This is a genomic window from Nocardioides marinisabuli (assembly GCF_013466785.1).
Taxonomy (GTDB): domain Bacteria; phylum Actinomycetota; class Actinomycetes; order Propionibacteriales; family Nocardioidaceae; genus Nocardioides; species Nocardioides marinisabuli.
On record NZ_CP059163.1, the window covers coordinates 2,992,509 to 3,049,570 of the forward strand.

The 57,062-nt window shown below is 73.5% G+C and carries 50 protein-coding genes and 2 pseudogenes (2 of these 52 cut by a window edge); 34 read left to right on the top strand and 18 right to left on the bottom strand.

Going from position 1 to position 57,062, the window contains the following annotated elements:
* From glpK to H0S66_RS14360, 4 genes and pseudogenes are all read left to right on the top strand, one after another.
* Positions 1-858: the 3' portion of a glycerol kinase GlpK gene (glpK, locus tag H0S66_RS14345; protein ID WP_246305649.1), read on the top strand. It extends 609 nt beyond the left edge of the window; only the last 858 of its 1,467 coding nucleotides appear in the window; its start codon lies beyond the left edge, outside the window; it ends in the stop codon at positions 856-858.
* Positions 859-900: 42 nt separating this feature from the next.
* A complete protein-coding gene (locus H0S66_RS14350; protein ID WP_179615986.1) occupies positions 901-2,619 on the top strand; it encodes a glycerol-3-phosphate dehydrogenase/oxidase in 1,719 nt (572 codons plus the stop codon).
* Between the two features lie 75 nt (positions 2,620-2,694).
* Positions 2,695-3,885 (top strand): dual-specificity RNA methyltransferase RlmN, encoded by a 1,191-nt coding sequence (gene rlmN, locus H0S66_RS14355; RefSeq protein ID WP_246305155.1) that lies wholly within the window; start codon positions 2,695-2,697, stop codon positions 3,883-3,885.
* A gap of 192 nt (positions 3,886-4,077) precedes the next feature.
* A pseudogene (locus H0S66_RS14360) lies at positions 4,078-4,986 on the top strand (glycosyltransferase); the annotation flags it as partial.
* A gap of 101 nt (positions 4,987-5,087) precedes the next feature.
* Here the strand turns inward: H0S66_RS14360 and H0S66_RS20600 are convergent.
* The 6 genes and pseudogenes from H0S66_RS20600 to H0S66_RS14385 form a co-directional block, all read right to left on the bottom strand.
* Positions 5,088-6,215, bottom strand: a complete 1,128-nt coding sequence (locus H0S66_RS20600; RefSeq protein ID WP_258016926.1) for an LOG family protein — start codon at positions 6,213-6,215, stop codon at positions 5,088-5,090.
* Positions 6,216-6,262: 47 nt separating this feature from the next.
* Positions 6,263-7,204 carry a serine protein kinase RIO gene (locus tag H0S66_RS14365; protein WP_179615988.1) on the bottom strand — a complete coding sequence of 314 codons (942 nt, stop codon included), beginning with the start codon at positions 7,202-7,204 and terminating at the stop codon, positions 6,263-6,265.
* Positions 7,205-7,390: 186 nt separating this feature from the next.
* Positions 7,391-8,167: a dimethylargininase gene (gene ddaH, locus H0S66_RS14370; protein ID WP_179615989.1), complete on the bottom strand. Its 777-nt coding sequence runs from the start codon at positions 8,165-8,167 to the stop codon at positions 7,391-7,393.
* A 26-nt stretch (positions 8,168-8,193) separates the two neighbouring features.
* The gene (locus H0S66_RS20605; RefSeq protein ID WP_276529354.1) at positions 8,194-9,066 is read right to left on the bottom strand and encodes an NAD(P)/FAD-dependent oxidoreductase; all 873 of its coding nucleotides are present in this window, start codon (positions 9,064-9,066) and stop codon (positions 8,194-8,196) included.
* A 107-nt stretch (positions 9,067-9,173) separates the two neighbouring features.
* A pseudogene (locus tag H0S66_RS20785) lies at positions 9,174-9,629 on the bottom strand (FAD-dependent oxidoreductase); the annotation flags it as partial.
* Positions 9,614-10,087, bottom strand: coding sequence for an Lrp/AsnC family transcriptional regulator (locus H0S66_RS14385; protein WP_179615991.1), 474 nt, complete (start codon positions 10,085-10,087; stop codon positions 9,614-9,616). The pseudogene H0S66_RS20785 and the gene H0S66_RS14385, both read right to left, overlap by 16 nt.
* Positions 10,088-10,246: 159 nt before the next feature.
* Here H0S66_RS14385 and H0S66_RS14390 point away from each other — a divergent pair, with 159 nt between their 5' ends.
* The 6 genes from H0S66_RS14390 to H0S66_RS14415 all read left to right on the top strand — a co-directional run bounded on the left by H0S66_RS14390 (position 10,247) and on the right by H0S66_RS14415 (position 16,916).
* Positions 10,247-11,467, top strand: coding sequence for a polyamine ABC transporter substrate-binding protein (locus tag H0S66_RS14390; protein ID WP_179615992.1), 1,221 nt, complete (start codon positions 10,247-10,249; stop codon positions 11,465-11,467).
* 35 nt (positions 11,468-11,502) lie between these two features.
* Positions 11,503-12,654, top strand: a complete 1,152-nt coding sequence (locus tag H0S66_RS14395) for an ABC transporter ATP-binding protein (RefSeq protein WP_258016927.1) — start codon at positions 11,503-11,505, stop codon at positions 12,652-12,654.
* 2 nt (positions 12,655-12,656) lie between these two features.
* The gene (locus H0S66_RS14400; RefSeq protein WP_258016928.1) at positions 12,657-13,556 is read left to right on the top strand and encodes an ABC transporter permease; all 900 of its coding nucleotides are present in this window, start codon (positions 12,657-12,659) and stop codon (positions 13,554-13,556) included.
* The gene (locus H0S66_RS14405) at positions 13,553-14,389 is read left to right on the top strand and encodes an ABC transporter permease (RefSeq protein WP_258016929.1); all 837 of its coding nucleotides are present in this window, start codon (positions 13,553-13,555) and stop codon (positions 14,387-14,389) included. The genes H0S66_RS14400 and H0S66_RS14405 overlap by 4 nt, the downstream gene beginning before the upstream one ends.
* Entirely contained in the window at positions 14,386-15,798 is a 1,413-nt protein-coding gene (locus tag H0S66_RS14410; protein ID WP_179615995.1) for an NAD(P)/FAD-dependent oxidoreductase, read from the top strand. Before H0S66_RS14405 ends, H0S66_RS14410 begins: the two co-directional genes overlap by 4 nt.
* A 179-nt stretch (positions 15,799-15,977) precedes the next feature.
* Positions 15,978-16,916, top strand: coding sequence for a type IV toxin-antitoxin system AbiEi family antitoxin domain-containing protein (locus H0S66_RS14415; protein ID WP_179615996.1), 939 nt, complete (start codon positions 15,978-15,980; stop codon positions 16,914-16,916).
* A 61-nt stretch (positions 16,917-16,977) separates the two neighbouring features.
* Here H0S66_RS14415 and H0S66_RS14420 read toward each other — a convergent pair whose 3' ends face one another.
* Together H0S66_RS14420 and H0S66_RS14425 are read right to left on the bottom strand one after the other, a co-directional pair.
* Positions 16,978-18,486 carry a CoA-acylating methylmalonate-semialdehyde dehydrogenase gene (locus H0S66_RS14420; RefSeq protein ID WP_179615997.1) on the bottom strand — a complete coding sequence of 503 codons (1,509 nt, stop codon included), beginning with the start codon at positions 18,484-18,486 and terminating at the stop codon, positions 16,978-16,980.
* A 95-nt stretch (positions 18,487-18,581) separates the two neighbouring features.
* Positions 18,582-19,970, bottom strand: a complete 1,389-nt coding sequence (locus H0S66_RS14425; protein WP_179615998.1) for an aspartate aminotransferase family protein — start codon at positions 19,968-19,970, stop codon at positions 18,582-18,584.
* Positions 19,971-20,085: 115 nt separating this feature from the next.
* Between H0S66_RS14425 and H0S66_RS14430 the strand changes: the two genes are divergently transcribed.
* The 3 genes from H0S66_RS14430 (at position 20,086) to H0S66_RS14440 (ending at position 24,492) form a co-directional block, all read left to right on the top strand.
* On the top strand, positions 20,086-21,717 hold the full coding sequence (locus H0S66_RS14430) for an amidohydrolase (protein WP_179615999.1): 1,632 nt from the start codon (positions 20,086-20,088) through the stop codon (positions 21,715-21,717).
* A gap of 92 nt (positions 21,718-21,809) precedes the next feature.
* Positions 21,810-23,258 (top strand): gamma-aminobutyraldehyde dehydrogenase, encoded by a 1,449-nt coding sequence (locus tag H0S66_RS14435; RefSeq protein WP_179616000.1) that lies wholly within the window; start codon positions 21,810-21,812, stop codon positions 23,256-23,258.
* 10 nt (positions 23,259-23,268) lie between these two features.
* Positions 23,269-24,492 (top strand): saccharopine dehydrogenase family protein, encoded by a 1,224-nt coding sequence (locus H0S66_RS14440; protein WP_179616001.1) that lies wholly within the window; start codon positions 23,269-23,271, stop codon positions 24,490-24,492.
* On the opposite strand, the gene H0S66_RS14445 is transcribed toward H0S66_RS14440, so the two are convergent.
* Positions 24,479-26,335, bottom strand: a complete 1,857-nt coding sequence (locus H0S66_RS14445; protein ID WP_179616002.1) for an N-acyl-D-amino-acid deacylase family protein — start codon at positions 26,333-26,335, stop codon at positions 24,479-24,481. The two genes, H0S66_RS14440 and H0S66_RS14445, sit on opposite strands and share 14 nt — an antisense overlap.
* 64 nt (positions 26,336-26,399) lie before the next feature.
* Here H0S66_RS14445 and gabT point away from each other — a divergent pair, with 64 nt between their 5' ends.
* From gabT to H0S66_RS14480, 7 genes are all read left to right on the top strand, one after another.
* Positions 26,400-27,746, top strand: a complete 1,347-nt coding sequence (gene gabT, locus H0S66_RS14450; protein WP_179616003.1) for a 4-aminobutyrate--2-oxoglutarate transaminase — start codon at positions 26,400-26,402, stop codon at positions 27,744-27,746.
* A gap of 41 nt (positions 27,747-27,787) precedes the next feature.
* Positions 27,788-28,906, top strand: a complete 1,119-nt coding sequence (dxr, locus tag H0S66_RS14455) for a 1-deoxy-D-xylulose-5-phosphate reductoisomerase (protein WP_179616004.1) — start codon at positions 27,788-27,790, stop codon at positions 28,904-28,906.
* On the top strand, positions 28,903-30,264 hold the full coding sequence (locus tag H0S66_RS14460) for a M50 family metallopeptidase (protein WP_276509500.1): 1,362 nt from the start codon (positions 28,903-28,905) through the stop codon (positions 30,262-30,264). Before dxr ends, H0S66_RS14460 begins: the two co-directional genes overlap by 4 nt.
* 260 nt (positions 30,265-30,524) lie before the next feature.
* A complete protein-coding gene (locus H0S66_RS14465) occupies positions 30,525-31,160 on the top strand; it encodes a hypothetical protein (protein ID WP_180923638.1) in 636 nt (211 codons plus the stop codon).
* A gap of 2 nt (positions 31,161-31,162) precedes the next feature.
* Positions 31,163-31,498: a hypothetical protein gene (locus H0S66_RS14470; protein WP_180923641.1), complete on the top strand. Its 336-nt coding sequence runs from the start codon at positions 31,163-31,165 to the stop codon at positions 31,496-31,498.
* Positions 31,499-31,694: 196 nt separating this feature from the next.
* Positions 31,695-32,846, top strand: a complete 1,152-nt coding sequence (gene ispG, locus H0S66_RS14475; protein WP_179616006.1) for a flavodoxin-dependent (E)-4-hydroxy-3-methylbut-2-enyl-diphosphate synthase — start codon at positions 31,695-31,697, stop codon at positions 32,844-32,846.
* A gap of 28 nt (positions 32,847-32,874) precedes the next feature.
* The gene (locus H0S66_RS14480) at positions 32,875-33,720 is read left to right on the top strand and encodes a GNAT family N-acetyltransferase (RefSeq protein WP_179616007.1); all 846 of its coding nucleotides are present in this window, start codon (positions 32,875-32,877) and stop codon (positions 33,718-33,720) included.
* A gap of 6 nt (positions 33,721-33,726) precedes the next feature.
* On the opposite strand, the gene H0S66_RS14485 is transcribed toward H0S66_RS14480, so the two are convergent.
* The 3 genes from H0S66_RS14485 to H0S66_RS14495 form a co-directional block, all read right to left on the bottom strand.
* The gene (locus tag H0S66_RS14485; protein WP_179616008.1) at positions 33,727-34,710 is read right to left on the bottom strand and encodes a hypothetical protein; all 984 of its coding nucleotides are present in this window, start codon (positions 34,708-34,710) and stop codon (positions 33,727-33,729) included.
* Between the two features lie 92 nt (positions 34,711-34,802).
* Positions 34,803-35,837, bottom strand: a complete 1,035-nt coding sequence (locus H0S66_RS14490; protein WP_179616009.1) for a hypothetical protein — start codon at positions 35,835-35,837, stop codon at positions 34,803-34,805.
* Positions 35,834-36,820: a hypothetical protein gene (locus H0S66_RS14495; protein ID WP_179616010.1), complete on the bottom strand. Its 987-nt coding sequence runs from the start codon at positions 36,818-36,820 to the stop codon at positions 35,834-35,836. The genes H0S66_RS14490 and H0S66_RS14495 overlap by 4 nt, the downstream gene beginning before the upstream one ends.
* A 147-nt stretch (positions 36,821-36,967) precedes the next feature.
* Here H0S66_RS14495 and H0S66_RS14500 point away from each other — a divergent pair, with 147 nt between their 5' ends.
* The 5 genes from H0S66_RS14500 to H0S66_RS14515 all read left to right on the top strand — a co-directional run bounded on the left by H0S66_RS14500 (position 36,968) and on the right by H0S66_RS14515 (position 41,408).
* Complete coding sequence (locus tag H0S66_RS14500; RefSeq protein WP_246305156.1) at positions 36,968-38,767, top strand: proline--tRNA ligase; 1,800 nt, start codon at positions 36,968-36,970, stop codon at positions 38,765-38,767.
* Positions 38,764-39,378, top strand: a complete 615-nt coding sequence (locus tag H0S66_RS14505; protein ID WP_258016930.1) for an HAD family hydrolase — start codon at positions 38,764-38,766, stop codon at positions 39,376-39,378. The genes H0S66_RS14500 and H0S66_RS14505 overlap by 4 nt, the downstream gene beginning before the upstream one ends.
* Positions 39,379-39,396: 18 nt before the next feature.
* On the top strand, positions 39,397-39,522 hold the full coding sequence (locus H0S66_RS20610; protein ID WP_258016931.1) for a hypothetical protein: 126 nt from the start codon (positions 39,397-39,399) through the stop codon (positions 39,520-39,522).
* 54 nt (positions 39,523-39,576) lie between these two features.
* Positions 39,577-40,341 (top strand): class I SAM-dependent methyltransferase, encoded by a 765-nt coding sequence (locus H0S66_RS14510; protein ID WP_179616011.1) that lies wholly within the window; start codon positions 39,577-39,579, stop codon positions 40,339-40,341.
* A gap of 137 nt (positions 40,342-40,478) precedes the next feature.
* Complete coding sequence (locus H0S66_RS14515) at positions 40,479-41,408, top strand: zinc metalloprotease (RefSeq protein WP_179616012.1); 930 nt, start codon at positions 40,479-40,481, stop codon at positions 41,406-41,408.
* A gap of 209 nt (positions 41,409-41,617) precedes the next feature.
* Here H0S66_RS14515 and H0S66_RS14520 read toward each other — a convergent pair whose 3' ends face one another.
* Both H0S66_RS14520 and H0S66_RS14525 read right to left on the bottom strand, forming a co-directional pair.
* Positions 41,618-42,043 (bottom strand): DUF4439 domain-containing protein, encoded by a 426-nt coding sequence (locus tag H0S66_RS14520; protein WP_179616013.1) that lies wholly within the window; start codon positions 42,041-42,043, stop codon positions 41,618-41,620.
* Positions 42,040-42,576: a hypothetical protein gene (locus H0S66_RS14525; protein ID WP_179616014.1), complete on the bottom strand. Its 537-nt coding sequence runs from the start codon at positions 42,574-42,576 to the stop codon at positions 42,040-42,042. Before H0S66_RS14525 ends, H0S66_RS14520 begins: the two co-directional genes overlap by 4 nt.
* A gap of 139 nt (positions 42,577-42,715) precedes the next feature.
* Between H0S66_RS14525 and rimP the strand changes: the two genes are divergently transcribed.
* The 8 genes from rimP to H0S66_RS14565 all read left to right on the top strand — a co-directional run bounded on the left by rimP (position 42,716) and on the right by H0S66_RS14565 (position 51,217).
* A complete protein-coding gene (gene rimP / locus H0S66_RS14530; RefSeq protein ID WP_179616015.1) occupies positions 42,716-43,231 on the top strand; it encodes a ribosome maturation factor RimP in 516 nt (171 codons plus the stop codon).
* Positions 43,231-44,229: a transcription termination factor NusA gene (nusA, locus tag H0S66_RS14535; RefSeq protein WP_179616016.1), complete on the top strand. Its 999-nt coding sequence runs from the start codon at positions 43,231-43,233 to the stop codon at positions 44,227-44,229. Before rimP ends, nusA begins: the two co-directional genes overlap by 1 nt.
* Positions 44,230-44,405: 176 nt before the next feature.
* A complete protein-coding gene (locus H0S66_RS14540) occupies positions 44,406-44,690 on the top strand; it encodes a DUF448 domain-containing protein (RefSeq protein ID WP_246305157.1) in 285 nt (94 codons plus the stop codon).
* Between the two features lie 129 nt (positions 44,691-44,819).
* Complete coding sequence (gene infB, locus H0S66_RS14545) at positions 44,820-47,693, top strand: translation initiation factor IF-2 (RefSeq protein WP_179616017.1); 2,874 nt, start codon at positions 44,820-44,822, stop codon at positions 47,691-47,693.
* 110 nt (positions 47,694-47,803) lie between these two features.
* Positions 47,804-48,286 (top strand): 30S ribosome-binding factor RbfA, encoded by a 483-nt coding sequence (rbfA, locus tag H0S66_RS14550; RefSeq protein WP_179616018.1) that lies wholly within the window; start codon positions 47,804-47,806, stop codon positions 48,284-48,286.
* Positions 48,283-49,194 carry a tRNA pseudouridine(55) synthase TruB gene (gene truB / locus H0S66_RS14555; protein WP_179616019.1) on the top strand — a complete coding sequence of 304 codons (912 nt, stop codon included), beginning with the start codon at positions 48,283-48,285 and terminating at the stop codon, positions 49,192-49,194. The genes rbfA and truB overlap by 4 nt, the downstream gene beginning before the upstream one ends.
* 21 nt (positions 49,195-49,215) lie before the next feature.
* On the top strand, positions 49,216-50,163 hold the full coding sequence (locus H0S66_RS14560) for a bifunctional riboflavin kinase/FAD synthetase (protein ID WP_179616020.1): 948 nt from the start codon (positions 49,216-49,218) through the stop codon (positions 50,161-50,163).
* Between the two features lie 4 nt (positions 50,164-50,167).
* Positions 50,168-51,217: a hypothetical protein gene (locus H0S66_RS14565; RefSeq protein WP_258016933.1), complete on the top strand. Its 1,050-nt coding sequence runs from the start codon at positions 50,168-50,170 to the stop codon at positions 51,215-51,217.
* 30 nt (positions 51,218-51,247) lie between these two features.
* Here H0S66_RS14565 and H0S66_RS14570 read toward each other — a convergent pair whose 3' ends face one another.
* Genes H0S66_RS14570 through H0S66_RS14585 form a run of 4 tightly spaced genes read right to left on the bottom strand, consistent with a single transcriptional unit; the run spans position 51,248 to position 55,336 of the window.
* A complete protein-coding gene (locus tag H0S66_RS14570; protein ID WP_179616021.1) occupies positions 51,248-51,505 on the bottom strand; it encodes an HPr family phosphocarrier protein in 258 nt (85 codons plus the stop codon).
* A 42-nt stretch (positions 51,506-51,547) separates the two neighbouring features.
* Positions 51,548-53,611 (bottom strand): PTS fructose transporter subunit IIABC, encoded by a 2,064-nt coding sequence (locus H0S66_RS14575; protein WP_179616022.1) that lies wholly within the window; start codon positions 53,609-53,611, stop codon positions 51,548-51,550.
* A 1-nt stretch (position 53,612) separates the two neighbouring features.
* Positions 53,613-54,572, bottom strand: coding sequence for a 1-phosphofructokinase family hexose kinase (locus H0S66_RS14580; RefSeq protein WP_179616023.1), 960 nt, complete (start codon positions 54,570-54,572; stop codon positions 53,613-53,615).
* Positions 54,569-55,336: a DeoR/GlpR family DNA-binding transcription regulator gene (locus H0S66_RS14585; protein WP_179616024.1), complete on the bottom strand. Its 768-nt coding sequence runs from the start codon at positions 55,334-55,336 to the stop codon at positions 54,569-54,571. Before H0S66_RS14585 ends, H0S66_RS14580 begins: the two co-directional genes overlap by 4 nt.
* Positions 55,337-55,445: 109 nt before the next feature.
* Here H0S66_RS14585 and ptsP point away from each other — a divergent pair, with 109 nt between their 5' ends.
* Positions 55,446-57,062: the 5' portion of a phosphoenolpyruvate--protein phosphotransferase gene (ptsP, locus tag H0S66_RS14590; protein WP_179616025.1), read on the top strand. 75 nt of this gene lie beyond the right edge of the window; only the first 1,617 of its 1,692 coding nucleotides appear in the window; it begins with the start codon at positions 55,446-55,448; the stop codon falls past the right edge of the window.

Here is a 57,062-nt window from a genome sequence, read left to right on the forward strand (position 1 = left end):
TCCTCCAGCGAGCCCGACGGCTACGGCACGACCCGCAAGGACGGCCCCTTCGGCGGCGAGGTGCCGCTGACCGGCATCCTCGGCGACCAGCAGGCCGCCACCGTGGGCCAGGTCTGCTTCGAGCCGGGGGAGGCCAAGAACACCTACGGCACCGGCAACTTCATGCTCCTCAACACCGGCACCGAGCTGATCCGCTCCCAGCACGGGCTGCTGACCACCGTGTGCTACCGCTTCGGCAAGGAGGAGCCGGTCTACGCCCTCGAGGGCTCGATCGCGGTGACCGGCTCGGCGGTGCAGTGGCTGCGCGACCAGCTCGGCATCATCTCGGGCGCCTCGCAGAGCGAGTCGCTGGCCCGCCAGGTCGACGACAACGGCGGCGTCTACTTCGTGCCCGCCTTCTCGGGGCTCTTCGCCCCGCACTGGCGCTCCGACGCCCGCGGCGCGATCGTCGGGCTCTCGCGCTACAACACCAACGCCCACGTCGCCCGGGCCACCCTCGAGGCGATCGCCTACCAGAGCTGCGACGTCGCCGCGGCCATGGAGCAGGACTCCGGGGTGAAGCTCGAGGTGCTCAAGGTCGACGGCGGCGTGACCGCCAACGAGCTGTGCATGCAGATCCAGGCCGACACCCTCGGCGTCGAGGTGAGCCGGCCGGTGCTGGCCGAGACCACCTGCCTGGGGGCGGCGTACGCCGCGGGGCTCGCGGTCGGCTTCTGGTCGGGCACCGAGGAGCTGCGCAAGAAGTGGAACGAGGGCAGGCGGTGGTCGCCGCAGTGGAGCGACGAGCAGCGCGCCGAGGGCCACGCGCAGTGGACCAAGGCGGTGCAGCGCACCCTCGACTGGGTCGACGTCGACTGATGCCGCTGCCGCCCCCCTTGCCCCGCCCGGGAGAGTAGGACCATGAGACCCGTCGCCCTGTCGCCGCAGTTCCGCGCCTCGTCCCTGCAGGAGATGGCCGACGAGCAGCTCGACGTGCTCGTCGTCGGGGGAGGGGTGGTCGGCACCGGCGCCGCGCTCGACGCGGCCACCCGGGGCCTCAAGGTCGGGCTCGTGGAGGCGCGCGACTTCGCCTCCGGCACCTCGAGCCGCTCCAGCAAGCTCATCCACGGCGGCCTGCGCTACCTCGAGATGCTCGACTTCGCCCTGGTCGCCGAGGCGCTCAAGGAGCGCGGTCTGCTGATGCAGACCCTTGCGCCCCACCTGATCCGCCCGGTCGGCTTCCTCTACCCGCTGCAGCACCGCGGGTGGGAGCGTCTCTACGCCGGCTCCGGCGTCGCGCTGTACGACGCCCTGTCGCGGATCTCGGGCCGCTCGGGGCTGCCGCTGCACAAGCACCTGACCCGCCGCGGCGCGCGCAAGCTGGTGCCGGCGCTGCGCAAGGACGCCCTGGTCGGCGCGCTGCACTACTACGACGCCCAGGTCGACGACGCCCGGCACACCATGTTCCTGGCCCGCACGGCGGCGGCCTACGGCGCCAAGGTGGCCTCCCGGGCGCGGGTGGTGGAGCTGCTGCGCGAGGGCGAGCGGGTCACCGGCGCCGTGGTCCACGACCTCGAGAGCGGTGAGCAGGTCACGGTGCGCGCCAAGCAGGTCGTCAACGCCACCGGCGTGTGGACCGACGAGACCCAGTCGCTGGGCGGTCAGCGCGGCGCGTTCCGGGTGCGGGCGAGCAAGGGCGTGCACCTCGTGGTGCCCAAGGACCGCATCCGCTCCGAGACCGGGCTGATCCTGCGCACCGAGAAGTCGGTGCTCTTCGTCATCCCGTGGGGTCGGCACTGGATCATCGGCACCACCGACACCGACTGGGAGCTCGACAAGGCGCACCCCGCGGCCAGCGAGGCCGACATCGACTACCTGCTCGACCACGTGAACGCGGTGCTGGAGACCCCGCTGACCCGCGACGACGTCGAGGGCGTCTACGCCGGTCTGCGCCCGCTGCTGGAGGGGGAGTCGGAGGCCACCTCCAAGCTCTCCCGCGAGCACGCGGTGGGCCACCCCGCGCCGGGCCTGGTGGTGATCGCCGGCGGCAAGTACACGACGTACCGGGTGATGGCCAAGGACGTCATCGACGAGGCGGTCTTCGGGATGCTGCGCCACGAGGAGCGTGCGGTCCCCGCATCGGTGACCGAGCAGGTCCCGCTGCTGGGCGCCGAGGGCTACCAGGCCCTGTGGAACACCCGCCACCAGCTCGCGGAGCGCTCGGGGCTGCACGTGGTGCGCATCGAGCACCTGCTCCAGCGCTACGGCTCGCTGGTGCACGAGCTGCTCGCGATGGTGGCCGACGACGCCTCGCTCGGCGAGCCGCTGGCCGGTGCCTCGGACTACCTGCGCGTCGAGGTCGTCTACGCCGCGACCCACGAGGGCGCGCGCCACCTCGACGACGTGCTGACGCGGCGCACCCGGATCTCGATCGAGACCTTCGACCGCGGGCTGGGGGTGGTCGAGGAGGTCGCCGCGCTGGTCAGCGACCCGCTGGGCTGGAGCAAGGAGCAGGTCGACCTCGAGATCGAGCACTACCGGGCCCGGGTCGCGGCCGAGCGCGAGAGCCAGCAGCAGCCCGACGACGAGACCGCCGACGCGGCTCGCCTCGGGGCGCCCGACGTGGTGCCGCTGAGCTGAGTGGGCCGGGTCCCGCACGGGAGCTCGCCCGGGAGTTCGCCCGGGCGGGGAGCCGGGTGGGAGACTGGGCGTGCTATGCCCGATGACACCGCTGCCCCCGTGCCCGCCTCCGCCGCCGTCCCGCCGCGCGCCCCCGAGCCCGCCGAGGGCACGACCGCGCTCCCGCTGGTCTTCGAGGAGCCGCGCGGGCGCAAGAAGCCGCCGCGCCACCTGGCCGACCTGACGCCGGCCGAGCGCAAGCAGCTGCTGGCCGACAACGGCCTGCCGGGCTTCCGGGCCAAGCAGCTCTCGACGCACTACTTCAGCCGCCTGGTCGACGACCCCGAGCAGATGACCGACCTGCCCGCCGGTCAGCGCGCCGAGCTGGTCAGCACCCTGCTGCCGCACCTGATGACGCCGCTGCGCACCCTCGAGGCCGACAAGGGCACCACCCGCAAGACGCTGTGGAAGCTCTTCGACGGCGCCCTGGTCGAGTCGGTGCTGATGCGCTACCCCGGCCGCACCACCATGTGCGTCTCGAGCCAGGCCGGCTGCGGCATGGCCTGCCCGTTCTGCGCCACGGGCCAGGGTGGCCTGCAGCGCAACATGAGCACCGCCGAGATCGTCGAGCAGGTCGTCGCCGGCGCCCGCTCCCTGGACCGCGACGAGGTGCCCGGCGGGCGCGGGCGCGTCAACAACGTCGTCTTCATGGGCATGGGCGAGCCGCTGGCCAACTACAAGGCCGTCATCGGCGCGGTGCGCCGCCTCACCGACCCGGCCCCCGACGGCCTCGGCATGTCGGCGCGCGGCATCACGGTCTCCACGGTCGGGCTCGTCCCGCGCATCCGCCAGCTCACCGAGGAGGGCATCCCGGTCACGCTCGCGCTGAGCCTGCACGCCCCCGACGACGAGCTGCGCAACGAGCTGGTGCCGATCAACACCCGCTCCTCGGTCGCCGAGACCGTCGAGGCGGCCTGGGACTACGCCCGCGTCACCAAGCGCCGGGTCTCCATCGAGTACGCCATGATGCGTGGCATCAACGACCAGGCCTGGCGCGCCGACCTGCTCGCCGACGTGCTGCGCGGCTACGGCGACTGGGGCTGGGTGCACGTCAACCTGATCCCCCTCAACCCGACCCCGGGCAGCAAGTGGACCGCCTCCGACCCCGCCGACGAGCGCGAGTTCGTGCGCCGGCTCGAGGCCAAGGGCATCCCCACCACCGTGCGCGACACCCGCGGCTCGGAGATCGACGGCGCCTGCGGCCAGCTGGCCGCCACCGACGTCTGAGCACCCCGCGCTGACCTGGCGCAGATCTCGCGCCGACCCGGCGCAGATCTCGCGCCGACCCGGCGCGAACCTCGCGTCGGGCGGCCGGGTCGTTGGTGCGGTGTTCACCGGATCGTCCACCGGCGCGCCCCGGGCGCTCGCCGGCCGCTGGCCCGTGGGGCGCACCGTGGGCCCATGAGCCAGCCCGAGCCGATGCGCGACCGGTTGCGCGTGCTGGTGGTCAGCGAGACCTTCGAGCCGGGCACGGGGGACGCGACGGTGCCCCGGCTGCTGGCGCACCTGGCGGCTGAGGGGCACGACGCACGCCTGGTCACCCACGACGGCCCCGCGACGTACGCCGGCTTCCCGGTGCGCCGCGTCGGCTCCTGGCCCGCGGGGTCGCGGCTGCGCAGCACGCTGCGGCGCTTCGGCCCGGACGTGCTGCACGTGGCCGGGCCCGGGCGGCTGGGCCGGCGGGCGGTCCTCGTGGCAGCCCGGCTGGGCGTGCCGGTCGTGCTCGACGTGGGCCCCACGGGGGAGGGCGGCCCGCCTCCTCCGCGCGTGCTCGAGGCGGCCGACCGGGTGCTGGCGGGATCGACCGCGGTGCTGCGCGACCTGCAGGCCCACGGGGTCGAGCGGTCGTCGCTGTGGCCCTGCGGGGTCGACCTGACCGCCTTCCACCCCAGCCGCCGCAGCGAGCCGTGGCGCGCCGCGCTGGCGGCCGACGGCCGACGCCTCCTCGGCCACGTCGGGCCGCTGGAGCGGGACGAGGAGGTCGACCTGCTGACCGGCCTCGACGCCGACGACCGCTACCGGCTGGTGCTGGTGGGCAGCGGCCCCGACGAGACGCGGCTGCGGCGGTTGCTGCCGCGCGCGCACTTCCTCGGCGACCTGCGCGGCGAGGCCCTGGCGACGGCGTACGCCTCGCTCGACCTGCTGGTGCACACCGCCCGCCGCGAGACCTGCGGGCGGCTGACCCGGGCGGGTCTCGAGGCGCTGGCCTCGGGCGTCCCGGTGGTGGCGCCCCGCAACGGCGTCGCCGAGGACCTCGTCGACGAGGGCACCGCAGGCCTGCTCTTCGAGCCCGGTGACGCCGCCGACCTCGAGGCCTGCGTGGCCCGACTGGTGCACGACGACCTCGCGCTGCGGCGTACGGCGCTGGAGGCCCGGCGCAGCGTGCGGCACCGCTCGTGGCGCGCGCTCGACGAGGCCCTGGTCGAGACCTACCGGGAGCTGGTCACGACCTCGAGCGCCTCCTCGACGGTGTCGACGAGGTGCACGTGCGGCTCCATGGCTCGCCCCGACGCCAGCGCCTGCAGCAGCGGCCAGGCCGGCAGCTCCTCGGTCCAGTGCCGACGCCCGACGAGCACCATCGGCGCCACCGACGCCTCGTCGGCGTAGTAGTTCTCGCAGGCGTCCTGGAACACCTCCTGCACCGTCCCGCCGGCGCCGGGCAGGAAGACGATGCCGGCGTCGCAGACCTCGAGCAGGATCGCCTCGCGGGTGGCGTTGCGGAAGTACTTCGCGATCGCGGTCGCGAAGACGTTGGGCGGCTCGTGGCCGTAGTGCCACGTCGGGATGCCGAGGTTGGCGACCGGTCCGCCGTCGGCCTCGGGAGGGTCGAGCGCGGTGAGGGTGTCGAACGCCGAGAGCACCCAGGCGTCGACCGAGGGCCGGTACGACGGCACCGCGGCCAGCATCCGCAGGGCCTCGCCGAGCACCGCGTCGTCGCGCGAGGAGAGCCGTGCCCCGAGGTTGGCCGCCTCCATCGCCCCGGGCCCGCCGCCGGTGGCCACCGTCAGCCCGGCCCCGCCGAGGCGGTGGCCCAGGCGGGCCGCGTCGGTGAAGAGCGAGGTGCCCCGGGAGGCGGCGTGCCCGCCCATCACGCCGACGACGCGCCGGCCCTCGCGCCAGCGGTCGAGCGCCAGGTCGATGGCGTGGTCGTGGAGGGTGCGGGCCAGCGGCACCTCGGTGGAGACCTCGGCGTCGTCGATCGCGCCGGGCTTGGACCACGCGTAGGCCCGACCGTCGACCGACTCGCTCCAGCGCAGCGTGTCGAAGAGCTCGCGGGCCTCGTAGAGCTCGTGGCGGTAGACGTCGACCGGCACGTCGGGGATCTGCGGGAGGACCAGCGCCCCGGAGGCCTCGACCCTCGCGGCGTCGCCCTCGGCGAAGCGGCAGCCCAGGAACGTGGCGCCCGCGAGCCGGCAGCGGCCGAGCTCGGCGCCCCGTTCGGTGAGGTCGACCGAGCGCACCCGCCAGCCCGAGAGGGTGCGCGCGCCGGCGCGCAGCCGGTGGTCGAGCTCGTCGAGGGTGGTGATGTCGACGGTCCGGCCCCGTGTGTGTCTCACGGGGCCGAACCTACCGACTGCGCGCGGGTGAGGTGGCCGGCGTCGGCTCAGAACGCGTGCGCGACCAGGTCGCCGAAGAGGTCGTGCTCGTCGACGTCGAGACCACGCGCGCGGAACCAGGTGGCCATGTTGCGGCAGTCGCGCAGCAGGAAGTCCATCCCGTTGACGTTGCCGACCAGGTCGACGACCTGGGGCAGGTCGATGACGACCAGCCGCTCGCCCGCGGCGAGCACGTTGTACGGCGACAGGTCGCCGTGCACCATGCCCTCCTGCACCATCAGCGCCATCGCCTCGCGCACCTGCTCCCAGTACGACGCCAGCAACCGCGGCCCGGGCCGGGTCTGGGCCAGGCGTGGCGCGGTCTCGGGGCCGTGCTCGCCCTCGACGGTGATCCACTCCATCAGCAGCTCGGTGCCGTCGACCTGCACGGGGTAGGGGACCGCCAGGCCCCCTCGCGCGCCGAGGGTCCAGAGCCGGCTCAGCGCCTGGAACTCGGCCCAGGCCCACTGGCCCGCGGCGACCGCGCGGCCGTGTGCGGTCTTCTTGGCCATGGCCCGGGCGTCGCGGGTGTTCCGGACCCGCCGGCCCTCGGTGTACGCGCCGGAGCGGTGGAACGAGCGGTGCTCCTCGCCGCGGTAGCGCTTGGCGACCATCACCACCGACAGCCCGGGGGTGCCCGGCACGAAGGACGGGTCGGTGTCGGGGACGGCGCGCTCGAGCAGGAACGCGTCGGCCTCCTTGCCGGTCTTGAGGACGCCGAGCTCGGTGTCGACGGCCGCCTGGCTGGTCACGACCCAGTCGGGCCGGGGCTCCGGCCCGCGCGAGAGCGGCTCGACCTCGAGCCAGGTCGACCAGCGCTGGTCGTCGTGGAGGTCGTCGAGGGGACGGAAGTCGAAGCCGAAGGCCTCGGCGACGGTCGGGGTGTCAGGGGTGGTGCGGTGCTGCGGCTGCTGCGGGTGCTGCGGGTGCTGCGAGACGTCGTACGTCACGGTGGGTGCTCCATCGGGAGAAGAGGGGGTGGTCTGCGGGCAGGCCAGGGACAGTCGTGGACATGTCACGCTCCTCTCGACGGGCACGGCTCGGACGTCGTGCTGCTCAGGCACCAGGGTGGGGCCCGGCCGGACGCGGTGCAACGGGTTTTCGGCCGGCGCGACCACCTGCCGGCGGCGGGCGGGTCAGGCCGTCGGCGCCCCGCGCAGCCGCACCGACAGGCAGGTCACGCAGCCCTCGAGCTTCTCGTACTCGCTCATGTCGACCGCCACGACCCGCAGCCCGCGCTCCTCGAGGAGCGCCCGGGTGCGCGGTGCGCTGGTCGACATCAGCACCGTCGACTCGTCGAGCAGCACGACGTGCGCGCCGGGCTCCTCCGGCACCGGCAGGTAGGACTCCCAGACCGAGGCGTCGTCGACGACCGGGTCCCAGCCCACCACGGTGCCGTCGGGCAGCGCGGTGACGGCCGACTTCAGGTGCAGCACCTTCGCCAGCGGTACGCCGACCACGCGAGCGCCCAGCGGCGCCAGCAGGGCCCGCAGCTGCTCGACGGCACCGGGGGTGGTGCGCCCGCCGAGACCGACCCACACGGTGCCGTCGTGCTTGAGCACGTCGCCGCCGTCGAGGGTGTCGGGCGCCTCGATGCGCGCGAGCCGGTAGCCGAGGCGGCGCAGCGCGTCCTCGGTCGCGGCTGTCTCGGGCTTGCGCTCGTCGGCACCGGGTCGGGCGACCACGGCCAGGTCGTCGTAGACGACGACGGTGTCCTCGACGAAGACCGCGTCGGGGCAGTCGTCGGCCGGGTCGACCTCGACGGTCTCCCAGCCCTCGTCGTGCAGCGCGGCGACGTACCCCTCCCACTGGCGCAGCGCCAGGTCGAGGTCGACGGGGGAGCGGTCGATGTGGGTCACGATGCCGTCGGCCAGTCGGGGACCGGGACGGCGGACCAGGGCGAGCTTCCTCATGGCTCCATCCTGCCCCGGGCAGCGGGTCAGCCCAGCAGCGGCGCGACGGCGCGCGCCAGCAGGGAGGGTCGGCCGGTCCACCGCTCCTCGACGTCGGCGGCGGTCGTGGCACGCAGCCCGGCGTTGATGCCCAGCCAGCGCAGCGGCTCGGGCTCCCAGCGCGGGGAGCGGTGGCCGACCCAGGGCAGCGCGGTCAGGTCGGTGTCGCGGCCGAGCACGAGGTCGCGCAGCGTGCGCCCGGCGAGGTTGGTGGTGGCGACCCCGTCGCCGACGTACCCGCCGGCCCAGGCCAGCCCGGTGTCGCGGTCGAGACCCACCGAGGCGCACCAGTCGCGCGGGATGCCCAGCGCCCCGCCCCAGGCGTGGGTGACCCGCACCCCTCGCCCCCGGGCCAGCACCGGGAACATCTCGCGCAGCGTGGCCAGCAGCCGGGCGTGGACGCGCGGGTCGCGGTCGTGGTCGGGCCGGATCGCCGACCCGAGGTGGTACGGGGCACCCCGCCCGCCGAAGACCAGCCGCCCGTCGGCGGTGCGCTGGCCGTAGACGATGAGGTGGCGGTGGTCGGTGAACGTCTCGCGCCGGGCCAGACCGATCTCCGCCCACACCTCCTCGGGCAGCGGCTCGGTGGCGATCACCAGCGAGTAGACCGGCACGACGTCGCGCTCGTGCCCCGGCAGGTGCGCGGTCCAGCCCTCGGTGGCCCGTACGACCACCCCGGCGCGCACCACGCCCCGCGGGGTCTCGCAGCGCCCGGGCGTGACCGCGGTGACGGGGGTCTGCTCGAGGACCCGCACCCCGCGCCGCTCGACCGCCCGCGCCAGCCCGCGCACCAGCCGCGCCGGGTGCAGCGCCGCGCAGTCGGGCGTGTACGTCGCCCCGAGGGTGCCTTCGGCCCGCACGTGCTCCTCGGCCCCGGCCCGGTCGAGCAGCCGCAGGTCGTCCTCGCCCCGCCCCAGGCCCGGGCGTGCGCGACCTCCGCGCGGGCGCGGACCAGCTGGGCGGGGCTGCGCGCCAGGTCGATGGTGCCGCCCCGGGCGAGCTGGGCGTCGATGCCCTCGGCGGCCGCGGCCCGGGCGACCTCGGCGACGCTGCCGCGCATCGCGGCGTGCTGGGCCAGGGCGCCGGCGCGCCCGTGCGGGTGGCCGTCGGCGCGGGGCAGGGCCGCGAGGGTCTCGGAGGAGGCGGGGAAGAGCGCCGAGCACCAGCCGCCGTTGCGTCCCGACGCGCCGTACCCGGCGACCTCGGCCTCGAGGACCGCGATCCGCAGGGCGGGGTCGGCCTCGGCGAGGTAGTGCGCGGTCCAGAGCCCGGTCAGGCCGGCGCCCACCACTGCGACGTCGACGTCGAGGTCACCGGCCAGCGGGGCGCGCGGGGTCCAGTCCTCGCCGGCGGTGGCGTGCCACAGCGAGAGCGCGCGGTAGTCCTCGGTGGGGGAGCCGGCCGGGTTCAGCGCACACCCCACGAGTAGGTCTGCTTGCGCAGCCGCAGGTACATGAAGGTCTCGGTGCCCACCACGCCCTCGATCGTGCGGATGCGCTGGGAGATCAGCTCGAGCAGGCCCTCGTCGCTCTCGGCGACCACCTCGGCCAGCAGGTCGTAGGAGCCGGCGGTGATGACGACGTAGTCGACCTCCGCGATCTCGGCCAGCGCGTCGGCCACCGGCTCGAGCGGCCCGCTGACCCGCACCCCCACCATCGCCTGCCGGGCGAAGCCCAGCTCGAGGGGGTCGGTGACCGCCACGACCTGCATCACCCCGCCCTCGACCAGGCGCTGCACCCGCTGGCGCACGGCGGCCTCGGAGAGCCCCACCACCTTGCCGATGGCGGCGTACGAGCGGCGGCCGTCCTGCTGGAGCTGCTCGATGATCGCCTTCGAGACGTCGTCGAGGGGAGTGGTGGCGCGCTCGCTGCGGGGGCTCATGGGAGCAACCTATCGCGGGGACGGGGTGACGGAACGGTGCAGGCTGTCGCCATTGACGATGGATTTCGTTGCAGACTTGTTTCAGATCAACCGTTTCCCTTGTCCTGAGGGTGTCGACGGTGACACGATCCGAGTTCAGCCCCACCTTGGAGGTACCAGATGACCGTCCATCCTGACCGCCTCGACGAGCTCCTCCGCGCCTCCCGTGCCGCGGGCGTGCGCGGTCTCGGACGCCGCTCCTTCCTGCGCGGCGCCTCGGTCTCCGCGCTCGCGGTGGGGGTGCCCGGGCTGCTGACCGCCTGTGGCACGGAGTCCCAGGTGCAGACCGCCGAGTCCTGCACCTCCGAGGACCTCTCGGACACCGAGAAGGCGCTGGTCTTCTCCAACTGGCCCGAGTACATCGACCGCAAGGGCAAGAAGATGCCCACGCTCGAGGAGTTCCAGACCACCAGCGGCATCTCGGTCACCTACAACACCGACGTCAACGACAACACCGAGTTCTTCGGCAAGGTCAAGGACCAGCTCGGCGGGTGCGAGCCGATCGGGCGCGACATCATCGTGCTCACCGACTGGATGGCCGCCAGGATGGTCTCGCTGGGCTGGGTGCAGGAGCTCGACATGGGCGCCATGCCCAACGTGCAGGCCAACCTGAAGTCCGACCTGCGCTCGCCCACCTGGGACCCCGACCGCAGCTACAGCGTGCCGTGGCAGAGCGGGCTGACCGGCATCGCCTACAACGCCAAGTACACCGGCGAGGTGGGCAGCTTCGAGGAGCTGATGACCCGCAGCGACCTCAAGGGCAAGGTCAGCCTGCTCTCCGAGATGGGCGACACGATGCTCTTCATGCTGCTCCTCGAGGGCGCCGACCCCGAGGACTTCACCGAGGAGCAGTGGTCGGGCGCGCTCGGTCGCCTCGAGGGGTACGTCGGGTCCGGGCAGATCCGGCGGTTCACCGGCAACGACTACATCCGCGACCTCAACGCCGGCAACGTGGTGGCCTGCGAGGCGTGGTCGGGCGACGTCATCGCCATGCAGTACGACAACCCCGACATCAAGTGGGTGGTCCCCGAGGAGGGGCTCTCCCTGTGGTCCGACAACATGCTGGTGCCCAACAAGGCCGAGCACAAGGCCAACGCCGAGGCGCTGATGGACTTCTACTACCAGCCCGAGATCGCCGCCCAGCTGGCCGCCTGGGTCAACTACATCTGCCCCGTCGAGGGGGCCCAGGAGGCGATGGAGCAGGTCGACGCCTCGCTCGTCGACAACCCCCTGATCTTCCCCGACGAGGACTTCCTGGCCAACGCCTACGGGTTCATGGAGCTCGACGAGTCCACGCGCCAGCAGTACGACAAGGACTTCGCCCGGGTGATCGGGGCCTGATGGCGACCCGGACGAGCGTCCCGAGCGGAGGCACGGTGAGCCAGGAGAGCGGTGCGCAGGGGGCGGGCGCCGACCTGGTGCTGAGCGGCCTGACCAAGCGCTTCGCGTCGTTCACCGCCGTCGACGACCTCGACCTGACGGTGCCCCAGGGCTCCTTCTTCGCCCTGCTGGGCCCGTCGGGCTGCGGCAAGACCACCACGCTGCGGATGGTGGCCGGTCTCGAGGAGCCGACCGGCGGCACGATCACGCTGGGCGACGACGACATCACCCACCTCAAGCCCTACAAGCGCCCGGTCAACACCGTCTTCCAGAGCTATGCGCTCTTCCCGCACCTCACCATCGCCGCCAACGTCGCCTTCGGGCTGCGGCGGCGCGGGCGCAAGCGGGTCGCCGAGGACGTCGAGCGGATGCTCGACCTGGTCGAGCTCACGGGTCTGGCCGACCGCCGCCCCGCCCAGCTGTCCGGCGGTCAGCAGCAGCGCGTGGCGCTGGCGCGGGCCCTGATCAACCAGCCCCGGGTGCTGCTGCTCGACGAGCCCCTCGGTGCGCTCGACCTCAAGCTGCGCCGGCAGATGCAGATCGAGCTCAAGCGGATCCAGACCGAGGTCGGGCTGACTTTCGTGCACGTGACCCACGACCAGGAGGAGGCCATGACGATGGCCGACACCGTCGCGGTGATGAACGCGGGGCGCATCGAGCAGATGGGTCCGCCGGAGGTTCTCTACGAGTGCCCGGCGACCACGTTCGTCGCCAACTTCCTGGGCCAGTCCAACCTGGTCGCGGGCCGGGTCCGCGACGGCGCGGGCGAGGGGGACCTCGTGCTCGACGTGCACGGCACCACGGTGCACGCCGACCGTGCCCGCGCCGTGGTGGCGCAGGGCGACGTCTGGGTCGGCGTACGGCCCGAGAAGGTGGTGCTGGCACCGGCCGGAGGCGCACCGTCCGAGCCCGCGGGCAACTGCCTGCGCGGCGGGGTGGTCAGCGACGTCAGCTTCGTCGGGGTCAGCACCCAGTACCTCGTGCGGATGCCGTGGGGCCAGGAGCTCACGGCCTTCTCCCAGAACTCCGGGCACCACGAGCGGCTGCGCACCGGCGCCGCGGTCGACCTGCACTGGTCGCCGGCGCACACCTTCTGCCTCGACGCCTCCCAGGACGCCGCCGCCGGCGTCGAGCCCGAGGACCGGTGAGCGTGGCCGGCCCGTTGCGCACCGCCGAGCCGACCGGGACGCCGCCCGCGCCCGGCGGGCGTCGCGGCGGTCTGAGCGGCTACCTGCTGCTGCTGCCCGGCGGCGTGTGGCTGGCGCTGTTCTTCGTGGTGCCCACCGCGACGCTGGTCGCGACCAGCCTCTATGACCCGAGCGGGTCGCTCCAGCTGGGCTACCGGATGACCGGTCACGTGCAGAACTACGCCGACTCCATCCAGGACTACTCGCCCCAGCTGGTGCGCAGCTTCCTGTACGCCGGCGCCGCGACGCTGGCCTGCGTCGTGCTCGGGTTCCCGCTCGCGTACGCCATCGCCTTCAAGGCGGGGCGGTGGAAGAACCTGATGCTGGTCGCCGTCATCGCGCCGTTCTTCACCAGCTTCCTGGTGCGCACCCTGTCGTGGCAGTACATCCTCGGCGACAACGAGGCCCTGGTCTCCTTCCTGCGGACGATCCGGGTGCTGGGGGAGGACGGGCACCTGCTCGCCACGCCGTTCGCGGTCGTGACCGGGCTGACCTACAACTTCCTGCCGTTCATGGTGCTGCCGCTCTACGCCTCGCTGGAGAAGATCGACCACCGGTTCCTCGAGGCCGCCGCCGACCTCTACTCCTCGCCGTTCACCGCCTTCCGCACCGTGACCCTGCCGCTGGCGATGCCCGGGCTGGTCGCCGGCACCCTGCTGACCTTCATCCCCTCGGCCGGCGACTACATCAACTCCGAGCTGCTGGGCAATCCGCAGACCCGCATGGTCGGCAACGAGATCCAGGACCTCTTCGCCGCCGGCGACTACCCGACGGCCTCCGCGCTGTCGGTCACCTTGATGGCCGCCATCGTGGTGCTGGTCTTCGTCTACGTGCGCCGCTCGGGCACCGAGGACCTGGTGTGAGCGCCGCGACCGCGACCGCGCGGCGGGCCGGACGTGGCCCCGGCCGGTGGCTGGCCGACCACCTGGTCCTGGTCCTGGGCCTGCTGGTGCTGGTCTACATGACGGTGCCGGTGCTCGTGGTGATGCTGATGTCCTTCAACGACCCGGCCAGCCGCAACAGCTACAGCTTCGACGGGTTCACCCTCGCCAACTGGACCGACGTCTGCGGGCCCTTCCAGCTGTGCGAGTCGCTGGTCACCAGCCTGCAGATCGGCCTGCTGGCGACCCTGGGCGCGACCCTGCTGGGCACCCTGATGGCCTTCGCGATGGTCCGGCACCGCTTCCGCGGCCGCAGCGCCGCCAACCTGCTGATCTTCCTGCCGATGGCCACGCCCGAGGTGGTGATGGGCTCCTCGCTGCTGGCGCTCTTCGTCAACGTCGGCGTGGCCGGCCTCCTCGGCTTCTGGACCATCCTGGTCGCGCACGTGCTCTTCTGCCTGTCCTTCGTCGTGGTGACCGTCAAGGCACGCCTGGCCGGGCTCGACCCGCGCCTGGAGCAGGCGGCGATGGACCTGTACGCCAACGAGTGGCAGACGTTCTGGCGGATCAGCTTCCCGCTGGTCTTCCCGGGCATCCTCGGGGCGGCGCTGCTGTCCTTCTCGCTGTCCTTCGACGACTTCATCATCACCAACCTCAACGCCGGGCAGGAGGTCACCTTCCCGATGTTCGTGTGGGGCGCGGCGCAGCGCGGCATCCCGCCGCAGATCAACGTCGTGGGCACCATCATGTTCCTGGTCGCGATGGCCGTCGTCCTCGCCGGTGAGCTCGCCAGCCGGAGACGGGCCGGGCGGTGAGCACCACCGCCGAGCGGGCCCTCGCGCAGGCCGAGCCGCGGACGTACTGGCTCGACGACCCCGACCGGCCGGTGCCGGAGCCCCCGTTGACCGGCGCCGCCCGCGCCGACCTGGTCGTGGTGGGCGGCGGCTACACCGGGCTCTGGACGGCGCTGCTGGCCCGCGCCCGCCACCCCTCGGCGTCGGTGCTGCTGCTCGAGGCGGGGGAGTGCGGCGGGCAGGCCAGCGGCCGCAACGGCGGCTTCGCCTCCGCCAGCCTGACCCACGGCTTCGGCAACGGCCTCGAGCGCTGGCCCGAGGAGCTGGCGCAGCTCGACCGGCTCGGCGCCGAGAACCTGCGCGAGATCGGCGAGACGGTCTCCGCGCTCGGCATCGACTGCGACTGGCGCGAGGTCGGCGAGCTGACGGTCGCCACGCGGCCCCACCACGTCGAGGAGCTGCAGGAGCTGCGCGGCGCGCTGGTCGAGCACGGCCATGAGGCGAGCTGGCTGGACGCCGCCGAGGCCCAGGCCCAGGTCGCGTCGCCGACGTACCTCGGGGCGCTGAGTGAGCCCACCGGCCTGGCGCTCGTCGAGCCCGCCCGGCTGGCCTGGGGCCTGCGGCGGGCCTGCCTCGACGCCGGTGTCGTGGTGCACGAGTCGACGCGGGTCACGGGGCTGGAGCGCTCCGGCGTCGGGGTCGAGCTGCGGACCCTGGGTCCGCAGGGGGCAGGTCGGGTGCGGGCGGGCCGGGTCGCGCTGGCCACCAACGCCTTCCCGCCGCTGCTGCGCCGGCTGCGGCTGATGAGCGTGCCGGTCTACGACCACGTGCTGATGACCGAGCCGCTCTCGGCCTCCCAGCTCGCCTCGATCGGGTGGTCGCGGCGCCAGGGGATCGGCGACGCCGCCCACCAGTTCCACTACTACCGGCTCACCCGCGACGACCGGATCCTGTGGGGCGGCTACGACGCTGTCTACCACTGGGGCAGCCGCATCGACGCCTCCCTCGAGCAGCGCGAGCAGACCCACCGGCTGCTCGCCGAGCACTTCCTCGAGACGTTCCCGCAGCTGGCCGGCCTCCGCTTCACGCACCGGTGGGGCGGGGTCATCGACACCTGCACCCGCTTCTCGGCGTTCTTCGGCACCGCGGTCTCGGGCCGGGTCGGCTACGCGCTGGGCTACACCGGGCTCGGGGTCGCCGCCTCGCGGTTCGGGGCGCAGGTGGTGCTCGACCTGCTCGACGGCGCCGACACCGAGCGCACCCGGCTGCGGATGGTCCGCGAACGCCCCCTGCCCTTCCCGCCCGAGCCGCTGCGCTCGGCCGGCATCAACCTCACCCGCTGGTCCCTGGACCGGGCCGACCGTCGTGGTGGGCAGCGCAACCTGTGGCTGCGTGGCCTCGACGCCGCTGGCCTCGGCTTCGACTCCTGACCCGGCGCAAATGTCATGCCGACCCGGCGCATATCTCCCGCCGACCCGGCGCAAATCGCGCGCTGACCCGGCGCAGATCTCGCGTCGACCCGACTCGGACCTCCCACCCCTCGACGGGTTCTCCACAGGCAGCGCAGGTGCCACTGGCGCGGCGGGGCCCCGCGGAGCAGCCTGAGGACATGGCGCAGATCATCGACCTCGGGCACTCGCTGCCGCTGGACCGTCCCTTCACCACCGCTGAGGCGCACGACCGTGGCCTGGGCGACCGGCAGCTGCGGCGGATGGTGCAGCACGGCTGGCTGCGCCGGCCCGCCCACGGCGTGTACGTCGTCGGCGCGCTGGAGGACACCCTCGAGCTGCGGTGCGCGGTGCTGCGGCTGGTGGTCCCCGACGACGCGTTCCTCTGCGACCACACCGCGGCCTGGCTCCACGCGGGCGACCGGGCGCTGGCACCCAACGACCACTTGGGCACCCCCGAGATCGCGTGCTTCAAGCGCGCGGGGCGGTTGAGGAGGTCGACCGTGCGCAGTGGTGAGCGCGCCGTGCGTGACAGCGACCTCGTCGAGATCGGGGGCCTGGTCACCACCACGCCGCTGCGCACCGCGCTCGATCTCGGCCGGCTGCCCCGCTCCAACGACGCGAGGCTGCACGGGATGGACACCATGCTCTCGCTGGGCGTCTTCGAGCACGGGGAGCTCCTGGCGGGCGTGAACAGGTTCGCCGGCCAGCGTGGCGTCGTGGCCCTCCGTGCCCTGGTCATGCTGGCCGACGGTGGCTCGGAGTCCTTCGGCGAGTCCGCGCTGCGCCTGCGGTGGCACCAGGCGGGGCTCCCGCGCCCGGTCACCCAGCTCGAGGTGCCGCGCGACGGGGGAGCGGCGTACCGCCTGGACATGGGGCTGCCCGAGGAGAAGGCGGGAGCCGAGTACGACGGCCAGGAGTTCCACTCCTCGCCCGAGCAGCGTGAGCACGACCAGGCGCGGCGGGCCTGGTTGCGCCGGGCGTGGACGGTCGAGGTCTTCCGTAGGGACAACGTCTTCGGCGGTGAGCAGGACGCGGAGCGGCGCCTGCGCGCTCTGCACGAGAGCATCACCAGCAACCGGCGCCGGCACTACCTCTGAGTCCGGTTCGAGCCGGCTCGGTGCGAGGTATGGGCCGGGTCGGCGCGAGATTCGCGCCGGGTCAGCGGTGCTGGGGGAAGCCGAGGTCGATGCCGGGCCGGGGGAGATCGGGCGTGGGCCAGCGCGAGGTCACGACCTTGCCGCGGGTGAAGAAGTGGATGCCCTCGGTGCCGTGGGCGTGGGAGTCGCCGAAGAGCGAGCTCTTCCAGCCGCCGAAGGAGTAGTAGGCCATCGGCACCGGGATCGGCACGTTGACCCCGACCATCCCGACCTCCACCTCGTGCTGGAAGCGCCGCGCCGCGCCGCCGTCGTGGGTGAAGATCGCGGTGCCGTTGCCGTAGGGGTTGGCGTTGACCAGATCGAGCGCGGCGTCGTACGACGGCACCCGCAGCACCGACAGCACCGGCCCGAAGATCTCGTCGGTGTAGACAGACATCGACGTCTCGACGTGGTCGAGCATGGTGGGCCCGAGCCAGAAGCCTCCCTCGGCGCCGTCGGGCTGCACCCCTCGGCCGTCGACCACGACGCTCGCGCCCGCCTCGGCGCCGGCGTCGACGTAGGAGGCCACCTTGTCGCGGTGCGTGGCGGTGACCAGCGGCCCCATGTCGCTGCCGCGTCGCCCGTCACCGGTGACCAGGCCCGCCATCCGCTCCGCGATCAGCGGCACCAGGCGGTCGGCGACCGGGTCGACGCACACGAGCGCCGAGATCGCCATGCAGCGCTCGCCGGCGGAGCCAAAGCCGGCGGAGACCGCGGCGTCGGCGGCCGCCTCGAGGTCGGCGTCGGGCAGGACCACCATGTGGTTCTTGGCGCCGCCCAGCGCCTGCACGCGCTTGCCGTGGGCGGTGCCGGTCTCGTAGACGTAGCGCGCGACCGGCGTCGAGCCCACGAAGGAGACCGCCTTGACGTCGCGGTGGGTCAGCAAGGAGTCGACGGCGACCTTGTCGCCCTGCACGACGTTGAAGACACCGTCGGGCAGGCCCGCCTCGGCCCAGATCTCGGCCAGCAGCAGCGATGTCGACGGGTCCTTCTCCGAGGGCTTGAGCACCACGGCGTTGCCGCAGGCGATCGCCACCGGCACGAACCACAGCGGCACCATCGCGGGGAAGTTGAACGGCGAGATCACCGCGACGACACCGAGGGCCTGGCGGATGGAGTAGACGTCGACACCGCTCGACACGCCCTCGCTGAAGCCGCCCTTGAGCAGGTGCGGCGCCCCGCAGGCGAACTCCGCGACCTCGAGACCGCGCTGCACCTCGCCGAGCGCGTCGTCGAGGACCTTGCCGTGCTCGGCGGTGATCGCGGCGGCGACCTCCTCGCGGCGGCGTACGAGCACCTCGCGGAACGCGAACAGCACCGACGTACGCCGCGACAGCGAGGTCTCGGCCCACTCGCGGCCCGCGGCCACGGCGTCGGCGACGACGGCGTCGACCTCGGCGCCGCTCGCGAGCGCCACCCGGCCGCTCACCTGACCCGTGGCCGGGTCGTGCACGTCGGCGTACCGCTCGGGCTCGGGGGTGGTGCCGGGCCAGCGGGCGCCGGCGCGCCAGTGCGGGATCAGGGTGCTCACAGGACTCCTGGGTGCGGGTTCGGGCCGGGTCGACGCGAGATGTGCGCCGGGTCGGGGCGAAGTATGCGCCGGGTCGACGCGAGATGTGCGCCGGGTCAGACGAGGGTGCCGGCCTTGTCGAGGACCACGCGCAGGATCTGCTCCATCTCGTCGAACTGGGCCTGGTCGCAGATGAGCGGGGGAGCGAGCTGGACGACCGGGTCGCCGCGGTCGTCGGCGCGGCAGTACAGGCCCTCGGCGAAGAGCTGCTTGGAGACGAAGCCGTAGAGCAGCCGCTCGCACTCCTCGTGGGTGAAGGACTCCTTGGTGGCCTTGTCCTTGACCAGCTCGATGCCGTAGAAGAACCCGTCGCCGCGCACGTCGCCGACGATCGGCAGGTCCTTGAGCCGCTCGAGGGTGGCGCGGAAGGCGCCCTCGTTGTCGCGCACGTGCTCGAGCACGCGCTCCTCCTCGAAGATCTGCAGGTTCCTCAGCCCGACCGCGGTGGAGACCGGGTGGCCGCCGAAGGTGTAGCCGTGCGCGAACGACTCGGCGCCGTGCAGGAACGGCTCCATCAGCCGGTCGGAGGCGATCATCGCGCCCAGCGGCGAGTAGCCGGAGGTCAGGCCCTTGGCGCAGGTGATCATGTCGGGCTGGTAGCCGTAGCGCTCGGCGCCGAACATGTGGCCCAGGCGGCCGAAGGCGCAGATCACCTCGTCGGAGACCAGCAGCACGTCGTGCTCGTCGCAGATCTCGCGCACCCGCTGGAAGTAGCCCGGGGGCGGCGGGAAGCAGCCGCCGGCGTTCTGCACCGGCTCGAGGAAGACCGCGGCCACGGTGTCGGCGCCCTCGTTCTCGATGGCGATGCCGATCTGGTCGGCGGCCCAGCGACCGAAGGCCTCGGGGTCGCTGCCGTCGAGGAAGCCGCCGGTCATCTCGTCGGCGCGGTAGGCGTTGGTGTTGGGCACCCGGAAGGTGGAGGGCACCAGCGGCTCGAACTGCGCCTTGAGCCCCGGCAGCCCGGTGATCGACAGGGCGCCCTGCGTGGTGCCGTGGTAGGCGATCGCGCGGCTGATGACCTTGTGCTTCATCGGCTTGCCGGTGAGCTTGAAGTAGTTCTTGGCCAGCTTCCAGGCGGTCTCGACGGCCTCGCCGCCGCCGCTGGTGAAGAAGACCCGGTTGAGGTCGCCGGGGGCGTGCCCCGCGATCTTCTCGGCCAGCTGAATGGCGGTCGGGTGCGCGTAGGACCACAGCGGGTGGAAGGCCAGCTCCGCGGCCTGCTTGGCCGCGGTCTCGGCGAGGTCGGTGCGACCGTGACCGAGCTGGCTGACGAAGAGGCCGGCCAGGCCGTCGAGGTAGCGGCGGCCCTTGGCGTCCCAGATGTAGGCGCCCTCGCCGCGCACGATGACGGGGACGTCGGACTCGTCGTACTGCCCGTGGCGGGTGAAGTGCATCCACAGGTGGTCCTTGGCGGCCTGCTGCAGGTGGTCGTAGTCCGGGTGCATGTGCCCATCGTGCGCTGCCGCACCGGGCTGGGGCAAGTGAATCGGTGGTGAATTGCGCCAAACGACACGAAATCAGTCGTCGTGACCGACTGGCTCGGCTCTGATAGAAAGTCGCATGACCTCCACCGTCTTCCGTCGCGGCACCCTCTTCGACGGCCACCGGTACGTCGGTCCGGCCGAGGTGCTCGTGAAGTCCGGGCGGGTCGCGGCGCTCGCGGTTGGCGACGAGGAGCGGCTCACGGTGCCCGCCGGCGCGCAGGAGGTCGACCTCGGCGGCGGCCTCCTGGCACCGGGCTTCGTCGACGCCCACGTGCACGCCGTCCAGGGCGGCCTCGAGCGCACCCGCTGCGACCTGAGCGGGATGAGCACCCGCGAGGAGTACCTCGTGCAGGTCGACCGCTACGCCCGGGCCCGTCCCGACCGGGAGTGGATCCTCGGCGGCGGCTGGGCGATGGCCGCCTTCCCGGGCGGCGCCCCCAGCGCCGCCGACCTCGACACCGTCGTCGCCGACCGGCCCGTGCTGCTGCCCAACCGCGACCACCACGGCGCCTGGGTCAACACCCGCGCCCTCGAGCTGGCCGGCATCGACCGGCACACGCCCGACCCGCCGCACGGGCGCATCGAGCGCGACGCCGACGGTCGCCCCACCGGCACCCTGCACGAGGGCGCGATGGAGCTGGTGACCCGGCTGCTGCCCCCGGTCACCGAGGCCGAGCTCGACGACGCCCTCGCGGCCGGTCAGTCCTACCTGCACTCGCTGGGGGTCACCGCGTGGCAGGACGCGATCGTCGGGGCCTACGCCGGGATGGACGACCCGGGACCCACCTACCGCCGTGCCGCCGAGCGCGGCCTGCTGAGCGCCCACGTGGTGGGCGCGCTGTGGTGGGACCGCGAGCGCGGCGTCGAGCAGGTCGCCGACCTGGTCGAGCGGCGCGCGGCGTACACGCACGGGCGCTTCCGGGCCACCAGCGCCAAGATCATGCAGGACGGGGTGGCCGAGAACGCCACGGCCGCACTCGGGGCGCCGTACCTCGACCGCTGCGGGCACGCCACCGACAACGCCGGTCACTCCTTCCTGGCGCCGTCGGCGCTCGCGGAGGCGGTCGGCGCCCTGGTCGCGGCGCGCTTCCAGGTGCACGTGCACGCCATCGGCGACCGCGGCGTGCGCGAGGCCCTCGACGCCTTCGAGGCGACCGGCCCCGACGTGCACGACCTGCGCCACCACCTGGCCCACCTCCAGCTCGTGCACCCCGACGACCTGGCCCGCTTCGCCGCCGTCGGCGTCGCGGCCAACATCCAGGCGCTGTGGGCCTGCCTCGACGACCAGATGGTCGAGCTGACGCTGCCGTTCCTGGGCGCCGAGCGCGCCACCTGGCAGTACCCCTTCGGCGGGCTGCACCGCGCGGGCGCCCGGCTGGTGGCCGGCAGCGACTGGCCGGTCAGCACCCCCGACCCGCTGGCCGCCCTGCACGTCGCGGTCAACCGGTGGGCGCTGGGGGAGCCGGGGCGGGGCGGCTCGGAGCCGTTCCTGCCCGAGCAGGCGCTCGACCTCGCGACCGCGATGGCCGCCGCCACCTCGGGCAGCGCCTGGGTCTGCCACCGCGACGACGCCGGCGTGGTGCGGCCCGGGGCCGTGGCCGACCTGGTGGTGCTCGACCGCGACCCCTTCGCCGCGCCGCCCGCGGAGGTCGGCGAGGCCCGGGTGGTCTCGACCTGGGTGGACGGCGTGCCGGTCCACGGAGGGTGAGAAGGGCCGGGTCGAGGGTCGGCGACGACTGATTCCGTGCTGCTCGTCGGCACCCACTACAGATTCCGCAGCGGAGTCACTACAGTCCGAGCATGGCGGACACCACCTTCCAGAACGTGATCAACGGCCGGCTCGTCGACAGCGCGTCGGGAGCGACGTACGACGTCATCGACCCGACCACCGGTGAGGTCTACGCCCAGGCGCCGGCCTCGGGCCAGGAGGACGTCGACCGCGCGTACGCCGCCGCCGACGCGGCCTTCGAGGGCTGGGGCTGGCGGAGCACCCCGCAGGACCGGGCCCGGGCGCTGCTGCGCATCGCCGACGCGATCGAGGAGCGGGTCGAGGAGATCAACGCGGTCGAGTGCCGCGACACCGGCAAGCCGCTGGGGCTGACCATGGACGAGGAGATGCCCTACGCCTCCGACCACTTCCGCTTCTTCGCCGGCGCGGCGCGGGTGCTGGAGGGGCGCTCGGCCGGGGAGTACATGGCCGAGCACACCTCGTGGGTGCGTCGCGAGCCGATCGGGGTCGTGGGCCAGGTGACGCCGTGGAACTACCCGCTGCTGATGATGATCTGGAAGATCGCCCCGGCGCTGGCCGCCGGCAACACCGTCGTGCTCAAGCCCAGCGACACGACCCCGGCCTCCTCGACCCTGCTCGCCGAGATCTGCCAGGAGCACCTGCCGCCGGGCGTGCTCAACGTGGTCTGCGGCGACCGCGACACCGGTCGGGCCCTGGTCGCGCACCCGACGCCGCAGATGGTCGCGATCACCGGCTCGGTGCGCGCGGGCATGGAGGTCGCGGGCACCGCGGCCGCCGACCTCAAGAAGGTGCACCTCGAGCTCGGGGGCAAGGCTCCGGTGATCGTCTTCGACGACGCCGACGTCGCCGCGGCCGCCGAGGGCATCGCCGGGGCCGGCCTCTTCAACGCCGGCCAGGACTGCACCGCGGCCACCCGGGTGCTGGTCGCGCCCGGCATCCACGACGAGTTCGTCGCCGCGCTCGCCGAGGCCGCGCAGGGGATGCCGACCGGGATGCCCGACGCCGAGGGCGTCTACTACGGCCCGCTCAACAACGCCACCCAGCTCGCCCACGTCAGCGGGATGGTCGAGCGGCTGCCCGACCACGCGCGCCTCGTCACCGGCGGCACCCGCCAGGGCAGCGCGGGCTACTTCTACGAGCCCACCGTCGTCTCCGGGCTGCGCCAGGACGACGAGCAGGTGCAGACCGAGATCTTCGGCCCGGTGATGACGGTGCAGAGGTTCAGCGACGAGGCCGAGGCGCTGCGCTGGGCCAACGGCGTGCAGTACGGCCTCGCCTCGAGCGTGTGGACCGCCGACCACGCCCGCGCGATGCGGGTCTCGCGCCGCCTCGACTTCGGTGCGGTGTGGATCAACACCCACATCCCCTTCGTCTCCGAGATGCCCCACGGCGGCTTCAAGCACTCGGGCTACGGCAAGGACCTGTCGATGTACGGGCTGGAGGACTACACGCGCATCAAGCACGTGATGTCCTACATCGGCCCGGAGCAGGGGCAGTGAGCGCCCGCTGATGAGGATCCTGCTCGTCGGGGCCGGCGGCGTCGGCTCGGCCTTCTGCGCGATCGCGGCACGCCGCGACTTCTTCGAGACCGTCGTGGTCACCGACTACTCCCTCGAGCGCGCCGAGCGGGCCGCGGCGACCGACGCCCGGTACGTCGCCGCGCAGCTCGACGCCTCCTCGGCCGAGGCCGTCGCCGCGCTGTGCCGCGAGCACGCGATCACGCACGTGATGAACGCGGTCGACCCGGTCTTCGACATGCCGGTCTTCGAGGGCGCGTTCGCCGCGGGGGCCGACTACCTCGACATGGCGATGTCGCTCTCGCGCCCGCACCCGGAGTCGCCGTACGAGAAGACGGGCGTGAAGCTCGGCGACGAGCAGCTCGCGGTGGCCGGTGAGTGGGAGGCGGCGGGCCGCCTGGCCCTGGTGGGCATCGGCGTCGAGCCGGGCCTCTCCGACGTCCTCGCCAGGTACGCCGCCGACCACCTCTTCAGCGAGATCGACGAGCTCGGCACCCGCGACGGAGCCAACCTCGTGGTCACCGACGAGGACGGCGACGAGGTCTTCGCGCCGTCGTTCTCGATGTGGACCACGATCGAGGAGTGCCTCAACCCGCCGGTGGTGTGGGAGGACGGCGCCTGGCACACCACTGCGCCCTTCAGCGAGCCGGAGGTCTTCGACTTCCCCGAGGGCATCGGCCCGGTCGAGTGCGTCAACGTCGAGCACGAGGAGGTGCTGCTGATGCCGCGCTGGATCGAGTGCCGGCGCGCGACCTTCAAGTACGGCCTCGGCGAGGAGATGATCGGCATCCTCAAGGTGCTGCACCAGCTCGGCCTGGACTCCACCGAACCCGTGCGGGTCAAGGCCGCCTCCGGCGGGCACTGCGAGGTGAGCCCGCGCGACGTCGTCGCTGCGGTGCTGCCCGACCCCGCGGGCATCGGCCCGAGGATGACCGGCAAGACCTGCGCGGGGGTGTGGGTCACCGGGCGCGGCACGGACGGCGAGCCGCGCTCGACGTACCTCTACCACGTGGTCGACAACGAGTGGACGATGCGCGAGTACGGCCACCAGTGCGTGGTCTGGCAGACCGCGGTCAACCCCGTGGTCGCCCTCGAGCTGCTGGCCACCGGGGTGTGGAAGGGCGCGGGCGTGCTGGGCCCCGAGGCCTTCGACGCGGTGCCGTTCCTCGACCTGCTGAGCGCCTACGGGAGCCCGTGGGGGATCAGGGAGATGTGAGCAGGGGTGTGGCGCTCGCAGGAGCGCTCCCGACCGGCGGCTGGGGGGCATCGGTCGGGAGCGCGGCCCTGTCGGTGCGCCCGGCGCGCAGGAAGCGGCCCGTGCGCTGGCGACCCAGGACGTGGGTCGGCGCCCCGTCACGGAAGACCACCCGGCCGCCCACCATCACCAGCGGCACCGTCGCGTCGTTGCGGTTGACCATGCGCGACAGGCCGTCGTACTGCTCGACCGGCGCCTCGGCGTACTCCTCGAGCGAGGCGTCGAGACGCGTGGGGTCGAGCACCAGCAGGTCGGCCCGGTTGCCGACGCGCAGGTGGCCGGCGTCGACGCCGTACCAGTCAGCGAGCTCGCCGGTCAGGCGGTGCACGGCCTGCTCGGGGGTCAGGAACGGCCGGCCGGCGCGGTCGGCGTCGCGCACGTGCTTGAGCAGGCGCAGCCCGAAGTTGTAGAAGGCCATGTTGCGCAGGTGGGCGCCGGCGTCGGAGAAGCCCATCTGCACCCCTGGCGACTGCGCCATCCGGCGCAGCACCTTCGGGCGGTGGTTGGAGATGGTGGTGCGCCAGCGGATCGCGGTGCCGTGCTCGAGCACCAGGTCGAGGAACGCGTCGACGGGGTGGAGCCCGCCGCGCTCGACGCCGACCTGGCCGAACGACTTCCCGACCACCGAGGCGTCGGGGCAGGCCACGATCTCGGCGTCGAAGAAGTCGCGGTGCCAGACCCGCGGGCCGTACCTGGAGTCGTAGTCCTTGCGGAAGCGGCGGCGGTAGTCCTCGTCGCGCAGCAGCTCGTTGCGCGCGACCTCCTCGGCCAGGTGCAGCGCCGCGGCGCCGGAGCCGAACTCCTCGAAGATCACCAGGTCGATGCCGTCGGCGTACACCTCGAACGGCACCGGCAGGTGCTGCCAGCGGAAGTCGGCGCCGGCCCGGTTGACCGCACCCGACAGCCCACGCATCAGGTGGATGATGAAGGGGATCGCCTTGATGTCGGCGGCCGAGAGCAGGCTGGTCTTGAGCGGCGCCCGGCCGGTCGCGCCACGGCCCCAGCCGATCGAGTGCAGCGCCTGCAGCAGGATCGTGTGCGGGTGCGAGGCGTCGGGCCCGGCCTGCAGGGCGCGCCCGCGGCGGCGCAGGATCTCGCGCAGCCCGCGCATCTCGCGGCCCCGGGCGTACGTCGAGGGCAGCGTGCGCGAGCGGCAGGTGTCGCCGTCGAGCTTGTCGAAGAGCAGCTGCTGCGCCGACATGCCCACGAAGCCGGCGTCGAGCGCCTCGTCGAGCATCCGCTCCATCCGGGCCTGCTCGAGCCGGGTGGGGCGCACCTCGGGGCGGGTGGCGCGGTCCAGCCCCATCGTGGCGGTGCGGATGTCGGAGTGGCCGATGAAGGCGGCGAGGTTGGGCCCCAGGGGGCGGGCCTCGAGCGCGGCGACGTACTCCTCGGCGCTCGACCAGTCCTTGGCCGCGCCGACCGAGCGGATCACGTGGCGCCGGGGGATGGCCTCGACCCGGCCGAAGAGGTCGCCGGCGTCGACGGGGTCGACGTGGACGGTGGAGAGCGAGCAGGAGCCGAGGAGGATCGTGGTGACCCCGTGGCGCAGCGACTCGGGCAGGTGCGGGTCGTCGAGCACCTCGACGTCGTAGTGGGTATGGATGTCGACCATCCCTGGCAGCACCCAGCGCCCCGCGGCGTCGACGACCTCGGGACAGCCCGTCTCGTCGAGCGGCTCCTCGCTGACCGTGACCACGACGCCGCCGCGGATGCCGAGGTGGCGCACCGCCGAGGGGGCGCCGGTGCCGTCGAACCAGCGACCGCCACGGACGATGGCGTCGTACATCGGGAAGTCCGTCATGTCTGAATGGTCCGCGCCGGACCGCCTCTCGTCAAACGGCTGTCTGGTCTCCTAGGCTGTCCCCATGAACAGCACACCGTCCGCCGGAGGGCCATCGCTGCCGCAGGTCCGCCGCCTCGTCACCGAGATCCCCGGACCTCTTTCGCTCAAACACCTCGAGCGCAAGAAGTCCTTCGTCGCCGACGGTGTCGGCACCGCCCTGCCGGTCTTCGTGACCGCCGCCGGTGGGGGCGTGCTCGTCGACGTCGACGGCAACTCGCTGATCGACCTCGGCTCCGGCATCGCGGTCACCTCGGTCGGCAACGCCGCCCCGGCCGTGGTGCGCAACGTGCACGCGCAGGTCGACGCCTTCACCCACACCTGCTTCATGGTCACGCCCTACGAGGGGTACGTCGACGTCTGCGAGGCGCTGGCCCGGCTCACCCCCGGCGAGCACGCCAAGAAGTCGGCGCTGTTCAACTCGGGCGCCGAGGCGGTCGAGAACGCGGTCAAGATCGCCCGCGTCGCGACCGGCAAGGATGCCGTGGTCGTCTTCGACCACGCCTACCACGGGCGCACCAACCTCACGATGGCGATGACGGCCAAGAACATGCCCTACAAGCACGGCTTCGGGCCGTTCGCCGGCGAGGTCTACCGCGCACCGGTCTCCTACCCGCTGCGTGACGGGCTGTCGGGCCCCGAGGCCGCCGCCCGGGCCATCGACGTGATCGACAAGCAGGTCGGTGCGACCAACCTGGCCTGCGTGGTCATCGAGCCGGTGCTCGGCGAGGGCGGCTTCGTGGTGCCCGCCCCGGGCTTCCTGCCGGCGCTGCGCGAGTGGTGCACGGCCCACGACGTGCTGCTGGTCGCCGACGAGATCCAGTCGGGCTTCTGCCGCACCGGCGACTGGTTCGCCTGCGACGACGAGGGCGTCGTGCCCGACCTGGTCACCAGCGCCAAGGGCATCGCCGGCGGCCTGCCGCTGGCCGCGGTCACCGGCCGCGCCGAGCTGATGGACGCCGTGCACGCCGGTGGTCTCGGCGGCACCTACGGCGGCAACCCGATCGCCTGCGCGGCGGCGCTGGGCGCCATCGAGGAGATGGAGCGCGGCGACCTCGCCACCCGGGCCCGCGAGATCGAGGCGCTGGTGCGTCGCCGGCTCGAGGCGCTCGCCGCCGACCACCCGGTCGTCGCCGAGGTGCGCGGGCGCGGCGCGATGATGGCGATCGAGCTGTGCGAGCCGGGCACCACCACTCCCGACGCCGCGCGCGCCGCGGCAGCGTCGGCGTACTGCCACGCGCACGGGGTGGTCACCCTGACCTGCGGCACCTGGGGCAACGTCTTCCGCTTCCTGCCGCCGCTCACGATCTCCGACGAGCTGCTCGAGGAGGCCTTCGACGTGGTCGCGGAGGCGTTCGCCGCCACCGCGTGACCGGGGCGGGTGCCGTCGCGCCCGGCTGCGAGGATGACCGGGTGAGCCAGTCAGCAGCGCAGCGTCGCGACGTCGTCATCCTCGGGTCGACCGGGTCGATCGGCACCCAGGCCCTCGACATCGTGCGGGCCAACCCCGACCGGTTCCGGGTGGTGGGGATGAGCGCCGGCGGCTCGCAGCCCGAGCTGTTCGAGCAGCAGGTCGCCGAGCTCGCGCCGGCGTACTCCGGTCTGGGGGAGGAGGCCTCGGTCGAGGCCGCCTCCATGGAGTGCGACGTCGTGCTCAACGGCATCACCGGCGCCGTGGGCCTGCGCCCCACGCTCGCCGCGCTCGAGGCCGGCACCACCCTGGCGCTGGCCAACAAGGAGTCGCTGATCATGGCCGGCCCGCTGGTGCTCGAGCGCGCCCGGCCCGGCCAGATCGTGCCCGTCGACTCCGAGCACTCCGCGATCGCCCAGTGCCTGCGCGGCGGGGCGCCCGACGAGGTGCGCAGGCTGGTGCTGACCGCCAGCGGCGGCCCGTTCCGCGGACGCACCCGTGAGCAGCTGGGCGACGTACGCGTCGAGGACGCGCTGGCGCACCCGACCTGGTCGATGGGGCCCGTGGTGACCATCAACTCGGCGACCCTGGTCAACAAGGGGCTCGAGGTGATCGAGGCGCACCTGCTCTTCGGAATCGGCTTCGACCGGATCGAGGTCGTGGTGCACCCCACGAGCGTCGTGCACTCGATGGTCGAGTTCGTCGACGGCTCGACGCTGGTGCAGGCCAGCCCGCCGACCATGCACATCCCGATCGCGCTGGGCCTGGCGTGGCCCGACCGGGTGCCCGACGCCGCGCCCGCCGTCGACTGGAGCCGGCCCGAGACCTGGGAGTTCCACCCGCTCGACGACGAGGCGTTCCCGGCGGTCGCGCTGGCCCGCGAGGCGGGGGAGCGCGGCGGCACCGCTCCGTGCGTCTACAACGCCGCCAACGAGGTGTGCGTGCAGGCCTTCCGCGACGGCCGGCTGCCGTTCGTGCGGATCGTCGAGATGGTGCAGGCGGTGGTGCGGGCCCACGACGTAGGCTCGACGCAGCACCTCACCCTCGACGACGTGCTCGCGGCCGACGCCTGGGCGCGCGAGGCGGCCGCCGACCTGATCCGGCAAGGAAGCCCCGCATGACCGCCCTGCTCTACCTCCTCGGCGTGGTCCTCTTCGTCGGCGCGATCCTGGTCTCGATCGGGCTCCACGAGCTGGGCCACATGATCCCGGCCAAGAAGTTCGGCGGGAAGGTCACCCAGTACTTCATCGGCTTCGGCCCGACCGTGTGGAGCAGGCAGGTCGGCGAGACCGAGTACGGCGTCAAGGCGATCCCGCTCGGCGGCTACGTCAAGATCGTCGGCATGCTGCCGCCCGGGGCCGAGCAGCTCGGGGAGACCGTCGTCGACGCCGACGGCAACACCGCCACGATGGTGCGCAAGTCCAACACCGGCATGTTCACCCAGCTCATCTCGGATGCCCGCGCGGCCGAGTGGGAGCTGGTGCAGCACGAGGACGAGGACCGGCTCTTCTACAAGATGGCCTCGTGGAAGAAGATCGTGGTGATGGCCGGCGGGCCGTCGGTCAACATCCTCATCGCCTTCCTGCTCTTCCTCGGCATCTACGCCACCTACGGCCAGCGCACCATCGAGCCGGACGCCGGCGCGCCGGTCATCGACTCGGTGTCGGTCTGCGTCATCCCCTACGAGGAGGGCGCGCGCGAGTGCGAGCCCAGCGACCCGCGCAGCCCGGCGTACGAGGCGGGGCTGCGGCCCGGTGACACCGTCACCTCGTTCAACGGGGTCAGCGTCACCGGGTGGGACCAGCTGCGCACGCTGATCCGCGACAACGCCGGCGGCGAGGCCGTCATCGGCTACGAGCGCGACGGCGAGCAGCTCAGCGGCACCACCTCGACCACGGTGCAGGCGCGGCCCACCTCCGAGACCGACGTGACGCTGACCCAGGTCGGCTTCCTCGGGGTCACCCCCACCTCGCACCTCGAGGTGGTGCGCGGCGGGCCGATCTTCACGCTCCAGCAGATGGGCGAGATGGCCAAGGACACCGTCACCGCGCTGGTGACGCTGCCGGTCAAGGTCTTCGACGTCGCCAAGGCCATCGTGGGCCTGGAGGAGCGCGCCGCCGACAGCCCGATCTCGATCGTCGGTGGCGGCCGGATCGCCGGCGAGGTCACCTCCGCCGAGTCGTTCCCGCTCATGGAGAAGTCGGTCTTCCTGCTCTCGCTGATCGCCGGCTTCAACTTCTTCATCGGCGTCTTCAACTTCGTGCCGCTGCTGCCCCTCGACGGCGGCCACATCGCCAGCGCCGCCTGGGAGTGGATCCGCCGAGGCTGGGCCCGGCTGCGCCGCCGCCCCGACCCCGGCTACGTCGACGCCGCCAAGCTGCTGCCCGTCGCCTACGTCGTGGCCTCCGCCCTGCTGGTGATGGGCGTCGTGCTGATCGTCGCCGACCTCGTCGTCCCGATGAGCCTCGGCATCCAGTAGCCCCAGGCGCGCGGGGGAGCGGTGAGCTGGCAACCGAACAGCTGGTAGCGCCGGTTGCTGACTCACCGCTGGCCGGCGGTGGAGCGGGTGGGCGGTGAGGCAGCAGCCGTCCGGTGGCTCCATCTGGTTGCCAGCTCACCGCTCCCGGGGCCGGCCGCGAGCGCGCCGAGCGGGGTGCACAGGCCGCCGGTCGGGTACGTCGTTCCACAGGGGTGCTCGGGAGAGGCCCGCACGAGCGCGGCGCCGACCAGCCTCCGAGGGTGCGAGAGATCCCAGAGCCGTTGCGGTCCGGCCCCTTCACGCGAGCCCAGGCCCTCGAGACCGGCGTGAGCAGCAGGATGCTGCAGGGCCAGCGCTTCGTCCGCGTGCACCCCGGTGTCTGGAAGTGCCGCGACTCGATCCTGACCTGGGACCAGGCACTGCTGGCCGCCCGGCTCGCTCTTCCCGAGCGTGCGCACCCCACGGCCGAGACCCGCCTCCGGATGCTGGGGCTCGACACCGGCGTGGCTCGCCCGTTCCGCTTCGTCGTGGAGGGCGACCACCACCTGGCGCTCGACGGGATCTTCCTGCACCGCACCCCGCACCTGCCGCCGCTCGACGGGGACGGCGTGACGCCTGCTGCGGCCTTCATCGCCTTGTGCGCGAGGGCCCGCGTCGCCGACGCCATCCGGGTGGGGGACTGGCTCCTGCACCGAGACCACATGAGCCTCGAGGAGCTGGTGGGGCTCGCGCTGTCGGCGCCGTGGCGCGACGGGGCTCACGAGGCAGTCTGGGTCAGCCACCACCTCGACGGGCGCAGCCGGTCGCTGCCCGAGTCCGAGCTGCGCGCGGTCGTGGTGTTCGCCGGGCTCCCCACACACCCGAGCCCAACGGTGAGATGGAGCTCGACGGGGTGACGGTGATCGCTGACCTCTGGTTCGGCGCGTGGTCGACCGCGGTCGAGTACGAGGGCGCGCAGCACCAGGAGGATCGCGCCGTCTACGTCGCCGACCTCGACCGCTACCACCTCTTCCGCGGTCACGGGATCGGCTACGTGCAGGTGACGAAGGAACGGCTGCGCCACGCCCGCACGCTCGTCGGCACGATCCACCGCGCGAGCTCCTGGCCCACGGCTACGACGGACCCCCGCCCGACGTGGGCCCCGGGTTCGCGCTGCTCTGGCAACGGCTCTCGCGCCAGGTGGGGCCGCGTCGCGAACGGTCCCGCGGTCGGCGTACGGGCCTCGGGGCGGTGAGCTGACAACCGTCTGCCGGCGACTTTCGGTTGCTGGCTCACCGCCCCTCCGAGTCCCGCGTCCGCGGCGGTGCGTCGGCAACCGACCGGCTCCGGCATCCGGTTGCCAGCTCACCGCCCCACCCCGGCGGGCCGGGCGCAGACCGACGTCCCGCCCGTATGACGTCCGGTGGGGGCGCGGTGAGTAGCCTGGCCCCATGACCGAGATCAACCTGGGCATGCCCGCTGCGCCTCCGCCGGTGCTGGCCCCGCGCCGCCAGACCCGCCAGATCCAGGTCGGGAAGGTGGGGGTGGGCAGCGACCACCCGATCTCGGTGCAGTCGATGACCACGACGCTGACCTCCGACATCAACGCGACGCTGCAGCAGATCGCCGAGCTGACCGCGAGCGGCTGCGACATCGTGCGGGTGGCCTGCCCCAGCCAGGACGACGCCGACGCGCTGCCGGCGATCGCGCAGAAGAGCCAGATCCCGGTCATCGCCGACATCCACTTCCAGCCCAAGTACGTCTACGCCGCTATCGAGGCGGGCTGCGCGGCGGTGCGGGTCAACCCCGGCAACATCCGCAAGTTCGACGACCAGGTCAAGGAGATCGCCAAGGCGGCCCAGGACCACGGCACCTCGATCCGCATCGGCGTCAACGCCGGCAGCCTCGACAAGCGCCTGCTGGAGAAGTACGGCAAGGCCACCCCCGAGGCGCTGGTGGAGTCGGCGAAGTGGGAGGCCGGGCTCTTCGAGGAGCACGGCTTCCGCGACTTCAAGATCTCGGTCAAGCACAACGACCCGGTCGTGATGGTGCGGGCCTACGAGATGCTGGCCGCCGAGGGCGACTGGCCGCTGCACCTCGGTGTCACCGAGGCGGGCCCGGCCTTCCAGGGCACCATCAAGTCCTCGGTCGCCTTCGGCCACCTGCTCAGCCAGGGCATCGGCGACACGATCCGGGTCAGCCTCAGCGCCCCGCCGGTCGAGGAGGTCAAGGTCGGCCTGCAGATCCTGGAGTCGCTCAACCTCAAGCCGCGCCGTCTCGAGATCGTCTCGTGCCCCTCGTGCGGGCGCGCCCAGGTCGACGTCTACAAGCTCGCCGACGAGGTGACCGCCGGACTCGAGGGCCTCGAGGTGCCGCTGCGCGTCGCGGTCATGGGTTGCGTCGTCAACGGCCCCGGCGAGGCCCGCGAGGCCGACCTCGGCGTGGCCTCCGGCAACGGCAAGGGCCAGATCTTCGTCAAGGGCGAGGTGATCAAGACCGTGCCCGAGTCGAAGATCGTCGAGACCCTCATCGAGGAGGCCATGCGCATCGCCGAGGGCATGGAGAGCGTCGACGGCTCCTCGGCCGAGATCTCCGTCGGCTGATCGCCCGGCCACACGTAGGCTCGGTCACGTGCTGACCACCCGCCACGGCGTCCGAGCCCTCGGCGCCGCCGACCTGGCGGACTTCCTCGCGCTCAGCGACCTCGACCCGGTGGTCAACGTCTTCGTCGACCACCGCGCCCGCTCCACCAACCTCGAGCCGCGCTGGCTCGGCGGCGAGGTCTGGGGCCGGTACGCCGACGGGAGGCTGGTCGCTGCCTGCCACGTCGGCGCGAACCTGGTGCCGGTCAACGCGACCCCCGACGACGCCCGCGCCTTCGCCGAGCGGGCCCTGACCCGCAGCCGCACGGTCTCCACGATCGTGGGCCCCCACGAAGCGGTCCGGGCCTTCTGGCAGGCGGTCTCGGGGGCCTGGGGCCCGCCGCGCGACACCCGCTGGCGCCAGCCCCACCTGGAGCTGTCGGGCCCGCCGGCGGTCGCCGCCGACCCGCGGGTGCGTCGTACGACCCGCGAGGACATGGAGCTGCTCTACCCCGCGTGCGTGGCGATGTACACCGAGGAGGTGGGGCTCTCGCCCGAGGCCGGGGGAGGGGCCGACCTCTACCGGGCCCGGGTGGCCCAGCTGGTCAGCCGCGGCTGGTCCTTCGCCCGCTTCGACGGCGGCCGGCTGGTCTTCAAGGCCGAGGTCGCCTGTACCTCCCCGCACGCCGCGCAGATCCAGGGCGTCTGGGTCGCCCCGGACCGTCGCGGCGAGGGCCTGGCGGTGGCGGGCATGGCCGCGGTGGCCGAGACGGTGCGCCGCGAGGTCGCCCCGACGGTCTCGCTCTACGTCAACGAGTGGAACACCGCGGCGCGCAACGCCTACCGCGCCGTCGGCTTCACCGAGACCGCCCGGTTCTCGACCGTCATGTTCTGAGCGACCTCACAGGAGCGGCGAGCCGGGCTGCAGCCGCCAGGCGAGCTCGCACTTCTCGAGCTCGCAGCGCACCAGCCCCGAGCTGTCGGCGGTGTAGGTCCGCAGCAGCAGGGCGTCGGCGTCCTCGAAGTCGATCGAGCCGAAGAACCCGTCGACGCGGTAGCGGGCGACCCGGTCACCGGCGGTGGTGCGCACCCAGGTCGTGAAGGGGCCGATGCCGTCGCTGAGCAGGTCGATCGTGGCCACGCTCGCCCCACCGGGGGCCACGGCCGTGACCCGCTCGGTGCACGAGCGCCACAGCCGGGTGCCGGGGTCGCTGAGGGTGCGCAGCACCGAGCAGCCGCCGCGGTAGGGGTCCCTGGTGTAGACCGCGAGCAGGTCCTCGTCGAGGTCGGCGTGGTAGCCGGGCCGCTTCGAGACCCGCTCCCCGGAGTCCGTGGCGAGGTCCCACAGGACGGTGCGCCGGGGCGGGAAGGTGGCGAAGACCACCCGGCCCTGCCCGGTGCCGTCGGTGTCGAGGACGTCGGCGAAGCCCTTGACCTTGCGCACCCCGAGCTGGTCGCCGGTCCGCGGGTCGTAGGCCCTGATCGTCGAGGCACGCGCCCGGAAGCGGTGGTGCACCACGGTGAGCACGCTGCCGTCGCCGCCGAGCACCGCGTCGTCGTTGCGCAGGTCGGCCACGACCTGGACCGTCGAGCCGTCCGGGCGCACGAACCGGACCTGGGCGGTCCTGCTGCGGGTCATCCGGAGCAGGTAGCCGTCGGCGGTCTCGCCGAGCAGCTGGAGGTGGCGGCCGCGCACCCGGATCCGCAGGTCGCCGTCGATGATGCGGCGGCCCTCGAGGTGGGGCAGGGCGGAGCTCGGCCCGCGCTCGAGGGCGGCGGGGTCGATGCGCACGGCGGCGGCAGCGGCAGGTGCGACGCCGAGAGCGGGCAGGGCGAGGCCTCCGAGCAGGAGGCCCACGGCGAGGAGGCGGGGCAGACGGGACATGGCGTGTCCTCTCGGTCGGGACGTGCTCTCACAGGTGGGACGCACCCACCGGCCGAAAAGTTGTCACCGGCTCCGAGGACCGGGTCCTCGGCTCAGCGTGGAGGTCGTGACGTCAGGTCGGTCGCCAGCTCGCAGTGCGTGCCGCTGCAACGCACCACCGCCCCGACCCCGTCGGCCTCGACGCCGAGCAGGACCGTGTGCTCGTCCTCGAGGTGCACGAGGCCGGTGCCGCTGCCGCCACGGACGCGGTAGCGCGCCAGCTGCTCGCCCGCCTCGCCGATGAGCCGGAAGTCGTGCCCCCGCCCCCACTCGTCACCGGTCAGCAGGTGGGCGCCGCTGGGTGAGAGTGCCCGGGGGACGTCGCCGGCGCACCTGCTCCACGCGACCTGCCGGGGGTCCGAGACCGTGGACATCTCCAGGCACTGCTCGCCGTCGCGCCGCGGGGTGCGCACCAGGACGTCGCGCCGCAGGTCGGCGAGACCGGCCGGTCCGCGCACCACCCGACGCAGCTCCCCGCTGCTGGGCGTCCAGACGAGCACCTGCCCGGGCCGCCCGGGCGGCTCGGTGCTCAGGACCACCGCGTCGGTGGTGACGTCGAGCGGCTGCAGGGTCTGCTGCGAGCGGAGCCTGGCCACGACGCTGCCGTCGACGGTCGAGAGCAGGGTGAGCCGGGTGCTGGCGCCACGGCCGCGCAGCCGCATCAGCACCACCCGGCCCTCGTCACCCAGGACGAAGTCGCGCGAGGCCAGGCCGTAGGTGCCGAGGGTGCGGCGGCTGCCGTCGGCTCCGAGGACCCGCAGCGTGGTGCGGCCCCCTGACGCACCGGTGACCAGGTAGCCGCCCTCGACCACGCCCAGCAGGTCGGGCTGGCGGCCGGGGATCCGCACCCGGACCGGCCCGTGCTGGACGGTGCGGTGGCGCCGGTAGGCGATCGTGGTGTCGGGGCCGCGCTCGAGGGTGGAGAGGTCGACGACGGTGGGCCGGTCCGAGGCCGGGGGCGCCGCGGCGGGGCCGGATCCGCCCGCGACCGGGCCGGCGCCGAGGCCCGCGACCAGGCCCGCGACCAGGCCGGCTGCGACCCCGTTCCGGCGACGCGTCGTACGTCGACGCCCGCTCGCGCCGGTCACCAGGTCTCCCCGGCGCCCAGGTCGGAGGCCAGCTCGCAACGGGGTCCGTCGCAGCGCACCACCGCCGACGCCTTCGCGGTGGAGGTGTCGAGCAGGAGGGTGTCGGCGTCCTCGAAGAAGGCACGCGGGAAGTACCCCGAGCGCAGCCGGTAGCGCCCGGTCTCCGCACCGGCGACCGTGTGCACCGCCACCTCCGAGGGGCCCAGGCCGTCGGTCAGCAGGTGGATGGTGGCGACGTGGCTGCCGTCCGGCGAGAACTCCACCACCCCCTCCTCGCACGAGCGCCACAGCGCGGTGCCCGGGTCCGAGAGGGTGCTCACCACCGAGCAACCGCCCTCGTAGGGGTCGCCGGTCAGGACCGCGAGCCGGTCGGCGGCCAGGTCGGCGGCGTAGCCCGCCCGGGCACTGACCCGCCGGCTGGTGCCGGTGGCCGGGTCCCAGGCGACCACGGGCCCGCGGTCGCCGGAGTGCACGACCGTGGTCGCGTCGGCGTCGAGCACGGATTCGTAGCCGCGGCGCTCGACCGACCCGGTGCGCACCCCGCTGGTGCTGTCGTAGGCCCGCAGCAGGGTGCGTCCCGCGCTGTAGCGGTACAGCGCCGTCACCACCCGGGTGCCGTCGCCGGAGAGCATCGCGGTCTCCTGCTCGTAGACCGGGAGGATCTTGCGCGAGCCCTTCTCGGGCGTCACCGCGCGCACCTGCGCCCGGCCGCCGCGGTGCACCACCACGACGTAGCGCCCGTCGGGACGGGTGCCGAGCAGGCGCAGCTGCTGGCCGCGCACCCTCGTGGAGCGGGCGCCGTCGACGACCCGGTCCCCGTCGACGTACGCCGCCGCCGCGTCGGCGCCGCGCTCGAGACGCTCGAGGCGGATCGTGGTCGGCGGGGGTGCCTCCGCCCCGCCGGCGGCGACCGCGGCGGGCAGGAGGCTGGTGGTGAGGGCCCCCAGGGCCAGGGACGCGAGGGTGCTGGTCAGACGGCTCATGGTGGTCCTCCGAGACGTGGGACCCCCGCGGTCGGAGGGTCCGGTGACAGGGAGACGCGGCCCGCGGGCGAAAGGTTGCGTGCCGCCGGGCGCGGGGGCCGCAAACCGGTGCGCGGACCGGGACCCGCTCGCCGTACCCTTGCGCCCATGACTGCCTCGACGCGGAGCTCTGCCCGGATCCTGCGGATGTCCCAGCTGTTCGTCCGGACCCTGCGCGACGACCCGGCCGACGCCGAGGTGCCCAGCCACCGCCTGCTGGTGCGCGCCGGCTACATCCGCCGCGCCGCGCCCGGCATCTACACCTGGCTGCCGCTGGGGCTGCGGGTGCTGCGCAACATCGAGGCGATCGTGCGCGAGGAGATGGACTCCATCGGCGCCCAGGAGCTCAGCTTCCCGGCGCTGCTGCCCCGCGAGCCCTACGAGGCCACCGGGCGCTGGACCGAGTACGGCGACGGGATCTTCCGGCTCAAGGACCGCAAGGACGCCGACTACCTGCTCGGGCCCACCCACGAGGAGATGTTCACCCTCGTGGTCAAGGACCTGTACAACTCCTACAAGGACCTGCCGCTCTCGATCTACCAGATCCAGACGAAGTACCGCGACGAGGCGCGCCCGCGCGCCGGGCTGCTGCGCGGGCGCGAGTTCACGATGAAGGACTCCTACTCCTTCGACGTCGACGACGCCGGCCTCGACGAGAGCTACCAGCTGCACCGCGACGCCTACGTGCGCATCTTCGACCGTCTCGGCTTCGAGTACGTCGTGGTGAAGGCGACGTCGGGCGCGATGGGCGGCTCCCGCTCGGAGGAGTTCCTGGCCAAGGCCGAGGTCGGCGAGGACACCTACGTCAGCTGCACGACCTGCGACTACGCCGCCAACGTCGAGGCCGTCGAGGTGCGGGCCCCCCAGCCCCTCGCGTACGACGACGCCCCGGCCGCCCACGCCGAGCAGACGCCCGCGACCCCCACCATCGAGACCCTCGTCGACCACCTCAACGCCGAGCACCCCCGCTCGGACCGGGCGTGGACGGCCGCCGACACCCTCAAGAACGTGCTGGTGCAGCTGCGCCACCCCACGGGCGAGCGCGAGGCGCTGGCCATCGGCGTGCCCGGTGACCGCGAGGTCGACCTCAAGCGGCTCGAGGGCCAGCTCGAGCCGATCGAGGTCGAGCCGATGGACGAGGTCACGCTCAAGGAGCACCCCGCGCTGGTCAAGGGCTACATCGGCCCCGGCGTGCTGGGCGAGGAGAGCGCCTCGGGCATCCGCTACCTGGTCGACCCCCGCGTGGTCGAGGGCACCCGCTGGGTCACCGGCGCCGACGTCGAGGGCAGCCACGTCCTCGACCTGGTGGCCGGGCGCGACTTCACCCCCGACGGCACCATCGAGGCCGCCGACGTGCGCGAGGGCGACTCGTGCCCGCGCTGCGACGACGGGACCCTGCAGACCTCGCGCGGCATCGAGATGGGCCACATCTTCCAGCTCGGGCGCAAGTACGCCGAGGCGCTCGACCTCAAGGTGCTCGACGAGAACGGCAAGCTGGTCACGGTCACGATGGGCTCCTACGGCATCGGCGTGACCCGCGCGGTCGCGGCGGTGGCCGAGGGCACCCTCGACGAGATCGGGCTGTCGTGGCCGCGCAACGTGGCGCCGGCCGACGTGCACCTGGTCGCGGCCGGCAAGGACGAGTCGATCCTCGCCGCCGCCGAGCGGATCGCCCACGAGCTGGCCGAGGCCGGCGTCGAGGTCCTGTACGACGACCGGGTCGGCAAGGTCAGCCCCGGCGTGAAGTTCAAGGACGCCGAGCTGATCGGCGTCCCGACCATCGTCGTGGTGGGCCGCGGACTGGCCGAGACCGGCGAGGTCGAGGTCAAGGACCGCCGGAGCGGGGAGAAGACCGCGGTCGCCGCCGACCACGTGGTCTCGCACCTGGTCGACCTCGTGCGCCGGTGAGCCGGGGCGTGCCGCGCGGGTCGGGGGTCGAGGCCGTCATCTTCGACTGGGGCGGCACGCTCACGCAGTGGCACGACGTCGACTTCCACGCCGAGTCGCTCGCGCTCGCCGGTGCCGTGCGCCGCACCCCCAGCACCGCCGACGACGCCCTGCTCGACGGGCAGGACGGGCACGGCGAGCACGCCGCCCGGTTGCTCGGCGCGGGCGAGGTGGTGTGGGGGCGCAGCCGCGACCACCAGCGCAGCGCCACGATCGCGGACCTCTTCGAGGAGGCCGGCCTCGACCACGACCCCGACCTGCTCGCCGCGTACCACGAGTTCTGGGAGCCGCACACCACGACCGATGCCGAGGTGCGGCCGTTGTGGGAGGCGCTGCGGGCCGACGGGCTGCGGGTCGGCGTCCTCTCCAACACGCTGTGGCCGCGCGAGTGGCACGTGGGGTTCTTCGAGCGCGACGGCGTGTACGACCTCGTCGACGGCGACGTCTACTCCAGCGAGATCGCGTGGACCAAGCCCTCCCCGCACGCCTTCGCCGCCGCCATGGCTGCCGTGGGCGTCGACGACCCGGCGCGCTGCGTCTACGTCGGCGACCGGCTCTTCGACGACGTCTAGGGCGCCCAGCAGGCCGGCATGCGGGCCATCCACGTCCCGCACAGCCGGATCCCCCGCGGCCAGGTCGGGCACACCGAGGGCGTGCCGGACGCCGTGGCGCACCGCCTCGCGGACGTCCACGACATCGTCTCCGCCTGGCGCTGAGGACGCCGGGCGACACGCCCTGGGCCCTGGCCGTGTTGTGGTAGGCGTGGAGGCATGGGAGACCAGCGCCCGCGCACGACCGGGCCCGCCCGCGGGCTCGACTTCGGCTCCGTCGCCTCCGACTACGAGCGGTTCCGGCTCGAGTACCCCCTCGAGCTGGTGGACGTCGTGCACCGGTACGCCGGACGCCCGCCGCGCCGGGCCCTGGAGGTCGGCGCCGGCACGGGCAAGGCCACGCGGCTCTTCGCGGGCGGGGCGACGGCGGTGACGGCCCTGGAGCCCGACCCCGACATGGCCGCCCTCCTCGTGGAGCGCACGAGCGGGCTGCGGGTGCGGACGCTGGTCTCGACCTTCGAGGCGTTCGCGGCGGACGAGCCCTTCGATCTCGTGTACGCCGCGGCCGCCTGGCACTGGACCGACCCGGCGAGCCGCTGGGCCCGGGCGGTCCGGCTGCTCGCGCCGGGCGGGGTGCTCGCCCTCTTCCGTCGGCGCTCGGTGATCAGCGAGCCCGCCCTGCGGGCAGCCGTCGACGCCGTGGAACGCGAGGTGCTGCCGGCCGCCGACCCGGCGGCACTGCACCCCTGGTCGGTCGCCGACATGGAGGCCGCTCCCGGGCTCACCGACACCGTCCAGCGTGACCTCGGCGCGGTCGGGACGGTCGAGAGCGACGCCTACGTGGGGCGGCTCGCGACCGTGTCGGCGTACCTGCTGCTCGGCCCGAGCGAGCGCGCGGCCGCCCTCTCCCGCGTCCGTGAGGTGCTGCCGGACCGGCTCGAGGTCGACTCCACGCTCGAGCTCGCCATGGCCCGGCGGCTCTGAGGGCCCGCTGACTTCTGCAGGTTCGTGCAGTGCACGAAGTGGAGGCGACGCAGGCCTCCTCGACCCCGCCTTCGTGGTCCACGATCAGCGCACCCGCCGCCCACCAGCGGCTCCGCACCGATCGAAGGAACCCACCCATGGCCCTGTCGTCCCGCCTCCCCGCCACGCTCCTCGCGCTGGCCGTCACCGGGCTCGCCGCGCCCGCGGCGGCCCAGGTGCCGCTCGACACCCTGACCCCGAGCGCCGTGGAGTGCGTCGAGGGCGGCCACGACGACACCGACGCCGCACGCGGCGGCCCGCACGGCACCGACCACCGCGAGGTGTCGCTGCGCGAGCAGCGGCGCATCGAGCGCCAGACGGACCGGCGGCTCGCCCGGCGGGGTGACCGGCCCGGCACGGCGGCCCGAGCCGGCGCCACGATCCCGGTCTACGTGCACGTGATGCGCGACTCCGCCGGTGGCGGCGACGTCAGCGACAGCGCCATCAGCCAGCAGGTCGACGTGCTCAACCGCAGCTTCGCGGGCCAGAAGTCCGCGACCGCGACCGACACCGGGTTCCGCTTCACCCTCGCCGGCATCGACCGGTTCGACAACACCAGCTGGCACCAGGACAAGCAGTCGTCGAGCTACCGGCGCCAGACCCGCCAGGGCGGTGCCGACGCGCTGAACATCTGGCTCGTCGACTTCGCCTACCTCGGCGTCGCGACCTTCCCGTGGGACTACGCCCGCAACGGCGCGATCGACGGCATCCGGGTCAACTACACGACCCTGCCGGGTGGCTCGGCGACCAACTACGCCGCCGGCGAGACCGCCACCCACGAGGCCGGCCACTGGCTCGGGCTCTACCACACCTTCCAGGGCGGCTGCACGAGCAGCAACGACCTGGTGGCCGACACCCCGGCGCAGTCGAGCTCGACGACCGGGTGCCCGGCCGGGCGCGACTCCTGCACGCTGCCGGGGCTCGACCCGATCCACAACTTCATGGACTACAGCTACGACGACTGCTACCTGGAGTTCACCCCCGGCCAGGCGCAGCGCGCCGACGACGCCTTCGCCGCCTACCGGTGAGCGCCCGCCGGTCGCAGACCTGCAGGTTGTTGCATTGCAGGTTTGTGAGGAGCCGGGTGGCGCCTGGCGGCCCCTCCCACGGGGCATGATCCTGGTGTCAGGAGCGCCGGGCCCCCCAGCACGGCGCTCCTGACGCCCCGCCTTGCGGGGGAGATCTCGGGACTCCCTCGCAGGCGACCGGGGTCCCCGGCGGAAGGGGGCGGTGCGGCTCAGGCCCCGCCCACCCCGGGCAGCGGCTCGGCCGCACCCCCGAAGGCCAGCACCGTCACCGCCGTCTCGGCCAGCAGCTCGACGGCGGCCCGGCGCCGCGGGCCCGAGGTCGCCGCGACCAGGGCGGCGTACGTCGCGGCGCAGCGCTGCTCCAGCAGTGCCGCGGTCGCCGACACCTCCTCGGGCGAGCCCACCGGGCCGGGCGCCTCGTACGCCGCCCGGGTGCCGACGGGTCGCACGCCCAGGCCGCGCAGCTCGACCTCGAGCGCGTCGCGGCGGGCCCGGTGCTCGGTCCAGGCCAGCGAGACGCGCTCGTAGAGCTCGGGGGTGGCCGACAGCGAGGTGGCCGCGCCGAGGGTGCCGTAGACGTGCACGGCGGCGTGCTCGGCGGCCAGGACGTCCTGGAGGGCCTCGACGGTGCTCATCGCCCGACTCCGGTGGGGGAGACGGTGGCGAGCTGCACCTGCTGCTGGGCCACCCCGGCGGCGACGGCCGCGACCAGGCGGGCCAGTGCCCCGCTCTCGGCGTCGACCGCGTGGGTCACCAGCCGGCGCCGTGCGGTCTCCTCGCGCCGGCGCACCGCCTCCAGCGCGGCCACGGGGCGCCCGGGCACCCGGGTGCGGCCGCGGGGCCCGGGGTCGTCGGCGCCGGTGGCCAGCACCGCCTCGAGCTGGGCGCGGTGCACCCGCAGGGCGGGGGCGAGCGGGGCGCGCAGCGAGCGGTGGCGGGTGCGCGTGGCCTCCAGCAGGGCGACCAGGGCGCCCACCTCGCCCAGGACCCCGGCCACGACCACCAGGTCGGGGTCGTCGCTCGTGTCCGTCGTGGCGGCGGGGGAGGCGCCGGGTGTGAGATCGGTCGCGGGGTCGTCGGTGCAGGCGGCCAGCAGCGCCGGCAGCGGGACGCCCATCGCGACGGCGCGCAGCGCCGTACGACGCGTCGCGGAGGGCTCGTGGGGCACCGCCCGACCCTAGCCGCCGGGCTCGCGCGCAGCGCTGGTGCCCGGCTCGGCCGTTGCGTGCGCGGGCCGGGGGAGGGGCTATCGTGGCCGCACCGCAACGCCCGCACCAGCACAAGAGAACACCGGAGGTCTCCGACCCGTGACCCAGCCGAAGCAGGACACCACCAGGGACCGGATCGAGGCGGAGCTCCGCGCTCCGCTGCTGGCCCTCGAGCTCGACGTCGAGGCGGTGGAGATCACCCCGGCCGGCAAGCGCCGGGTGCTGCGCGTGGCCGTCGACAAGGACGGCGGGGTCAGCCTCGACGACGTGGCCGAGGCCACGCGCGAGGTCAACCGGGTCCTCGACGACTCCGACGTGATGGGCGAGCAGCCCTACACCCTCGAGGTGACCTCGCGGGGTGTCGACCGCCCGCTGACCCTCGAGCGCCACTGGCGCCGCAACGCCGGACGCCTGGTCAAGGTGACGACCTCCGACGACAGCACCTTCACCGGGCGCATCAGCGCCGCGGGCGAGGACGCCGCCACCGTCGAGGTCGACGGGGCCCAGCGCGAGGTGCGCTACGCCGAGGTCGCCAAGGCGCTCGTGCAGATCGAGTTCAACCGCCCCGGCGCCACCGCGGACAGCCAGGACGACGAGTCGGAGGAGGACGCCTGATGGACATCGACATGAGCATCCTGCGGATGCTGGAGCGCGAGAAGGAGATCTCCTTCGAGGTGCTGGTCGAGGCGATCGAGCAGGCCCTGCTGATGGCCTACCAGAAGACCTCGGGCGCCTACGAGGACGCCCGCGTCGAGCTGGACCGCAAGACCGGCCACGTCACGGTGATGGCCGCCGAGCTCGACGACGACGGCAACAAGATCGGCGAGTTCGAGGACACGCCCCAGGGCTTCGGCCGGATCGCCGCGACGACGGCGAAGCAGATCATGCTGCAGCGGCTGCGCGACGCCGAGGACGACCTGCGCTTCGGCGAGTTCGCCGGCAAGGAGGGCGACATCGTCTCGGGCGTGATCCAGCAGGGTCGCAACCCCGACGACGTGATGGTCGACCTCGGCAAGCTCGAGGCGCTGCTGCCCGTCAGCGAGCGGGTGCCCGGCGAGGACTACAGCCACGGCACCCGCATCAAGTGCCTGGTGGTCTCGGTCCGCAAGGGCATGCGCGGGCCCCAGATCACGCTGTCGCGCTCGCACCCCAACCTGGTCAAGCGGCTCTTCGCCCTCGAGGTGCCCGAGATCGCCGACGGCACCGTCGAGATCGCCGCCGTGGCCCGCGAGGCCGGCCACCGCACCAAGATGGCGGTGACCAGCTCGGCCAAGGGGGTCAACCCCAAGGGCGCCTGCATCGGCCCGATGGGCCAGCGGGTGCGCAGCGTGATGGCCGAGCTCAACGGCGAGAAGATCGACATCGTGGACTGGGCCGACGACCCCGCCGCCCTCGTCGCCTCGGCGCTGTCGCCGGCGCGGGTCACCTCGGTCGAGATCGTCGACGCCGCCGCACGATCGGCGCGGGTCGTGGTGCCGGACTTCCAGCTCTCGCTGGCCATCGGCAAGGAGGGCCAGAACGCCCGGCTCGCCGCCCGGCTGACCGGCTGGCGCATCGACATCCGCAGCGACGAGGCTCCCCGCGAGACCGAGGTCGTGGCCCCGCCGTCCTGAGCGGGGCACCGGCCGGCGCACGACGCTCCCGGTTCGGTCCTCGGGGGCCCGACACGCTAGGGTTGTCGGTGGTGGTCCATCCAGACGTTGTCCCCGCACCCACGGCCGATCCCGCTCCGCGCGGGCCCGTCCGGACCTGCGTGGGATGCCGGCGCCGGGCCACCAAGGACGAGCTGTTGCGGCTCGTCGTCGGCTCGGACCCGCACGGCCACCCGGCCGTCGTGCCCGATCCCGGGGGCGGCGCAGCCGGCCGTGGGGCGCACCTGCACCCCACGACCGAGTGCTTCGACCTCGCGGTGCGGAGGAAGGCCTTCGCCCGGGCGCTGCGTGTCAGCGGCGGGCCGGGGCTCTCGAGCGCACCGGTGGCCGAGCACCTGGCCGCCAGTACGACCAGCAGCACGACCAGCAGCACCAGCACGACCAGCAGGCACAGCACCGAAGACAGCGAGGCGGTCCGATGACCGCCCGGACGACCAGGAACTGGAGCAGCAGCTCATGAGCACTCGATGAGTTCTTCCCGATGAGTTTGCACCACCACTAACGGTCCCCAGGAACGCCCGTGACCCGGGTCTGGGGCCAGAAGGAGAATTGTGGCCAAGACCCGCGTACACGAGCTCGCCAAGGAGTTCGGCGTCGAGAGCAAGTTCGTTCTCGAGAAGTTCAAGGAGATGGGGGAGTTCGTCAAGTCGGCGAGCTCCACCGTGGAGCTCCCTGCGGAGATGCGTTTCCGCAAGGAGTACGGCGAGAAGCTGAAGACCGAGGCTCCCTCGGCGCCCGCTCCCGCCAGCGCCGCCCCGGCGGCCAAGCCCGGCCCCCGGCCCGGCCCGAAGGCGCCCAAGCCCGCCGCCGAGACCCCGGAGGCCCCCGCGGCCCCCGAGGCCCCTGCTGCGCCGGCTGCCGCCGAGGCGCCCGCCGCCGCTGAGGCACCGGCCGCTCCCGAGGCGCCCGCCGCCCCGGAGGCACCCGCCGCGCCTGCTGCGTCCGCCCCGCGTCCGGGCCCCAAGCCCGCGCCGCGTCCGGCCGCCAAGCCGGCCCCGAAGGCCGAGCCCCAGGCTCCCGCCGCCAAGTCCGACGGCGGCGAGGCAGGCAAGCCGGCCCCGCGTCCGGTCGGTCGCCCCGGCACCCCCCGTCCGGGCAACAACCCGTTCTCCTCCAGCCAGGGCATGGGCCGCAAGCCCTCCCCGGCCCCCGGTGGCGAGCGCGGCCCCGCTGCTCCCGGCCCCGGTGCCGGAGCCGGTGCCGGCGACCAGCGCCCGCCGCGCCCGCCGGCCGGTCGTGACGGCGGCGCTCCCGGGCGCTCCGGCATGCCGCGCCCCAACCCGGCGATGATGCCCAAGTCCCCGGCCGCGTTCGGCTCGGGCCCCGGCGGTCGTCCCGCCCCCGGTGCCGGTCGTCCCGGCCCCGGTGGTCGTGGCGGCGGTCGTCCGGGCCCCGGTGGCGGAGCCCCGGGTCGTCCCGGTGGCGCCCCCGGCGGGTTCGCCGGTCGCCCCGGCGGCGGTGGCCGTCCCGGCGGCGGTCGTCCCGGCCAGCGTGGCCAGACCCAGGGTGCGTTCGGCCGTCCCGGCGGTCCCTCGCGCCGCGGTCGCAAGTCGAAGCGGGCGCGTCGTCAGGAGTTCGAGGCCATGGAGGCCCCGACCCTGGGCGGCATGCGCGTCCGCAAGGGCAACGGCGAGGTCGTCCGCCTGGCGCGAGGCGCCTCGCTGACCGACTTCGCCGAGAAGGTCGGCGTCGACGCCGCCCAGCTCGTGCAGATGCTCTTCCACCTCGGAGAGATGGTCACCTCGACCGAGTCGGTCAACGACGCGACGCTCGAGCTGCTCGGCGAGGAGCTCAACTACGTCGTGCAGGTCGTCTCGCCCGAGGACGAGGACCGCGAGCTGCTCGAGTCCTTCGACCTCGAGTTCGGTGAGGACGAGGGCGACGAGGACGACCTGATGGTGCGGCCCCCGGTCGTCACCGTCATGGGTCACGTCGACCACGGAAAGACCAAGCTCCTCGACGCGCTGCGCAGCGCCAACGTCGTCGACAAGGAGGCCGGTGGCATCACCCAGCACATCGGTGCCTACCAGGTCACCACCGACGTCGACGGCGCCGAGCGTCGCATCACCTTCATCGACACCCCGGGTCACGAGGCGTTCACCTCGATGCGTGCCCGTGGTGCCCAGGCCACCGACATCGCGATCCTCGTGGTCGCGGCCGACGACGGCGTGATGCCCCAGACGATCGAGGCGCTCAACCACGCCAAGGCGGCCGGTGTGCCGATCGTGGTCGCGGTCAACAAGATCGACAAGGAGAGCGCGGACCCGACCAAGGTCCGTGGCCAGCTCTCCGAGTACGGCCTGGTGCCCGAGGAGTACGGCGGCGACGCGATGTTCGTCGACGTCTCGGCCAAGTCCGAGCTCAACCTCGACAAGCTGCTCGAGGCCGTCGTGCTGACCGCCGACGCCTCCCTCGACCTGCGGGCCAACCCCGAGCAGGACGCACAGGGCCTGGTCATCGAGGCGCACCTGGACCGCGGTCGCGGTCCGGTCGCCACGATCCTGGTCCAGCGCGGCACGCTGCGCGTGGGCGACTCGATCGTGGCGGGCCCGGCCTACGGCCGCGTGCGCGCCATGCTCGACGAGCACGGCGAGAGCATCGACGAGGCCGACCCGTCGCGTCCCGCGATGGTCCTGGGCCTGACCGCCACCCCGGGTGCCGGCCAGAACTTCCTCGTCGTCGACGACGACCGGATGGCCCGCCAGATCGCCGAGAAGCGCGAGGCGCGCGAGCGGGCGGCCATGCAGGCCAAGCGCCGTGTCCGCCGCACGCTCGAGGACTTCATGGCCTCCATGGAGAAGGGCGAGAGCCAGGAGCTCAACCTCATCCTCAAGGGCGACGTGTCCGGTTCGGTCGAGGCCCTCGAGGACGCCCTGTCGGCGCTCGACGTGGGCGACGAGGTCAGCCTGCGCGTCATCGACCGCGGTGTCGGTGCGATCACCGAGACCAACGTCGACCTGGCCGCCGCCTCCGACGCGATCATCATCGGGTTCAACGTCCGGCCCCAGGGCAAGGCGACCGAGATGGCCGACAAGGAGGGTGTCGAGATCCGCTACTACTCGGTCATCTACCAGGCGATCGAGGAGATCGAGGCGGCCCTCAAGGGCATGCTCAAGCCCATCTACGAGGAGTCGACCCTGGGTCAGGCGGAGATCCGCGCGATCTTCCGCTCCTCCAAGATCGGCAACATCGCCGGCTGCATGGTCACCAGCGGCCTGATCCGCCGCAACGCCAAGGTCCGCGTCATCCGCGACGGCAACGTCGTGGCCGACAACCTCGACCTGGCCTCGCTCAAGCGGGAGAAGGACGACGCCTCGGAGGTCCGCGAGGGCTTCGAGTGCGGTCTGGTGCTCAAGAACTTCCAGGACATCAAGGAAGGCGATGTCGTGGAGGCGTTCGAGATGAAGGAGATCCCGCGCAGCTGATCGCGGCTCCACCGCTGCCCGAGGGCAGCGCAGCAGCAACCGGCGCCCGTCCCCACCTCGTGGGGGCGGGCGCCGCTCGACTCACACCCCCACGTTCGTAAGGTAGGAACATGACCAACCCCCGGGTGCGCAAGATCGCCGACCGGATCCAGGTGATCGTCGCCGAGATGCTCGAGCGCCGCGTCAAGGACCCGCGGCTCGGCTTCGTGACCGTCACCGACGTGCGCGTCACCGGCGACACCCAGCACGCCAGCGTCTTCTACACCGTGCTCGGCGTCGGTGGCCCCGGTGCCGCTGACGACGAGGAGGCCCAGCTGGCCGCGACCGCGGCCGCGCTCGAGTCGGCCAAGGGGCTGCTGCGCTCCGAGGTCGCCAAGCAGCTCGGCATGCGCCTGGCCCCGACGCTGGAGTTCATCCACGACGCGCTGCCCGAGACCGCTCGCCAGCTCGACGAGGTGCTGGCGCGGGCCCGTGCCCAGGACGAGGCCGTCGCCGCCCAGCGCGGCGCGGCGTACGCCGGCGAGGCCGATCCCTACAAGAAGCCCCGTGAGGACTCCGAGGAGTCCGAGGGCGTGGACGAGCCCGAGGCGTGAGGCCCTCCGCCCCGGTGACCCCCGGGCTGGTCGTCGTCGACAAGCCCGCGGGGATCACCTCCCACGACGTGGTCTCGCGGGTGCGCCGGCTGGCCGGGACCCGCAAGGTCGGCCACGCCGGCACCCTCGACCCGATGGCCACCGGTGTGCTGGTGCTCGGCGTCGACCGGGCCACCCGGCTGTTGGGCCACCTGATGCTCACCGAGAAGGCGTACGACGCCACGGTGCGGCTCGGCGTCGCGACCGGCACCGACGACGCCGAGGGCGAGACCCTCTCGGCCGCCGGGGCCGCGGGCGTGGAGGGGCGGGCCGTGCGCGAGGTGCTCGCCGGCTTCGTGGGCGACATCGAGCAGGTCCCCACGGCCGTCTCGGCGATCAAGGTCGACGGCAGGCGCGCCTACCAGCGGGTCCGCGACGGCGAGCAGGTCGAGCTGGAGGCGCGCCCGGTCACCATCCACGAGCTCGTCGTGCACCAGGTGCGTCCCGCCACGGCCGCCGACGCCGCGGGCGAGCCGGTCGAGGTGCTCGACGTCGACATCTCGATGCGCTGCTCCTCGGGCACCTACGTGCGCGCGGTCGCCCGCGACGCCGGCGCGGCGCTGGGCACCGGCGGCCACCTCACGGCGCTGCGCCGCACCGCGGTGGGCCCCTACGACCTCGACGTGGCCCGCACCCTCGAAGACCTGGCCGACGACTTCGCGGTGCTGCCGCTGGCCACCGCTGCCCGGGCCGCGTTCGCGAGCCTCGACCTCGACGAGCAGCAGGCGCGCGACGTACGTGTCGGCCGCCCGATCGACGTCCCGCTCGAGGAGATGACGGGGGTCTTCGACCCCGACGGTGAGTTCCTGGCGCTCTACGAGCCGCGCGAGGGCCGGGCGCGCCCGGTCGCGGTGTTCGTGCAGGGTTGAGCCGGGGATAGGGTCGTGACCGTGCAGCTCTGGCGTTCCCTGGACGACGTGCCCGCCGACCTGGCCCGCACCGTCGTCACCATCGGCAACTTCGACGGCGTGCACCTGGGCCACCGCCAGGTGCTGGCCCGGGCCCGGCGGGTCGCCGACGACCGCGGCCTGACCCTGGTGGTCGTGACCTTCGACCCGCACCCGATGGCCGTGCTGCGCCCCGAGCACGCCCCCACCTCGCTGACCACGCTCGAGGCGCGGGCCGAGCTGCTGGCCGAGGCCGGCGCCGACGCCGTGCTGGCGCTGCCCTTCGACCGCGACGTGGCCTCCTGGACGCCCGAGGAGTTCGTCGACCGGGTGCTGGTCGACGGCCTGGGCGCCGCCGCCGTCGTCGTGGGGGCCAACTTCCGCTTCGGGCACCGGGCCGCCGGTGACGTGGCGACCCTGGTGGCGCTGGGCGCCGACCGTGACCTGGACGCCGAGGGCATCGAGCTCGACGGGGGACCGCAGGTGTGGTCCTCCACCTACGTGCGCACCTGCCTGGCGGCCGGCGACGTCGCCGGCGCGGCGGAGGCCCTGGGCCGGCCCTACGCCGTGCGTGGCGAGGTCGTGCGCGGCGACCAGCGCGGCCGGGACCTGGGCTACCCGACCGCCAACGTGCCGGTCGGCCCGCGCAGCGCGGCCCCGGCCGACGGCGTGTACGCCGGGTGGCTGCGCCGCCTCGACACGGGGGAGAGCCTGCCCGGCGCGATCAGCGTCGGCACCAACCCCACCTTCGCCGGCGAGCGCGAGCGCCGCGTCGAGACCTACGTCCTCGACCGCACCGACCTCGACCTGTACGGCGTCGAGGTGGAGGTCGGCTTCGTCGACCGGCTGCGCGGGATGGTCGCCTTCGACTCCGTCGAGGAGCTGCTCGAGCAGATGGCCGACGACGTGGACCGCGCCCGCGAGGCGCTGCGCCCGGCACCGGGGGTCTGAGCCGGTGCCCTCGCGTCCCTCGCTGCCGCTGCGCGGGCGCCACGGCCGCGGCGAGGACCCGCTCGAGCGCACCGACGCGTGGTTCCTGGCCAACGGGCTGTCCTACTTCGTGCCCGAGAAGCGCTCCGAGGCCAGGGCCGCGCTCTCGCCCCGCCGCACCGTGCCGCGCCTGCTGCTGGTGGCGCTGGTCGCCGCCGCGGGCGGGGCGGCGCTGGCCTGGGTGACCGGGCAGGTGAGCGCCGCGCCGGCGGTCGTGCTGTCGCTGGTCATCGCCGCCACCGTGGTCTACGCGCTGACGGTGCTGCACGCGCGCCCGATCGTGACGTGGGCGCTGGCGCGCACCGTGGCCGGGCTGCGCTCGCTGCTGCCGCTGGCCACCCGGGCGCTGCCGCTGCTGCTGGTCTTCGTGACCTTCCTCTTCATCAACGCCGAGGTCTGGCAGCTCGCCGCCGAGCTGGAGACCGGTGCGCTGTGGCTGGTGGTGCTGCTCTTCGCCGTGCTCGCGGTGGCGTTCCTGGGCGTGCGCCTGCCCGAGGAGGTCGACAAGGTCGACGACGAGGTCGACGACGCCTTCCTCGTGCGCGCCTGCGCCGGCACCCCGCTGGAGGCCGAGTGCGCCCGCCTGGTGGCCGACCCCGACGCCGACCCGGCGTCGTACGCGACGGTCACCGGCTTCGAGCGCGCCAACCTGGTGCTCGCGATGGTCGTCATCCAGGCCGCGCAGGTGCTGCTGATGGCCGGCGGCGTGCTGATCTTCTTCCTGCTCTTCGGGGCGCTGACGATGGGCGTCGACGTGCAGGCCGCCTGGACCGGCCAGGCGGTCGACGAGATCACCAAGCTGCCCTACCTGGTGCAGGTCTCGGTGCCGCTGGGCAAGGTCTCGCTCTTCCTGGCGGCGTTCTCGCTGCTCTACCTGGCGGTCTCGACCGTCACCGACGACACCTACCGCGAGCAGTTCTTCGGGCGGGTCACCCGCGAGCTCGAGCGCGCCGTGGGGGTGCGGGCGGTCTACCTCGCCCTGCGGGCCGAGCGCCCGGCGTCCGGTCAGGAGTGACCGGGCGCCGGGCGCTCGTGGGGGCGGGTCTCAGGCGTCGAGGTCCTGCTCGACCAGGGCCGCGATCGTGTCGACGTCGCCCTGGTCGTCGCCCGACACGGTGACCTGGTCGCCCTTGCCGGCGCCGAGGGTCATGATGAGCAGCGCGGACGACGCCTCGACCGGCTCCTCGCCATCGACGGCCAGGAAGACCTCGCTGTCGAGGTCGGCGGCCGCCTCGGAGATGGTGGCCGCGGGACGGGCGTGCAGGCCGACGGCGGAGCCGACGGTGACGGTCTTGCTGGGCATGGTGCTCCTCTGCTGGGTGGGTCGTTCGGGTGGTGGTGCGGATCAGACGGTGACGAGCGGGGTCTCGGTCGGGGTCGGTGCGGTCGACTTCAGCGCCAGGACCGCGGCACAGGCCACGGCGACGCCGGCCACCAGGGCGATCACGAAGCCCAGCACGCCGTCGACGGCGAAGAGGACGAACACCCCGCCGTGCGGGGCGCGCAGGCTCACCCCGAACAGCTCGGCCAGGCCGCCCGTGACGGCGCTGCCGAGCATGATCGAGGGGATCACGCGCAGCGGGTCGGCGGCGGCGAAGGGGATGGCGCCCTCGGTGATGAACGACGCCCCCAGCAGCCAGCCGGCCTTGCCGTTCTCGCGCTCGGCGGCGGTGAACAGCGAGGGACGCAGGACCGTGGCCAGCGCGAGGGCGATCGGCGGCACCATGCCGGCCAGCATCACCGCGGCCATGACCTTGAGCTGCGGCGCGTCGGTGGCCGTCGCGGCGGCTGCCAGCCCGGTCGTGGCGAAGGTGTAGGCCGTCTTGTTGAGCGGGCCACCCATGTCGAAGGCCATCATCGCGCCGAGCAGGGCACCCAGGAGCACGGCCAGGCCGGGTCGGTCTCCCATGTAGACCAGGCCGGCGTCGAGCCGCTCCATGACGAAGCCGAGGGGACGGCCCAGGATGACGACCATCACGAAGCCCACGACCAGCGTGGTCACCAGCGGGATCACCAGCACGGGCATCAGGCCACGGGCCCACGAGGCCACAGGGCGCTGCGCGATCCAGTGCGCCACCAGGCCGGCCAGGACGCCGCCGATGATGCCGCCGAGGAAGCCGGTGCCGAGCGTGCCGGCCAGCGCGCCCATGACGAAGCCGGGAGCGATGCCGGGTCGGTCGGCGATGGCGAAGGCGATGTAGCCGGCCAGGGCGGGCACCAGGAACCCGAAGGCGGTGCCACCGAGCACGAAGAACAGTGCGCCGAAGTAGGCCAGCAACGGGCTGCCGAGCAGCGCGTGGTCGAGACCCAGCGCGTCGAGGTCGGGCAGGTTGAAGAGCGAGTTGTCGGTGGCGACGGCACCGTGGTCGACGATCTCGTAGCCGCCGAAGAGGAACCCGAGCGCGATCAGCAGGCCGCCGGCGGCCACGAACGGGATCATGTAGGAGACCCCGGTCATCAGCACGCGGCGGACCCGACCGCCCCACGACTCGGTGCCGGTGGCCCGGGCCTCACCGGGGCCGGGGGCACTGCCCTCGACACGGGCGGCGGCCGGGTCGTCCGCGCGCTCGAGCGCCTCGGCGATCATCAGGTCGGCCTCGTCGACGGGGCGCTTGACCCCGGAGCTGACCAGCGGCAGACCCGCGAACCGGGACCGGTCGCGCACCCCCACGTCGACCGCGAAGATGACGGCGTCGGCGGCCGCGACCACGGCCGGGTCGAGCGGGGTGGAGCCGGCCGAGCCCTGCGTCTCGACGGCGATGTCGACCCCGGCCCGCTCGGCGGCGGCCTCGAGCGCCTCGGCAGCCATGTAGGTGTGCGCGATGCCGGTGGGGCACGCGGTGACGGCCACCAGGCGGCGGCGGGTCGTCGGTCCCGTGGCCGCCGGCGCGGGTGCAGAGACAGGTGCCGAGGGTGCTTGACCGGCCCCGGGCGCGGCCGTGGTGGACGCGGTCCGGGCCGGCACCAGCACGTCCTGCACCAGGGCCACGACCTCGTCGGCCGTGGAGGCGCCGCGCAGGGCGTCGGTGAACGCCGGCTTCACCAGTGCGCGGGCCAGCTTGGTGAGCAGCTGGAGGTGGGTGGCGTCGCCGCCCTCGGGCGCGCAGATCAGGAAGGCGAGGTCGGCGGGGCCGTCCTTGGCTCCGAAGTCGACCGTCGGGGCGAGCCGGGCGAAGACCAGCGTCGGCTCCTGCACCGCGGCCGTGCGGCAGTGCGGGATGGCGATGCCGCCGGGCAGGCCCGTCGGCGAGGTCTCCTCCCGAGCCAGCGCGTCGCGCACCAGCTGGTCCAGGTCGCCGCTGCGCCCGGCGGCCACGACCTGCGCGGCCAGGCCGCGGATGGCCTGGTGCTTGTCGCTGCCGAGATCCGCGTCGAGACGCACGAGGTCGCTGTTGATCAGTTCTGACATGTCACCCTCCCTGGGTGTGGAACAGCTCGCGCACGCTGACCAGGTCCGGGTGGACCTGGGCGGGACGCGGGATGGTGGTGCCGGGCAGGCCGGCTGCCGCGCTGCCGTAGGCCACGGCCAGTGCGAGACGTTGGTCGGTCGACATGCCCTGCAGGTCGCCGAGGAGGTAGCCGAAGAGGCTCGAGTCGCCCGCACCGACGGTGCTGACCACGGTGGTGGGCGGGGGAGTGGCGTGCCACGCGCCGTGGGCGTCGACGAGCACCGCCCCGTGGGCGCCGAGGGTCACCAGGACGGTGCCGACCCCCAGCTCGACCAGGCCACCCGCTGCGCGGGCGGCAGCCACCGGGTCGGCCTCCAGCACGTCGGGGTCGTGTCCGGTGAAGGAGGCGAGCTCGGCGCCGTTGGGCTTCATCAGGTCGGGCGCTGCGCCCGGCAGGGCCTCGACCAACGCCCGCAGCGGGGCGTCGCTGGTGTCGACCGCGACGCGGGCGCCGGTGCCGGCGAGGAGCTCCACGAGGTCGGCGTACCAGCGCTCGGGCGTGGCCGGGGGCAGCGACCCCGCGAGCACCACCCAGGCGGCCGTGGCCGCGCGGTGCTGCAGCGTCTCGGCGAGGGCGGAGAGGAGCTGGGGCGTCGCGTCGGGGCCCGGGCTGTTGAGCTTGGTCGTGGTGCCGTCCGGCTCGGTGACGGTGATGTTGACGCGCGGGGGGTGCGGGGTCGGCACCGGTCGGGCGTCGATCCCCGCGGCGAGCAGCTCGTGGACGAACGGGTCGTCCGCGGGTGCGGGGAGCACCGCGAGCGAGGGGATGCCGGCGGCGACGCAGGCGCGGGAGATGTTGACCCCCTTGCCGCCGGCCTGCGAGAGCACCGAGCAGACCCGGTGGACGGCTCCGCGCTCCAGCGGGGCGTCCAGGCTCACCGTGCGGTCGTGGCTCGGGTTCGCGGTCAGGGTGACGATCATCCGACCAGCACCTCGATCCCGGCCTCGGTGAGCTCGGCGCGGTGGCGGTCGCTGATGGCGGCGTCGGTGACGAGCACGTCGATGGCGCTGAGCGGCGCGAACTGCACCAGGGCCTCCTCGCCGATCTTGTGGCTGTCGGCCAGGACGACGACCCGTCGCGCAGCGGCGACGAGCGCCCGTTTGGTCGCCGCCTCGTCGCGGTCCGGGGTGCTCAGGCCGTGCCCGGTGCTCAGGCCGTTCGTGCCCACCACGGCCACGTCGGCGCGGATCCGGCCGAGCGCCTCGACGGTCTCGGGGCCGACGGCGGCCTGGGTGGTGGGCCGCACCCGTCCGGGCAGCAGGTGCAGGTCGATGTGGGGCCGGCCGGCCAGCCGGCTGGCGATCGGCACCGAGTGCGTGAAGACGGTCAGCGGCAGGTCGGCGGGCAGCAGGGCGGCCAGGCGGGCGGTGGTCGAACCGGCGTCGAGGAGCAGCGCGGACCCGGCGCCGGGCAGGAGGCCCAGGGCGGCGCGGGCGATCGACTCCTTCTCGTCGGGGCGGTCCAGGTCGCGCTCGCCCAGGCCGGACTCGAGGGTGGCCAGGGCCTGCGAGGGCACCGCACCCCCGTGCACCCGGCGCAGGAGGCCCAGCCGTTCGAGGACCGACAGGTCGCGGCGCACGGTCTCGCTCGTGACGTCGAAGGCCTCGGCCAGCTCGCTGACCGACCGGCGGCCGCGCTCGGTCACCAGCTGGGCCATGGCCTGCTGGCGTTCCTGGGCAAACATCGGCTGCTCCTCCTGGGCGGTCCCGCGACCATCGCGTCGATCTGTGTTTGTGTTGTTTTATGCCCGAAAGGGTTTGACTGTCAAGAGAGGTCGGCGATAAGTTGTGAGCATGCTCACCCACTCCACGCTGCTCGGCACCCCGGTGGTGCCCGGCCTGGTCGTCGGCCCAGTCGTCGTCGTCCGCGCCGAGATCGACGCCACCGCCGTCGCGGTCTTCGACGCCTCCGTGCTCGACGAGCACGCCGCCCTGGCGGCCTACGACGTCGCCGTCGAAGCGGTCGCCGCGGGCTACGAGGAGCGCGCCACCTCGGCCTCCGGGGCGGCGGCCGAGGTGCTGGTCGCCAGTGCCGGGCTGGCTCGCGACCGGGGGCTGCGCTCGGCGGTGCGCAAGCACCTGCGTGCGGGGGAGGACCTGCTGGGCGCCCTCTCGGGAGCGGTGGCCCAGTTCGTCGGCATCTTCACCGACATGGGTGGACTGATGGCCGAGCGAGCCAGCGACCTGCGAGACATCGAGCGGCGCACGCTGGCCCACCTGGTGGGGGTCCCCGAGCCCGGCGTCGTCTCGCCGGCGACGCCCTCGGTGCTCGTCGCCGAGGACCTCGCTCCGGCCGACACCGCCGGCCTCGACCCCCGGGTCGTGCTGGCGCTGGTCACCGAGCGTGGCGGACCCACCAGCCACACCGCGATCATCGCCCGCCAGCTGGGCATCCCCTGCGTGGTCGGTGTGGCGGGCGCCCTCGACCTGTCCGAGGGCCTCGACGTGCTCGTCGACGGCACCACCGGCGTGGTGGAGGTCGGCGCCGATCCGGTGGTGGCTGACGAGAGGGTGCGGGCCGACCGGGCTCGCCGGGCCGAGGTGGCCGCCTGGTCGGGACCGGGCGCCACCGCCGACGGGGTCCCGGTCAAGCTCGTCGCCAACGTGGCCGACCCCGAGTCATCCGCCTCGGCCGTCCAGGAGCCGGTGGAGGGCGTGGGGCTCTTCCGCACCGAGCTGTGCTTCCTCAACCGCACCGACGAGCCGGACGTCGACGAGCAGGCGGCGATCTACGCCGAGGTCCTGCGTCCCTTCGCCGGCCAGGTCGTCGTGGTGCGCACGCTCGACGCAGGTTCCGACAAGCCGGTCGCCTTCGCCACCCACGTCGGGGAGGACAACCCGGCGCTGGGCGTGCGCGGTCTGCGCCTCTCGTTCGGCAACCCCGGGCTGCTGGCCCGTCAGCTCGACGCCATCCGACTCGCCGCCGACGACACGGGTGCGGAGGTCTGGGTGATGGCCCCGATGGTCGCCACCGTCGCCGAGGCCGCCGACTTCGCGGGCCAGGTGCGCGAACGGGGCCTCAAGGCAGGCGTCATGATCGAGGTCCCGGCCGCTGCCCTGCTGGCGCACCGCATGCTCGAGGTCGTCGACTTCCTCTCGATCGGCACCAACGACCTGACCCAGTACACGATGGCGGCCGACCGGATGGCCACCGACCTCGCCCACCTCACCGACTCCTGGCAGCCGGCGGTGCTGCAGCTGATCGCGATCACCGCACACGCCGGGCAGCAGGCCGGCAAGCCCGTGGGTGTGTGCGGCGAGGCCGCCGCCGACCCGCTGCTGGCCTGCGCGTTGGTCGGGATGGGCGTCACCTCCCTGTCGATGGCTCCCGCGGCGGTGCGGGCCGTGGGTGCCCGGCTGGCGACGGTCGGTGCCGAGACCTGTGAGGAGGCGGCCGAGGCGGCGCTGGCG

Excerpts from the sequence above, each read along its gene's own strand:
- H0S66_RS14350 (WP_179615986.1), top strand. The coding sequence starts at position 901 with ATGAGACCCGTCGCCCTGTCGCCGCAGTTCCGCGCCTCGTCCCTGCAG.
- rlmN (WP_246305155.1), top strand. The coding sequence starts at position 2,695 with ATGCCCGATGACACCGCTGCCCCCGTGCCCGCCTCCGCCGCCGTCCCG.
- ddaH (WP_179615989.1), bottom strand. The coding sequence starts at position 8,167 with ATGAGGAAGCTCGCCCTGGTCCGCCGTCCCGGTCCCCGACTGGCCGAC.
- H0S66_RS14385 (WP_179615991.1), bottom strand. The coding sequence starts at position 10,087 with ATGAGCCCCCGCAGCGAGCGCGCCACCACTCCCCTCGACGACGTCTCG.
- H0S66_RS14390 (WP_179615992.1), top strand. The coding sequence starts at position 10,247 with ATGACCGTCCATCCTGACCGCCTCGACGAGCTCCTCCGCGCCTCCCGT.
- H0S66_RS14415 (WP_179615996.1), top strand. The coding sequence starts at position 15,978 with ATGGCGCAGATCATCGACCTCGGGCACTCGCTGCCGCTGGACCGTCCC.
- H0S66_RS14425 (WP_179615998.1), bottom strand. The coding sequence starts at position 19,970 with ATGCACCCGGACTACGACCACCTGCAGCAGGCCGCCAAGGACCACCTG.
- H0S66_RS14430 (WP_179615999.1), top strand. The coding sequence starts at position 20,086 with ATGACCTCCACCGTCTTCCGTCGCGGCACCCTCTTCGACGGCCACCGG.
- H0S66_RS14435 (WP_179616000.1), top strand. The coding sequence starts at position 21,810 with ATGGCGGACACCACCTTCCAGAACGTGATCAACGGCCGGCTCGTCGAC.
- H0S66_RS14440 (WP_179616001.1), top strand. The coding sequence starts at position 23,269 with ATGAGGATCCTGCTCGTCGGGGCCGGCGGCGTCGGCTCGGCCTTCTGC.
- H0S66_RS14445 (WP_179616002.1), bottom strand. The coding sequence starts at position 26,335 with ATGACGGACTTCCCGATGTACGACGCCATCGTCCGTGGCGGTCGCTGG.
- gabT (WP_179616003.1), top strand. The coding sequence starts at position 26,400 with ATGAACAGCACACCGTCCGCCGGAGGGCCATCGCTGCCGCAGGTCCGC.
- H0S66_RS14460 (WP_276509500.1), top strand. The coding sequence starts at position 28,903 with ATGACCGCCCTGCTCTACCTCCTCGGCGTGGTCCTCTTCGTCGGCGCG.
- ispG (WP_179616006.1), top strand. The coding sequence starts at position 31,695 with ATGACCGAGATCAACCTGGGCATGCCCGCTGCGCCTCCGCCGGTGCTG.
- H0S66_RS14485 (WP_179616008.1), bottom strand. The coding sequence starts at position 34,710 with ATGTCCCGTCTGCCCCGCCTCCTCGCCGTGGGCCTCCTGCTCGGAGGC.
- H0S66_RS14495 (WP_179616010.1), bottom strand. The coding sequence starts at position 36,820 with ATGAGCCGTCTGACCAGCACCCTCGCGTCCCTGGCCCTGGGGGCCCTC.
- H0S66_RS14500 (WP_246305156.1), top strand. The coding sequence starts at position 36,968 with ATGACTGCCTCGACGCGGAGCTCTGCCCGGATCCTGCGGATGTCCCAG.
- H0S66_RS20610 (WP_258016931.1), top strand. The coding sequence starts at position 39,397 with ATGCGGGCCATCCACGTCCCGCACAGCCGGATCCCCCGCGGCCAGGTC.
- H0S66_RS14510 (WP_179616011.1), top strand. The coding sequence starts at position 39,577 with ATGGGAGACCAGCGCCCGCGCACGACCGGGCCCGCCCGCGGGCTCGAC.
- H0S66_RS14515 (WP_179616012.1), top strand. The coding sequence starts at position 40,479 with ATGGCCCTGTCGTCCCGCCTCCCCGCCACGCTCCTCGCGCTGGCCGTC.
- H0S66_RS14520 (WP_179616013.1), bottom strand. The coding sequence starts at position 42,043 with ATGAGCACCGTCGAGGCCCTCCAGGACGTCCTGGCCGCCGAGCACGCC.
- nusA (WP_179616016.1), top strand. The coding sequence starts at position 43,231 with ATGGACATCGACATGAGCATCCTGCGGATGCTGGAGCGCGAGAAGGAG.
- rbfA (WP_179616018.1), top strand. The coding sequence starts at position 47,804 with ATGACCAACCCCCGGGTGCGCAAGATCGCCGACCGGATCCAGGTGATC.
- H0S66_RS14570 (WP_179616021.1), bottom strand. The coding sequence starts at position 51,505 with ATGCCCAGCAAGACCGTCACCGTCGGCTCCGCCGTCGGCCTGCACGCC.
- H0S66_RS14575 (WP_179616022.1), bottom strand. The coding sequence starts at position 53,611 with ATGTCAGAACTGATCAACAGCGACCTCGTGCGTCTCGACGCGGATCTC.
- H0S66_RS14580 (WP_179616023.1), bottom strand. The coding sequence starts at position 54,572 with ATGATCGTCACCCTGACCGCGAACCCGAGCCACGACCGCACGGTGAGC.
- H0S66_RS14585 (WP_179616024.1), bottom strand. The coding sequence starts at position 55,336 with ATGTTTGCCCAGGAACGCCAGCAGGCCATGGCCCAGCTGGTGACCGAG.